Below are 57,279 nucleotides of genomic sequence, written 5' to 3' on the forward strand. Positions count from 1 at the left end.
CTGCCATGCCTGGAACCAGCTCGTCGATCAACCATGGCGCATCATGTCAATCGGACTGCGCAATTGGGCTCATAGGTTATAGCAATCAACGGTTGGTATTACTTGTTGTTTGTTGGGCGAAGATCAACACGGCACAGTCACGTGTCATGCTACGGCGTTGCCACCATCCGTATCACGGTTCGTTGTCTAGCAGGCATGCGTCAGGTGGGCAAAAGCTCATCCTGCGTTGCGGTCCTCCGATGTTACGCCGAGCTGCTTGAGCTTGCGGTGCAGCGCACTGCGCTCCATGCCCACAAAGCCTGCGGTACGGCTGATGTTCCCGCCAAAACGCAAAAGCTGCGCCTGAAGGTACTGGGTCTCGAACAGGTCACGCGCCTCCCGCAGCGGCAGGCTCATCACATCCTCGTCAGAATCGAACTTGAGCAGCGCGGGCGCCCCCTCCCCCACCGAGGAGGGCAGCATGTCGGCCCGGATGGGGTCGGTGCTGTTGCCCGGCATCATGATGAGCAGGCGCTCCATCAGGTTGCGCAGTTCGCGCACGTTGCCCGGCCACTCATAGCTCTGGAGTGCGGCAATGGCGTCGCCTGAAAGCTCGCGCAGCGGCAGGCCCGCGTTTTCTGCCGCGCGGTCAAGGAACATGCGGGCGAGCTCGGGTATGTCCTCGCGCCGCTCGCGCAGGCTGGGAATGCGCAGCGGCACCACGGCGAGGCGGTAGTACAGATCCTCACGGAAACGCCCGAGCCCGATCTCGGCCTGCAGGTCGCGGTTGGTGGTGGCGAGCACGCGCACATCCACCTTGACCCGCCGCGAGCCGCCAAGCCGCTCGAAGGTCTGGTCCTGCAGCGCGCGCACGATCTTGCCCTGCGTTTCAAGCGGCATGTCAGACACTTCATCAAGCAGCAGCGTGCCGCCATGCGCGCGCTCGAGCACGCCGGTGCGGCGGCCCGCGCCATCATCGCTGCCCTCGATGCCGAACAGTTCTTCTTCAAACCGGCCCGGGGCGAGGGTGGCGCAGTTCAGCGCGATGAACGGCCCCTCGGCACGGCGGGAGCTGGCATGGATCATCCTTGCCGCCACTTCCTTGCCCGTGCCCGCAGCCCCCGAGATCAGCACGCGCGAGCCGGTCGGCGCCACGCGGTCAATCTGGTTGCGCACGGCGGCAATGGCGGCGCTGCGCCCCTCGAGCACGGTGCCCGAGCCCGCGCGCAGGCGCAGCTCGGCATTCTCGCGCGCAAGGCGCGAGGCCTCGAGCGCGCGGCGCACCACCACAAGCAGCCGGTCGGCCTGGAAGGGTTTTTCAATAAAATCGTACGCGCCGTGCTGCAGGGCGGCGACGGCGGTCTCGATGGTGCCGTGGCCCGAGATCATGATGACCGGGACGGACGGCTCCTCCTTGTGCAGCACATTGAGGATGCCCAGCCCATCGAGCCGTGATCCCTGCAGCCAGACATCAAGCACCACCAGCGCGGGCCGGCGCTCGCGGAAGGCGGCGATGGCGGAATCGGAATCGCCCGCCAGCCGCGTCTCATATCCTTCATCGGCCAGAATGCCTTCGATAAGGAGCCGTATATCCGGCTCATCATCGACGATCAGGATTTCATGCCCCATGGTCGTCCTTTATCGGCAAAATCAACGTCGACACAGCTCCCCTGCCCCCGGCATTGTCCTCAAGCCCGATGCTGCCGCCATGATCTTCAAGAATCTTCTTGACGATCGCAAGGCCCAGGCCGGTTCCCTTGGGCTTGTGCGTCACATATGGCTCGGTCAGCCGGGCGCGATCCTCGACCGGCAGCCCGATCCCGTCATCCTCGACGCGCAGGCGAACATGCGCGCCGTCATTTTCCAATGTAATACGGATGTGGCCGATGACGCCATCCCCGCCCGGCGCCACGCCGGGAGCACGCATGGCAATGGCGTCGGCCGCGTTCTGCAGCAGGTTGGTCAGCGCCTGGCCCACCAGCCTGCGGTCGCAGCGCACGATCGGCCCCCGGTCGGGCAGGTCAACATCATAGACAAGCTCGGGGTGGGCGTTGCGTTGCAGGATCAGCGCCTCGCGCACGATGCGCGAGAGGTCCTCGTTGCGCATGACGGGCTGCGGCATGCGGGCGAAGGCGGAAAATTCATCCACCATGCGCCCGATATCGCCAACATGGCGGATGATGGTGTCCACACATTGCACGAACGTATCGGGGTCGGATGAAATCTCGCGCAGGAAGCGGCGCTTGAGCCGCTCGGCGGCAAGCTGGATGGGGGTGAGCGGGTTCTTGATCTCATGGGCGATGCGGCGCGCCACGTCCGCCCAGGCCGCCTTGCGCTGCGCCACCTGCAGGGCTGTTATGTCATCAAAGGTAACCACATAGCCCTCGGCCGAGACACCGGCCACGCTGCCCTGCATTTCCGCGCCGATTCGCACCAGCAGCGTGCTGGCGCGGCCACCCGCGAGCACCTGCACCTCGCCCGTCAGCTCGCGCGCGCCATCATGGGCGATGCGGGCGAGCATGTCGGCAAGTTCGGGCACCACCTCGATGAGCGGGCGGCCCACGCAGTCGGCCATGTCGCGGTGCAGCAGCACGCTGGCCGCCCGGTTGGGCAGCTCGATCATGCGCTGCGAATCCAGCCCGATCACCCCTGCCGAAACACCGGACAGCACGGCCTCGGTAAACCGGCGGCGTTCATTGATCTGGTTGTTGGCCTGGATCAGCTCGGCGCGCTGGGTGGCAAGCTGGGTGGTCATGCGGTTGAAGGCGCGTGACAGGCTGGCCACCTCGTCATCCCGGTCGCCCTCGGGCACGTTGCTGTCGAGATCACCCTTGCTCACCCGCTCCGATGCCAAGATGAGCAGGCCGAGCGGGCGCACGATCTGGTTGGCCAGCATCAGCCCGATCAGGATGGCCGCGCCCAGCACCAGCACCGCCACGAGGGCGAAGATGAGCACGAAGGTGAACTGGATCTTGCCGCGATTGCCATTGAGCCGCTGGTAGTCGGCCACCACCTGCTCGGTGCGGTGCATATGCTCGAGGATGTCGGGATCAACGGGGCGGGCGATCATGAGCATGAGCGGCGGCGTATCGCCCAGCGTCACCACCGCGCGGACGGTCTTTTCATCTGCCGAATCCAGGATCGCGATCTCGTTGGTGCGGGCCATGAGGGTGGCGGCTGGCGGCGGCAGGTCCTTCATGTTGGCCGCGCGCCCCATCAGCCCGCCCGAGGCCACGACCGTGTTGGTGAACGGGTCGTACACCACCGCCACGTCCAGCCCGCGCAGGGTGGCCTGCGAATCCAGCACCTGCGAGAGCGCGTCAGCATTGTGCAGCAGGTCATCGCCCGACCCGGCCAGCGCGGTCTGGGCGCTGACAAGGTAGTTGGCCAGCGAGAAGGCCTCCGTGCGGATATTGGCGTTATGCTCCTGCAGGTAGCCGCGCGAGGTTTCGAGCGCCTCGTTCAGCGCGGTGTTCACCCGGTCGCTGAACCAGATCTGGATGCCGTAATGAAAGAACACGGCGGCAAACGTGCCCACCACGATGGTAGGCGCCACCGCCACGATGCCAAACAGCGTGACCAGCCGCACATGCAGCCGTGCGCCCGCCAGCCCGCTGCGCCGCTCGGCCAGTACGCGGCCCACCTTTTCGGTCAGCGAGGTGGCCAGCAGCAGCAGCACCAGAAAGTTGAGGATGAACACCAGCGCCTGGATCTGCGGGTGATGGGCCAGCGAATTGCCGCCCGACAGCACCACGAAGGTCGCCACCCCCAGCACAAGGGCGAGCAGCACCAGCACCAGAGCCACGTTGCGACGCACGAGCATGTCGAGCATGCGGCGCGCCAGGCGATAGGCAACGCTCGGGCGCGGCGGGGCGGGCGTGGTCATGCCCCCCCGCGCACCACGGGAATATCGAGATCGCGGATCTTCTTGCGCAGCGTATTGCGGTTCAGCCCCAGCATGGCGGCGGCTCGGATCTGGTTGCCGCGCGTGGCCGAGAGCATCATGGAAATGAGCGGGCGCTCCACCTCGGCAATCACCTTGTCATAAATATCGCTCATGGGCATGTCGTCCTGCCCGGCCCCTGCGGCGAGGAAGCGGCGCAGGTGGCGCTCCACCGCTTCGGCCAGGGTTTCGGTGCTGCTGCCCCCCTCGCCCGGCACGCCCGTATTACTGACTTCGGCGAGTTCGGCATCGATGATGTCGGCCCCGATGCTTTCCTGCGGGTGGAGTGCCGTGATGCGGCGCATCAGGTTTTCAAGCTCGCGCACGTTGCCCGGCCACCGATAGGCCTGCAGGCGGGCCATCGCCTCCTCATCAAGCACGCGCACGTTGCCCGCGTCATCGGCGTTCTCGTTCAGGAAATGCCGCGCGAGCAGCGGAATGTCCTCCACCCGCTCACGCAGGGGCGGCAGGCGCATGGGCACCACGTTCAGGCGGTAGTACAGATCCTCGCGGAACGTGCCCTCGCGGATGGCCTGCCGCAGGTCGCGGTGGGTGGCGGCGATGATGCGCACGTTGGCGCGGATGGGCACGGTGCCGCCCACGGTCGTGAACGCGCCATCCTGCAGCACGCGCAGGAGCCTTGTCTGGGCCTCGGGCGGCATGTCGCCGATCTCGTCAAGGAACAGCGTGCCGCCCGCTGCCTGCTCAAAGCGCCCCGCAACCCGGCTCGTCGCCCCCGTAAAGGCTCCGCGCTCATGGCCGAACAGTTCGCTCTCGATCAGGTTGCGCGGAATGGCGGCCATGTTGATGGCCACGAACGGCCCCGCGCGGCGCGGCCCGTAATCATGCAGGGCGCGGGCCACGAGTTCCTTACCGGTGCCGCTTTCTCCCGTAATCATCACGGTCAGGTCCGATGTCGTGAGGCGGGCGATGATGCGGTAGATGTCCTGCATCACCACCGAGCGGCCGATGAGCGACATCTGTTCCTCGGGCCGGGGGGCCACTACCGCGGCCTGCACCGGCATGGCGGGAGTCGCCAGCGCGCGGGCGACGACGGCCAGCACCTCCTTGAGGTCGAAAGGCTTGGGCAGGTATTCAAACGCGCCGCGCTGGGTGGCCTTGACCGCCGTCATGAGCGTGGACTGCGCGCTCATCACCACCACCCGCAGGTCGGGGCGAATGCGGCGGATGCGCGGAATGAGGTCCAGCCCGTTTTCATCAGGCATGACCACGTCGGTAATCACGAGGTCGCCCTCGCCTTCCTCCACCCACTGCCACAAGGTGGAGGCCTGGGCCGTGGCGCGGACCTGATAGCCCGCGCGGCCAAGCGCCTGGCTCAGCACCGTGCGGATGGAACGGTCATCATCGGCAACAAGAATGGTCGGCAGCGACATACGCTATAAATCTCTCAACTCTGGCAGGGCTTCAGGGCGTGCCCCGGTCTTCGGTCACGACAGGCAGGTGCAGCAGGACCTCGGTGCGGCCAGGGCGGCTTTCCACCTCGATCACACCGCCATGGTCGCCCACGATCTTGCCCGCAAGCGCCAGTCCCAGCCCGCTGCCCGTGGTCTTGGTGGTCAGGAACGGCTCGAACAGATGCGGGCGGATGTTCTCGGGAATGCCCGGCCCGTTATCACGCACCGAAACCAGCAGCGGCAGCTGGACGCGCTGGCTGCCCGCCCCGGTGGAAACCCATATGCCGGGGCGGTAGCTGGTGGTGAGCGTAATGAGCGGCGGCGCGTCGCCTTCAGGGTGGTCGTGCAGGGCCTCGGCGGCGTTTTTCACCAGATTGAGCAGCACCTGCACCAGCTGGTCGCGGTTACCCCATACCGGCGGCAGCGAGGGGTCATAGACTTCCTCAAAACGGATATCGGCGGCAAAGCCCTGCTGGGCCAGCCTGCGCACATGCTCGAGCACGCGGTGGATGTTGACCGGCCTGCGTTCGATCGGGCGGTCGCTGAACATGTCCATCCGGTCCACGAGGTCGCGGATGCGGTTGACCTCGTCCTGGATCAGCACGGCAAGCTCACGGTCGGATTCGCCCACCGAGGTTTCAAGCAGCTGCGCCGCCCCCCTTATGCCCGAGAGCGGGTTCTTGACCTCGTGCGCCAAAATGGCCGCCATGCCCGCAACACTGCGCGCCGCCGAGCGGAAAGTAAGCTGGCGGTCAAGCACGCGCACGGCAGAAAAATCATGGAAGGTCAGCGCGACCGAGCCCGGCTCCTCCATTACGGGGGCGCCCTGCACGGTCACGCCCTCATGGCGCAGGCGGGGACTTTCCAGCGTGACCTCGTGCTCGACCACGGTGTGGTCCTGCGCGCGCACCTGCTCCATGAGCAGAAAGAGCGGGCTGTCACCGGGCAGGATGTCGGTCAGGCGCATCTGCACCAGATGCGCGCGCGACATGCCAAAAAACGGCTCGGCGGCGCTGTTGACGTAGCCGATTGCGTTATCGGCGCGCACCACCACCACCGGCAGCGCCAGCGAATCGAGTATGACCCGCCCGTTGCCCGTTACGTTATCGGGGGCGCAGGGCACATGGCCGGCGGGTTCGGGCGGGGTATGGTTCATGCCGCGCGCGCTGCGGCCCTTTCCGCCTCCACGGTGGAGGGGCGCGGCCCGCGCACATGGCCCGCCGCGATCTGCCCGTCATAGAATTCATGGATCATGCCGATCACGCCATCGACCGTGTCCATCCTGTTGACCGCCGCGCGGAACCCCGCCGAACCCGGCAGCCCCGCCGAGTACCATGACACATGCTTGCGCGCGAGCCGCAGGCCGGGATGGGCGCCAAAATGGTCGATCATCATGCCGTAATGCTTCAGCACGATGGCTTTTTCCGCCGGCAGGTCGGGTTCGGGAATATCCTCGCCATGCATGAGCGCGCGCGCCACCTGGGCCAGGAACCACGGGCGGCCATAGCAGCCGCGCCCGATCATGACACCCTGCGCGCCTGAACGCTCGAGCGCCACGCGGGCATCCTCCACACTCAGGATATCGCCATTGACGATAACCGGCAGGTCCACCGCATCGACCACATTGCGCACGAAATGCCAGTCCGCCGTGCCATTATAGAACTGCTGGCGGGTGCGGCCATGCACAGTTACCATGCGAATGCCCGATTCCTGTGCAATACGGGCCAGGGTGGGCGCGTTGAGGCTGTTATGGTCCCAGCCCATGCGCATTTTCAGCGTAACGGGCACATTGACCGCGCGCACCACGCCTTCAAGCAGGCGGCCCGCCTGGGCCTCATCACGCATAAGGGCGGAACCGGCAAGCTGGCCCACGGCCACTTTCTTGACCGGGCAGCCGAAATTGATGTCGATGATGTCCGCCCCGCGATCAACCGCGATCCGTGCCGCCTGGCCCATCGCCTCGGGGTCGCACCCGGCAAGCTGCACCGAATTGGGGCCATCATCGGCCACTTCGGCCATGCGCAGCGTGGTCTCGTTCTCGCGGATCATGGCCCATGACGCGATCATCTCCGACACGACGAGGCCTGCGCCGAGACTGCGCGCCAGCCTGCGGAACGGCAGGTCGGTCACCCCCGCCATCGGAGCCAGAATGACCGGCGCCCTGAGAATGACCCCGCCACCCAGATCAATGGGCGAGAGCAGTTGAGACGACATGAACCCTACTTCCCCGCCGGCTTTCCAGCCGCATGCGGCAACGTGGAAACAGGCCAGCTAGATTATCCATCAAGAATGCTTATGATTTAGGCAGAATACCTGCTCCCGCCGCCCCGTGCAATCAGCTTCGGGGCACGCAACGCACATTTTTGCCCAACCGTGACAACCCAAAAGGACGGGCCGGAACAGCCCCGATAGTGCCCCTGCCCGCGCACAATGCTTGACGCGCGGCCCACATGGCCGCATTGCTCCGCATCATGCGTGTTGCAGCCATTCTTCTCGCCGCGGGCCAGGGCAGCCGGTATAGCGCCCAGACCGCGACCCCCGTCGCCAAGCAGTATGTCACGCTCGGCGGCTGGCCCGTCATCCGCCACGCGGCGGATGCCCTTGCCCCTCATGTCGGCCTCATCCAGCCGGTGGGCGATCCAGCCCTGCTGGCCCGTGCGCTTGAAGGCTTTGCGCCCGAGGGCTGCACGGTCCTGCCCGTGGTGCCCGGCGGCGAGACGCGCCAGGCCAGCGTGCGCGCGGGCCTTGAGGCGCTTGACCGCCTGCCCGAGGCCGAGCGCCCCGAACTGGTGCTGATCCATGACGGCGCACGCCCCTACGTGCCCGCCAGCGTGACCGAGGGCGTGATTGCCGCTCTTGGCGCGCATGCGGGCGTGATCCCCGCCGTGCCGGTGGCTGACACCATCAAGCGCGCGAAGGATGGCATCATTACCGATACCGTGCCGCGCACCGACCTGTTCCGTGCCCAGACGCCGCAGGGCTTCCGCTTTGGCCTGCTGCGCGACCTGCACCGCGCGGCCGAAGCCGCCGATGCCACCGATGACGCCGCCCTGCTGGAAAACGCGGGCCACCCCGTGGCCATCGTGCCGGGTGCGGAAGACAACATCAAACTGACCTACAAGGAGGATCTGGTGCGACTGGAACGCCTGATCGGCCCGACCCTGCTGCCGCGCACCGGCACGGGCTACGACGTGCATGCCTTTGCCGAGAACCGTCCGCTCATCATGTGTGGCATCAACGTGCCCCACACGCGCGGCCTTGCGGGCCACTCCGATGCGGATGTGGGCATCCATGCGCTGTGCGATGCCATTTATGGCGCTCTGGCCGAGGGTGATATCGGCCGCCACTTCCCGCCCAGCAAGAATGAATGGAAGGATGCCGATAGCGCGCGCTTCCTCGTGCATGCGGGCGAACGCATTCGCGCGCGCGGCGGCATGCTGGTCAATGCCGATGTGACGCTGATCTGCGAGCGCCCCAAGATCGGTCCGCATTCCGAGGCGATGCGCGCCCGCCTTGCCGAACTGCTCAAGGTTGATATCGACCGCATCTCCGTCAAGGCCACCACCTCCGAGCGCCTCGGCTTTACCGGCCGCGAGGAAGGCATTGCCTGCCTGGCCAGCGCCACGGTGCTGGTGCCCTGATGTAGGAACAAAACAGACAGTAAATGTTTCCGGGGCCGCTTTTATTTTAATAAAAGCGGCCTTTTTTGAAGCTTTTTGAAAAAAGCTTCACCAAAAAACCTTTATCAATAAAGTATTTTACACGACCCGGCAAAGCTGGAGAAAGCGCGCTGCATCCTCCACTTCCACCGCCTGCAAGCGCAGGGCTTCGAGCAGTTTCGCATCCTCGCCCCAGATGTCCATCTGGCTGCGCTCATCCACGCTGGCAATCTCCGCAGCCCTTGCCGCAGGCAGCGCGCCGGTTGCTACAGCCAGCCCCAGCACGATGCTTTTCATCGCGGGCACCATCACCCCCAAGGCCGCCAGGGTGGCATTATCCATCTGCGTAAGCAGCGCCCGCCACGCGTCATGCACGCCAGGCGACTGCACGAGCGGCATGATGCCCGTCGTCACCGCCATGTCGATGTCATGCCGCGCGCGCAGCCACGCAAGCTGCGGGTTCCACAGCGCCTGCTGCTCGCGGCACAGGGGTGCGGGATAATCGGCGCGGTAACACAGCAGTTCGCCATCCACGTAGTGCAGCAGGGCCGTGACCTGTGCCGCCGGGTCGGGGGCCACGCGCTCGATCATGGTGCCCGCGATGCGCGTCATGGGCAGGTCATCGGGCGTGAAATGGCCGCCCTTTTCCCCGCCAGCCTTTGCCCATTCATCGGCAATGGCCTGTGCGAGCGCGCGCGACGCCACGCACAGCGCCGTGCCGCCGGGCAGGCGGATGCCCCGCCCGTCAAGCTCCACCGTAAAGCCACCATCCGCTACCGGGCTTATTGCGGCCGTAACCCAGAACCGCCTGCGCCTGCCTGCGGTCTGGGGCGTGGGGGGGCGCACGCCATCCTTCATCATTTCAGGATGCCCAGCCCCTTGAGCAGGCCGCCCACCTTCTTCACATCAGGCGCGGCCTTGGAGTTGCCAATCAGGCCAGCCGCGCCATTGGCGCCACCTTCCGCCTTGGGGGCTGCGGTGGTGGGCTCGGGGCCGGTTGCACCTTCACGCGCGGCCTTGAGGGTAGCCGGGCACGGATCGGCCACGGCATTGCTACCCGAAGACCCGCCAAGCAGCAGGCCAATGGCGTAGCGCCCGTCAGAACCCGCATCCATCTTGGGGCGCGGCGCGCTGAGCGTGCCACCCACGCGCAGCGGCACGGAGGCCCCGGTGCCGCTGATCATGAGCTGCGGCACCAGATGCAGGTCAAGCGCCTGCGAGACCATGCCCACCGTGCCCTTGCCGGTTACGGTCAGCGCATTGGTCTGCACGCCGATGGTATCGACATTGGCCGTGCCATCGGCCATGGCCATGTGCAGGCCGAAGCAGCGCAGCGCAATCGGGCCGGAACCCAGCGCGCCACGCGCGGCGTCACCAAGCAGTTGACCCAGCGCGCTGCCGCTGACCGTGCCATTGACCATCGACACGCCCAGATGCCCGTTCATGCCGTTACGCAGTTCGGTGCGGGTGTTGCCCTGCGTCTTGACCGAACCCACAACCTGCAACGCGCCCTGCACCATGTTGGACAGCCCGGCCTTGCTCTCCAGCCAGGCGGCAGGCAGCACCAGCGTGCCGATCGTGCCCGAAACCGTGGGGGTCTTGCCCGCCGTTGCATCCACCTCGAACTGCCCCGACAGGCGGCGGCCCGTGCCCTCGGCCTGCAGGGGGTCAACCTTCAGCACGCCGCTGCGCAGGTTGATGTGGGTCAGGGCGTTGCGGTACGTATCGCCCTCGAATTCCATCTGCGCCACCGTCAGGCGCAGGTCCATGTCCAGCTTGCGCAGCTCATCAAACGGCAGGGCGTCATCATTCGCTTTGGCCTGCGCGGGGGCGGCCGTTACCCCTTGTGCATCCGCCTTCGCAGGCGGGCCCATCAGGGCATCGGCGTTCAGCCAGCTGGCGTCGATCGTGCCACTGACCAGCGGCACCCCGCCCGCGCCACCATGCACGGACAGGTCAAGCCCGCCCTTGAGCGCAAGCTGCGTGCTCTTGACCACCAGATCGGAAAGCTGGAAATGCGCGCCGTTATCCTCGCTCACCAGATGGGTCGAGGCATCGAGATGGTCGAGCACCGCGCCATTGGGCAGCGGCAGTTGCCCCGCCGTGGCCGTAACATTGACCACCGCGCGCGAACCGCCCAGCGTGCCCGCCACCCGCAGCGAGCCCGGATCACCCGACAGGTCGAGCGACAGCGGCAGCGCCTCGGCGAGGTGCGACATCACCGCCGCGTCAAGCTGCTGGAGCGAACCGAGCGTGCCGGTCAGCTTCAGCCCCTTGCCCTGCCACTGGCCCTGGCTGTTGATGGTGACCGCATCCTTCAGCCCCGGCGCATCGATCGACAGGCCCTGCAGGGTCAGGCCCGACAGGTACTGCCCCGCATCGACCGCGCCCGTGTCGAGATGCAGCGAATTGAGCAGCGGCACGCTGCCTTCCTTGTCGGCGGCACTGCCGTCAACCACATTGGCCCTGAGCGTGAGGCGGCGCACGTCGGGCAGGCTCAGTCCGGGCACGAAGGCGTCGATCGCCCTGAGGCTGGCGATGTTGCCATCAACCGTGACGTTATAGCCCTTCATGTGGTCGGGATCGGCCACGGTGCCATCGAGCGCCAGCTGGCCCACCTGCTCGCCGCCGGCCTTGAAGGCCGCCTTGAGCGCCACCGGCCAGCCCGAGCGCGCGGTGGAGGTGAGGTTGATCGAACCCGTATGCCCCGCCAGCGTAAAGCTGCCGGTATCGTTATGGCCCGCCACGTCAATCTCGGGCTTGCTGCCGTCCACGTCGGTCAGGTTGATGTGGTCGAGCACCACCTTGCCCTTGCTGCCCGAAAGGCGGTCATCCCAGTCTACATCGGCATTGCTGATGCGTATGCTGCCGATCTGCACCTTCCAGTCCGACGCCGCCTGCTGGGTCGTGGCATCCGGCTTGGCCGTGGCCTGCGCGCCGGTGGGGGTGAGGCGCCAGTTGGCCATGCCCTGTTCGGTACGCTCAAGGTGGATCACCGGATGGTCAAGCTTCAGGCCATCAAGCTGGATCTCGTGGTGCAGCAGCGCCATCAGCCCCACGCTGGCCTGCAGGCTGTCTGCCGTGACCATGTCGGTATAGGCGCCACCCGCCATGTCCGACAGGCCCACATCCTTCACCGAAAGCGAAAGGGTGGGGAAGACGCTGAACTCAAGCGCCCCCATGCGCACCTTCCGGCCGGTCTGTTTTTCAATCGCGGCGATGGCCTTGGCACGCACGGCATCGGGGTCGAGCATGGATTTGAGCACCAGCCCCCCGCCGCCCGCTATCACCACAAGGGCGACCGCGCCCCCGATCAGGATCCGTTTTGCATTTCCGTTCTGTGCCATTTTTCTTCCTGTCCTGTGGTGCCGGATGGCGCTATTTGCGCCGGGCCGGTGCGGCGGCCGGGGCAACGAACCCGATCTGCCTGAATGTCTCGCGCATGTGAGGCGAAAGTTCGGCCTCGACCACCAGCGTGCCGCCAGTGGGGTGCGGCAGCTCCAGCCTGCGGGCATGCAGGTGCAGCTTATCGGTGAAGCCGGTGACATGCGCCTTGTCACCCCCGTATTTCGGGTCGCCCAGTATGGGGTTGCCCAGCGCCTCGCAATGCACGCGCAGCTGGTGGGTGCGGCCTGTCAGGGGCGAGAGAGCCAGCCACGACATCTTGCGGGCCGCCGCATCAAGCACCTCGTATTCCGACAGGGCATGCACCGCATCCGCATCGCCCCGCTCGGCCACCACGCTGATGGCGCCAGCACCCGCGCCCAGCTTGGTCAAAGGCTGGTCAATGATGCCGGTGGCGGGCGACGGACGCCCCACCACCACGGCCCAGTAAACCTTGCGCACGTCACGCCCGCGGAAGGCGGCAGCCAGCTTGGCGGCAACACCCGGCGTGCGGGCCACGAGCAGCAGGCCCGACGTATCGCGGTCAATGCGGTGGACAAGGCGGGGGCGCGGATCATCGGGGTTTTCACGCAGGCCATCGAGCAGCGCGTCGATATGATGGGTGATGCCGGGGCCGCCCTGCACAGCAATGCCAGCGGGCTTGTTGAGCACGATCAGATGGTCATCGCGGTAGAGCACCATCCGGTTGATCTCGCGCACCTGCCGCTCATCAAGCGGCTTGACCGCAAGCGGCGGCGGGCGGCTGGCGTTGGGGATGGGCGGCACGCGCACGGCCTGCCCCGGCGCAAGGCGGGTGGCGGCAGTGGCGCGCCTGCCATCCACGCGCACCTGCCCCGTGCGGCACAGCTTTTGCAGCGCCCCCTGCGTCAGGTGCGGGTAATGCCTGCGGAACCAGCGGTCGAGGCGGATATCGGCTTCGTCATCGCTGACGGTAAGGGTAACGACACTCATGACCCACGGCTTTCGCGCACTCTGTTCCAACTGTCCAGCCGTCGCGCGACTTCGCGTTCATATCCCCGGTCGGTCGGCTGGTACAGTTTTGGCCTGCGCATGCCATCGGGGAAGTAGTTCTGCCCCGATATGCCGCCCTCCGCATCATGGTCGTATTCATACCCCCTGCCGTAGCCGATATCCTTCATCAGCGCGGTCGGCGCGTTGAGGATATGCGCAGGCGGCATGAGGCTGCCGGTGGCGCGTGCGGCCCGGCGGGCCATGTTGTAGCCCTTGTACACCGCGTTTGACTTGGGCGCCGTGGCCAGGTGCACCACAAGCTGCGCCAGTGCGAGCTCACCCTCGGGCGAGCCGAGACGCTCGAAGGTCTCCCATGCCGCAACCGCCAGCGGCAGGGCGTGGGGGTCGGCCATGCCCACGTCCTCGGCAGCGAAGCGGGTTAACCTGCGGGCAATGTAGCGCGGGTCCTCGCCGCCCTCGAGCATGCGGGCGAACCAGTAGAGCGCCGCATCAGGGTCGGAGCCGCGCAGGGATTTATGCAGTGCCGAGATGAGGTTGTAATGTTCCTCGCGGTCCTTGTCATACAGCGCCGCGCGGCGGGCGAGCAGGCGTGACAGGGCAGCGGGGTCAAGCGGTTCGCGCTGCGGCGGCAGGGCAAGGAGCTGCTCGACCATGTTGAGCAGGTAGCGCCCGTCGCCATCGGCCATGGCGCGCAGCGTGGCGCGGGCCTCGGGCGTGAGTGGCAGGGGCGTGTGGGTGGTGGCCTCGGCGCGGTCGAGCAGCTGCTCCATCGCCGCATCATCCAGCCGGTGCAGCACCAGCACCTGACAGCGCGAGAGCAGGGCGCTGTTGAGCGCAAAGGACGGGTTCTCGGTCGTGGCGCCGACCAGCACCACGGTGCCATCCTCCACCACCGGCAGGAAGCCATCCTGCTGGGCGCGGTTGAAACGGTGGATTTCATCAACAAACAGAAGCGTGCCGCCGCCCGAGGCCGCCGTGCGCCGGGCCTCCTCAAACGCGCGCTTGAGGTCGGCCACGCCGGAGAATACGGCCGAAAGCTGCACGAAGCGCAGGCCCGCGGCGGCGGCAAGCAGGCGGGCGATGGTGGTCTTGCCCACCCCCGGCCCGCCCCACAAAATCAGGCTGGCGAGCGAGCCACGCGCGAGCATCTGCCGCAGGCTGCCATCGGGGCCGAGCAGATGGTCCTGCCCCACCACCTCATCAAGCGTGGTGGGGCGCAGGCGGTCGGCCAGGGGCTGGTTGCGGGCGGGCTGGGCGGAAGGGGCCTGCGGAAACGCGACAGGCCCACGCGCGGGGGGCTGGGGGGCCGTGTTGCCAAACAGGTCCGCCGGGCCATCATCCATGCTGTCTCGCCTGCCTGCCATGTGCTCCTGCCTGTAGGTGGTGCAATCGTGCCCCATTATGGGCTGTATCTGCATAGATTGGAAAGCATCATGACCAATACCAGTCCCGGTTGCATGAGACTGGCGATGGTATCTTGAAAAACGGGATCTTTTGAAGCTTTTTGAAAAAAGCTTAACCAAAAACTTTCATCCGGTTTTTGGCAGGTTTACAGGCTGGCTTTTAAAATTTCATGGATTGAGCAGCGGGCAGCGTGAATACTGAAATACATCCACAGAATAAAAGTTTTTGCATGCCATCTTTTTTTCAAAAAAGTGGCATTATGGAGTGCACAGGCTTTCAGAACTGGAAATAGATGAAGGCCTCCGGCGGCCTGCCACCCACCAGAAACACCAGCAGCACGAAGGCGATCCCCGCCGCCACCGCCAGCCAGGGCGTGGGCCGCACGCGCTCCAGCACCACCTGCTGCGACGCCGGGCCGATCACCGCAAACATGAGTGCAAGAGCCAGCACCACGGGGTGCGCCACCGCCATGCTCCCGCCGCCATGCGCCCCCACCATTCCCGCCAGCATGCGCCCTGCGGTGGGCAGGTCGGCGGCGCAGAACACCACCCATGTCAGCAGCACGAACAGCAGGCTCAGCGCGCAGCCCATGCCGCGCGGCAAAATACGCCCGGTGCGGTCCCACGCATGGGCTGTGGCGAGGGCTGCGCCATGCAGCAGGCCCCAGACCACGAAATTCAGCCCCGCCCCGTGCCACAGCCCGGCCAGCCCCATGGTGGCCATCACGTTCACGGCCTGCCGCGCGGGCGCACAGCGGTTGCCCCCCAGCGGGATGTAGACGTAATCACGCAGGAAGCGCGACAGCGTCATGTGCCACCGCCGCCAGAAGTCACGCACTGATACGGCGCGGTAGGGCGCATTGAAATTGAACGGCAGGCGGATGCCCATCATCAGCGCCATGCCGATCGCCATGTCCGAATAGCCGGAAAAATCGAAATAGATCTGGAGCATGAAGCTCACGGCCGTCAGCCATGCCGCCCCCAGCGCCGGGGCATGGCCCATATGGGCGGCATCGAACACCGGCGCGCACATGCTGCCCAGCGTATCGGCCAGCCCGACCTTCTTGCCCAGCCCCACCAGCAACAGCAGGCCGCCCCGGCCAAGGTTCTCCCACATGGCGGGGCCGCGCGGGCTGGCGTCAAACTGCGGGATCAGTTCATTATGCCGCACGATGGGACCGGCCACGAGTTGCGGAAAGAAGGTCACGAACTCCACAAAATCCGCCAGCCGGTACACCCGCGCCTGCCCGCGCCCGAGGTCAACAAGGTAGGATATTTTCTGGAACACGAAAAACGACAGCCCCAGCGGCAGGATCACTGGCCACGGCGTAGGCACCCGCCCCATGGCGGCCAGCACGCAGCCTGCCAGCCAGCCTGCATATTTGAAGCTAAACAGCACCCCAAGATTGCCCGCAATGCCCAGCCACAGCCAGCCCCGCCACTGCGTGCGCCCCCATAATACGGCAACGCCCTGGCTGAAGCCGGTCATGCCCAGCAGCAGGGGCACGAACCGCCAGTCCCACAACCCATAAAAGAGCAGGGAAGCGGCGATGAGCACGGCTTGGCGCGCGGCCCTGCTGGCGGCTACGGCATAATACAGCCCCAGCACCAGCGGCAGGAAGATGAGCAGGAAAGGCTGGGCTGCAAACAGCATTCAGCCGCGACGTTCGGCCACGGCCTGCCCCGCCGCATGCCCGCTGGCCCAGGCCCACTGGAAGTTGTAGCCCCCCAGCCAGCCGGTCACATCCACCGCCTCACCCACCATGAACAGCCCCGGCACGTCGCGCGCCTCCATATCGCGTGAGGAGAGGCAGGCCGTATCCACACCGCCGCGCGTGACCTCGGCCTTTACGTAGCCTTCCGTGCCATGCGGGTTGAGCCGCCAGGCCCCAAGCACGCCAGCCGTATCGGCCAGCACCGAATCGGGCAGGCCCGCAAGCTGGCCCTCGGGCAGGCAGGACCGCGCGAAAAGCTGCGCCAGGCGCTGCGGCAACAGCATGGACAGCATGGCCAGGCCGCCCGCGCGCGGGCGGTCGCGCTTGATCTCGAGCAGCCGCGCCGCCGCATTGACGCCGGGCAGCAGGTCGATCTCGAGCGCCTCGCCCGGCTGCCAGTATGATGACGCCTGCAAGATGGCAGGCCCTGACAGCCCGCGATGGGTGAACACCATGCCATCGCGGAAGGTGACATGCCGCGCCTGCCGCCCTGCCCCGTCATGGCAGGCAATGCCCACCGTAACCGAAAGCCCGGCCAGCGGTTCCATCCACTCCCGGTCGCGCGCGCCAAAGGTCAGCGGCACGAGGGCGGGCGCGGGGGCCACCACGCGCAGGCCGAAGCGCCGGGCAAGGTCATGCGCCAGCCCCGTGGCGCCGAGCTTGGGAATCGACAGCCCACCCGTCGCCACGATCAGGCTCGGCGCATGGAATACGCCATGGTCGGTCTCGACGCGGTACTGCCCCGCCCCGTCCCGCGCCACGTCGATGATGCGGTTTGACAGGCGCATTTCAACGTGGCCCGCAGCACATTCGCGCATGAGCATGTCCACGATGTCGCGCGCCGAGCGGTCACAGAAGAGCTGGCCTGCCGCCTTCTCGTGCCACGGAATGCGATGGCGCTGCACAAGGGCGAGAAAATCGGCGGGCGTGTACCGCGCCAGCGCCGATTTGGCAAAATGCGGGTTGGCGGACAGGAACTGCCCGGCACCCGCATCCATGTTGGTGAAGTTGCACCGCCCGCCGCCGGAGATGAGAATCTTGCGCCCCGCATGCTGTGCATGGTCAAGCACCACAACGCGCGCCCCGCCCTGCCCCGCCGTGGCGGCAGCCATGAGGCCCGCCGCCCCCGCGCCCAGCACGATGGCGTCATGGCCGCCTTCCTGCGCCGTCATGCGTTAGAAATCCAGGTCCGCGTAATGGGCGGGCGGCGTAAAGCCTGAAATACGGTCCTGCAGCACGGAGCGGAAGCAGGGCCTGCTCTTGACGCGGGCATACCAGTCCTTGGCGGCAGGCGCGCGCGACCAGTCCACGTCATCAAGGAAATCGAGGCACGACAGGTGGGCGGCTGCCGCAAAATCAGCCAGCGAGAGCTGGTTGCCCGCCAGCCACCGCCGCGTTTCCGCCAGCCAGTCGATATAGGCGAGGTGGGTGCGGATGTTGGCATAGCCCGCCCGCAGCGCAGCCCCATCGGGGTTGCCGGTGCCGGAGATGCGCTTGTACACCTTCTCGGTCAGCAGGTTGCGCGAGACGTCGCGGCCGAATTTCTCGTCAAACCACACCACCAGCCTGCGTACCTCCACCCGCTCGGCCAGCGTGCGGCCAAGCAGCGGGGTGTCGGGATAGGCTTCCTCAAGATATTCGCAGATCACCCACGAATCCGGGATGCACAGCCCGGTGTCTTCCTGCAGCATGGGCACGGTGCCAGCGGGGTTGCGGTCGAGGTAGTCGGGGCGCTGTTCCCACACCCGCTCGATCTTGAGTTCAAACGGCAGCCGTTTTTCGCCCATCACGAGGCGAACCTTGCGGCAATAGGGCGAAAGGGGAAGGTGGTACAGGATGCGCATGTTCCCGCTTTATTGCATTGCCACGCCCTTCGCCAAGCCCCGAGTGCGCGCATGGGCCCGCATCACAGAAAAACCCGCCGTGCATACCCTTAAAGAGGCAGGATTTTCTCGACAGTCGGAGCCCGGCGCGGTAGCTGGAAACAGACAGGCCCCATTGACCCAGAGCAGGACAGGAACACGTTGCCAGACGAACTGCGTCCCACACCCAAGATCCGTGCTCGTGGCCGATCCTTTCTGGCCCTGGTGCTCTCACCCGAACCCCTGCTGGCCGACTGGCTGGCAGGCCTTGATGCCCAGATCGCGCGATCGAGCGCCTTCTTCGCGGGCAAGCCGGTCATTCTCGACCTCTCCCTGCTCGAAGCAGGGACCGAAGGGCTGGCCGAGCTTTACCCGGCGCTGCGCGCGCGGGGCATCCGCATCATCGGAATCGAAGGCGGCGACACCAGCTGGCCCGCCTGCGCCGGGTGGGACTGGCCCGCGGGCTTCCAGGGCGGGCGGGCCTCGGGTGCGGTAGAGATCCCTGACGATACCACGCCCGCGCCCCCCGAGCCACCACGCGGGGGCTCACTGCTCATCGAGCAGCCGATCCGCTCGGGCCAGGTTATCATGAACCCGGATGGCGACATCATCATCCTCGGCTCGGTCGGCTCGGGGGCGGAGGTGACGGCAGGGGGGTCGATCCACGTCTATGGCCCGTTGCGCGGCCGTGCGATAGCAGGCATGAACGGCCAGCCCGATGCCCGCATCTTCGCCCATTCCATGCAGGCCGAACTGCTGGCGATCGACGGTTATTACATTACCGCCGATGAAATCGATCCGCGTTATGTTGAAAAACCGGCGCAGATCATTCTCAATAATGACACACTTGTGGTCCAGCCGCTTGTGCCGCCCACCCTCAGGGGCCGCAAACCCTGATACTTATACCCCGCCCCCGTTGCGCTTCATGCGTGCCCATCCATATTACAACCGTATTCATCAGGTCATGAACAAGAAAACACCCCCCAAAAGCGCACAAGGAACTACCCCCATGGCAAAAGTGCTGGTTGTCACATCCGGCAAGGGCGGCGTCGGCAAGACAACGTCCACGGCGGCACTCGGCGCGGCGCTGGCACAGACAGGCCAGAATGTGGTGGTGGTCGATTTCGATGTCGGGCTGCGTAACCTCGACCTGGTCATGGGGGCCGAGCGGCGCGTGGTGTTCGACCTGATCAATGTCATCCAGGGCGACGCCAAGCTCTCGCAGGCGCTCATCCGCGACAAGCGGATCGAGACACTGTCCATCCTCCCCGCCTCGCAGACACGCGACAAGGATGCGCTGACCGCCGAGGGCGTGGCCAGCGTGATGGCGCAGCTGCGTGAAAAGTTTGACTGGGTGATCTGCGACAGTCCCGCCGGGATCGAGCGCGGCGCGCAGCTGGCCATGCACCATGCCGACCACGCCATTGTGGTGACCAACCCCGAGGTCTCGTCGGTGCGCGACAGCGACCGCATCATCGGCATGCTCGACAGCACGACCGAGAAGGCCAGGAACGGTGGCAAGATCGAGAAACACCTGCTGCTGACCCGCTACGACCCCGCCCGCGCCGCCCGGGGCGAGATGCTGCGCATCGAGGACGTGCTCGAGATTCTGTCCATCCCGCTGCTTGGCATCATTCCTGAAAGCGAGGAAGTGCTCCGCGCCTCCAACCTCGGCGCGCCGGTCACCCTGAGCAGCCCCGACAGCCCCCCCGCCCGCGCCTATGCCGAAGCCGCGCGCAGGCTGGAAGGCGAGAAGCTGGAAGTGACCGTGCCGGTTGAACGCAAGGGGCTGCTGGCACGCCTGTTCAAGGGGAAAAGCTGATGAGCCTGTTTGGGTCCTTCTTTGGCCGCAATACCAAGACCTCGGCTCCTGTCGCGCGCGACCGCCTGCAGATCCTGCTGGCCCATGAACGCACCGGCAGGGGTAATGAATCCGACCTGCTGAACAAACTGCAGGCCGAAATTCTTGAAGTGATCAAGCGGCATATCGCCGTTGATCAGGACAAGGTTCAGGTCAAGCTGGACCGGGGCAATTCCGTCTCGATGCTCGAAATCGACATCGAAGTGCCGCAGATGCGTCCATCAGGCCAGCCTTAAGGCGGCCCCTGGCAGCCCCGCCGGTTACGACAGGCGGGGCTCGATCCAGCGCCGCGCATGCTCGAAATCACGCGTGACCGCAGCCTGGGCCGCCGTGACATCACGCTGGCGCAGCGCCGTAATCAGGTCTTCATGCGGGTGGGTGCGGCCTTCGTGCTCGGCCTGGATCATCGGGCGCGACAGGGCGTAGATCGGCCCGATACGCATCCACAGGTTGCGCAGGATGTTTGCCGTAAGCGGCAGTTCGGCCAGGGCTGCGACCGTGGTGTGAAAATCCGCGTTGAAAGCCGCCATGCCGCCGTCATCACGCGCGCGGGAGGCATCCATGAACTGGTGCTGCAGGATGACCAGCGCCTCGATGCCATGGGTTGAGGCGCGCTGGGCGGCAGCGGCGGCAAGGCGCATTTCAAGATCCATGCGCAGGTCATGGATCTCGGCAAAACTGCGCTGGGTCATGGCGGGCACGATGGCGGTGTTACGGTCGTTGAGTTCCAGCGCATGTTCGGACACAAGCCGCAGCAGCGCCTCGCGCACCGGCGTAGGGCTCAGCCCCAGTTCAGCGGCAAGCGGGCGCAGGACCAGCCGTTCGCCAGAGCGATACCGGCTACGGATCAGCCCACGGCGCACATGGTCATAGGCTTCCTCGCTCAAGGCGCGGCGGGGAAGCTTTTCGGGCTGGCCTGCGGTGAATGCTACCATGCGCTTGAGTCATCCTTAATGCAAATAGGTCTTATTAATTCAGATCAATAATGATCTGCACGTGAATGGCAACGCCTGTGCATGCGAAAAACCTGCCTTAACCCCCATTTTCTCAGGTTTATGGGCGTTTTGTCATGAAAGGCGGCCCATTTGGGGGGAACCGCGCGCTCTTTCGGCCCGTTACGTCAGCAACCCCTTTCAACTGGCCTGCAACATGTGCAGGCCGCCACATACAGGGAAACCCATCATGGCCGATGTTGCTGAAAACACGTTCCTGACCGACGTGAAAACCCTGCGCGAACGCGCGAAGAAAGCAATCGAAAAAGGCGCGCTCACCCCCGCCTATCAGGGCAATGTGCAGACCGCCATCGACCTGCTGCAGACCGTGGTGGCGACCGAGCTTGTATGCGTGCTGCGCTATACGATGCATTCCATCTCCGTCGAGGGCATTACCAGCGAAAGCGTGGCCGCCGAGTTCGCCACCCACGCCAAGGAAGAACGTGCCCATATGATGTGGGCTGCCGCGCGCATTGACCAGCTTGGCGGCGTGCCCAACCTCTCGCCCGAGGGGCTGGCCACCCGCTCCGCCAGCGAATACGGCAATGGCGGCAATCTTGTTGAGATGGTGCGCCAGAACCTGGTGGCCGAACGGCTGGTGATCGAGCATTACCGTGAACTGATCCGCTATTTTGCCGATCACGACCCCACAACGCGCATCATGCTTGAAAAGATCCTGGCGGAAGAAGAAGAACACGCAACCGACATGCACGACCTGCTCGTGGCCCATGAAGGGCGTCCGTTCCTGGAATCCTGACCGCATTTCCTGCCTGTCGCCCTGTGCGCATCCATCCACCCTGCCCCGCACCCGCGGGGCGGGCAGCCTTGCCGCGCGTATCATACCCCCCGACCCGAACATGGAGGAACCAGACCATGAACCAGATCATGTCCAAACCGAAAACCTACGACCTGTTCATCGGTGGTGAATGGAGCGCGCCCGGCACGCCCGAGCGTGACACCATCCACAACCCCGCCACTGGCGATGTACTGGCCAAGGTGGCCGTAGCCAGCGAGGAAGATGTCAACCGTGCGCTACAGACCGCGCAGAAGGCTTTCCCCGCATGGAGCCGGCTGGTTGCGACCGAGCGGGCTGATTACCTGTACCGCCTGATCGACCTCATCAAACGCGACAGTGAAAAGCTGGCCCGCATCATCACCTCCGAAAACGGCAAGCCGCTCAAGGAAGCCCGCATCGAGGTCAATTTCGCCATCCAGCTCATCCGCTTTGCCGCCGAGAACGTGCGCAGGCTTGAAGGCAACATCATTCCCGGCAGCCGCCCCGGCGAGAAGATCCTGATCGAGAAGATCCCCCACGGCGTGGTGGCGGGCATCTCGGCATGGAATTTTCCGCTGGCACTCACCGCACGCAAGCTTGGCCCGGCGCTTGCCGCAGGCAACACGTTTGTCATCAAGCCGCATGAACTCACCCCGCTGGCCACCTTCGCGCTGGCCGAACTCTCGGTCGAGGCGGGCTTCCCCAAAGGGGTGTTCAATGTCGTGACCGGCGGCGGGGCCACGGTGGGCAATGCGCTCGTGACCAACCCCATCACCAAGCTCATCACCATGACCGGCAGCACGCCCGCGGGCCGCAAGATCATGGCCGCCGCCTCGGAAGGGCTGAAGGAAGTGCGGCTTGAACTCGGCGGCAAGGCCCCGTTCATCGTGATGGAGGATGCCGATATTGAAAAGGCGGTGGACGCCGCCGTGGCCGCTCGCTTCATGAATTGCGGGCAGGTCTGCACGGCCAACGAGCGCACCTATGTACATACGGCCGTGTATGATGAATTCCTCAGGCGCCTGCGTGAGAAGGTAGCCGCGCTGAAAACCGGCAACCCGCTTGATGAAGCCACCGACATGGGCCCCAAGATCAGCGCCGCCGAACTCGAAAAGGTCGATGCGATCGTGCAGAAGGCCATCAAGCAGGGTGCGAAGGTCGAACTCGGCGGCAAGCGCCTGACGGGTGGCGCGTATGACGCGGGCAACTTCTACGCCCCCACCCTGCTAACGGGTGTGACGGCGGATATGGATATTGCGCAGAACGAAGTCTTCGGCCCTGTGCTGTCGCTGATCCGGGTAAAAGACTTCGATGATGCCATCGCCCAGGCCAACAACTCGCGCTATGGCCTGTCGGCCTACATGTTCACGCAGAACCTCAGGAACATCATGCGCATGACCAGTGAGCTCAACTTTGGCGAGATCTACGTCAACCGCGAAGGCGGGGAAGCGGCGCAGGGCTTCCACCACGGTTATGGCGATAGCGGCATTGGCGGCGAGGACGGCCAGTACGGGCTTGAAGCCTATGTCGATACCAAGACCGTCTATCTCAACGCATAAACAGCACCGGCGGACCCTACGCGCCATGGCGGCCCGGAGCAGTCCGGGCCGCCTTTGTTCATGCTTGTAACCAACCTACAATGACCCGGACGGGTCTGTTATGGAGTGCGGCGAGGTGGTCAACCGGCAAGGCCGTTGCCTACACCGATGACCGCCTTGCGGCACCGGACCCGCTCTATGGTTTTGCGTTCACGACGGATGGCGACCAAGCATGATGATGGAGACAATATGTCCCCCGTAACCATCATGACATGGCGGTACCTGGAGCATTTCATGATGCGCCATCGCGGCCATGAACTCCGCGTGCTACCCGACGTGATTGAAAAGTATGAAAATGACCTTTTCCCGGTCCATGCGCCCGGCGATCCGTTCGGAACCGATGAGTACCTGCCGGATGAAAGCTACTACCGTTCCCCCACTGGCCGCCCCAATCAGGATTGCGATGCGGCACGGGTGCCCGACAGCGTCGTGAAACGGTCAAAGGCGTTGCAGGCTGGCCAGAACGTATCCATGCCGATATGGGACACCAAGAACCAAACCTGAAGCACCGCAAAATTACAACAGTTTCTGGTGAAGCTTTTTTCAAAAAATCTTTGAAATAACACCGTCTTTTTAAAAAAGGCGGCACCCAAAAACTTTCCTCTTTTAAAAACAGATCCTTAAATCTGGCGCATCCACACCGTATCGATCGCATGGGTCGGGCTTTTGTGCATGACCACGCGGGCGCGCTCGCGCGTGGGCAGGATGTTCTGCTGCAGGTTGGGCAGGTTGATGCGCCGCCAGATGTCGCGCGCAAGCTGTTCGGCCTCGCGTTCCGGCAGGTCGGCGTAGTGGTGGAAATAGGATGTGGACTTGCGGAAGGCGGTTTTCTGCAACAGCAGGAAGCGTTTGACGTACCAGTCCTCGATCACCCGCGTATCCGCATCGAGATAGATCGAGAAATCAAAGAAGTCAGACGCCATGAACGGCTGCTCGGACACGGTCTGGAGCACGTTCAGCCCCTCGAAGATCAGGATATCGGGCTGGTCGATCACCTGGTGGCGGCCGGGCATGATGTCATAGGCCTCATGCGAGTACACCGGCACCTTCAGGTTGCGCCCGCCTGCCTTCAGCGCCGAAAGGAAGCCGATCATCTGCCGCAGGTCATAACTTTCGGGGAAGCCCTTGCGGTGCATGAGGTTGCGCTTTTCCAGCTCACGCGTGGGCAGCAAAAAGCCATCGGTCGTAACCAGCGCCACGTTCGGGTGATCGGGCCAGCGCGACAGCACGGCCTGCAGCAGGCGGGCAAACGTGCTCTTGCCCACCCCCACGCTGCCCGCGATGCCGATCACGAACGGCATGGTCACACCCGGCCTGCCCATGAACGCGCTCTTGACCATGCTGTTCAGGCTGCGGGTGGCCATGACATGCAGGTTGAGCAGGCGCGACAGCGGCAGGTAGATCTCGGTTATGTCTTCCAGCGAGACCGGCTCGTTGTGCCCGCGCAGGGTAGCAATATCCGCCTCGCCCAGCGATTGCGGCACATTGGCGCGAAGGGCCGCCCATTCGGGGCGGGGAAAGATCAGGTAAGGCTGCACCGGGCCGGGAGCCGGATGCGTGGAGATGACGGGACGCGCGTCCAGCATGCAGTCCTCCATGCCCTTGTCCTTTCTGCTGTGGCAGTCCGCCCCTGAGGGCAGGCCATCTGCCGCGTATCACCATCGCCTGCGCCAATCCAGAGATGGACCGCCCAATTTAGCGTGTACGCCCGCCACAACCCGCCGCATTCCGCCCATCCTGACACAGACGTGACAATTGTGACACACCGCGCCATGCTGCATGGATGGTATGGACCCCACGGCGCATCAGCCGGGCATCCCGCCCGCAGGCAGGCCGTTGCCCCATGGCGGCCCGTATGCCGCACCACGCCAATGACAGGGACAGTGCCATGAACGACCCGACCATCCACCCGTTTGCCGCCGCCCCCCGGCGGGACACGCCTGCGGACTGGACGGACGGGCACGCCCGCGCCACCCTGCGCCGCATCCTTGATGCCGCCATCCATAGCGCCCTGCCCGATCAGGTTCTGGAACGCTACCTGCCCCCCAGACCGAAGGGCCGGTGCGTGGTGGTGGGCGCGGGCAAGGCCGCGGCGACCATGGCCGCCGCCCTTGAACGCGCCTGGCCGGATGTGGAAATGAGCGGCTGCGTGGTCACGCGCGACGGGCACGCCGCACCCACACGGCGCATCCGCGTGCTGGAGGCCGCCCACCCCGTGCCCGATGACCGCAGCGTGGCCGCAGGCCGCGCCATGATGGCGGAAGTAGCCGGTCTGGGGCCTGATGATCTGGTCATCGCCCTGATTTCAGGCGGCGGATCAGCGCTGCTGGAACTGCCCAAGCCGGGCGTGACGCTTGATGACCTGCGCGCCATCAACCGCGCCCTGCTGCATAGCGGCGCCAGCATACGCGACATGAACGTGGTGCGCCGCCACCTGTCGGCCATCAAGGGCGGTGGGCTGGCCGTGGCGGCCTGTCCCGCCCCGGTCGTGACGCTGGCCATAAGCGACGTGCCGGGCGATGACCCGCTGACCATCGCCAGTGGCCCCACGGTGGCGGACCCCACCACCCCTGCCGATGCCCGCGCCATCATTGCCCATTACGGCATTGACCTGCCCGAGGCCGCCCGCACGGTGCTGGAACACGATGCCGGGCCGATGGTGCCTTCACCCGCCAATCGGGTCGCACTCATCGCAACACCGCTGATGGCGCTGCAGGCAGCAGCCCGCATGGCACGCGCATGTGGCCTGACCCCGCTCATTCTGGGCGATGCGCTGGAGGGCGAAAGCCGCGACGCTGGCACGCTCATGGCCGGGATGGCCCTGTCGGCCCGCCTGCACGACCTGCCCGTGGCGGGGCCAGCCGTGCTGCTTTCAGGTGGCGAGACGACTGTGAGCATCAACCCGGATGGTCCCCCGCCGGGACGGGGCGGGCGCAATACCGAGTTCCTGCTCTCCATGGCCTGCGCCCTGCAGGGGCAGCAGGGCATCTGGGCCATTGCGGCGGATAGCGATGGCATTGATGGCACCGAGGACGCGGCGGGCGCCATCATCACCCCCGATACGCTGGCCCGCGCCGCAGCCGCGGGCTGCAATCCGCGTGCCGCCCTGCGCGCGCATGACAGTTACACGCTGTTCAGACAGACGAACGATCTGGTCATGACCGGCCCCACGCTGACCAATGTGAACGATATCCGTGCGATACTGGTGCTGTAGGGCGTATATAAAACCAAACAAGCGTTTCCGGACGGTGCTCTCCGAGACTTTCTGAAAAAAGCTTTACCGGAAACGTCTTCACATGCGGCTATTTGCCCGGCTTGCCGAAGCTGACCTGCGTGTCAGGCACGACAAAATGCTTGCCGTCATCACTGTCAGACTGATCGTCATCACCAGCCTGATTGGCATCGTAGCCCGATGAGATCATCCGCATCGCCTCCGCATCAGGAGGCGGATGATAATCTTCGGTCGCCCCATCCTCATTGGGGCTGGGCGGCCTGGGCAGGTGGTGCGAGAGCGGGCGCAGGGCATTGTCTGCGTGCGTGGCGTGGTGCCCCTCCCACGCGCTGCGCCCGAGCGGGCGGGGGGCTTCATCCACATCGGCCGGATCATTATCGTCGTCATGCCCGCCGCTACAGGCGGCAAGGCAGGTCAGCAAGCCGATCATTGCAAGACGTGGTCTCATTCCGGCTGCCCTTACCCCCGCTTTTCAGGCCCTGACCCCGACATGGCACGGGCCACGTCAGGGCGCAGGGACGATAGCCTGTTACAATGGAACAGGCCAAGGGCAATCAGTCCGCCCCCTCCTCATCGGGGCCGACCAGCATGGCTTCGGCCACAACACCGGCCTGCTCGCGCACGCGGCGCTCGATATCGGCGGCCATTTCCGGGTGGTCGCGCAGGAACTGCTTGGCGTTCTCGCGCCCCTGGCCAATGCGCTGGCTGTCGCACGAGAACCATGCGCCGGACTTTTCAACAATGCCCGCCTTCACGCCAAGGTCGATCAGTTCACCAACCTTGCTGATGCCCTCGCCATACATGATGTCGAACTCGACCTGGCGGAAGGGCGGCGCCATCTTGTTCTTGACCACCTTGACGCGGGTCTGGTTGCCCGTCACCTCGTCCTTGTCCTTGATCGAGCCGATGCGGCGGATGTCCATGCGCACGGAGGCATAGAACTTCAGCGCGTTGCCGCCCGTCGTCGTCTCGGGGCTGCCGAACATCACGCCAATCTTGAGCCGGATCTGGTTGAGGAAGATCAGCATGGTGTTGGAGCGCGAGACGGAACCGGTCAGCTTGCGCAGCGCCTGGCTCATGAGGCGGGCATGCAGGCCGACATGGCTGTCGCCCATGTCACCCTCAAGCTCGGCGCGCGGCACCAGGGCCGCCACGCTATCGACCACCAGCACGTCAATCGCGCCCGAGCGCACCAGCGTATCGGCAATTTCGAGCGCCTGCTCGCCCGCATCGGGCTGGCTGATCAGCAGGTTGTCCACATCCACGCCCAGCTTGCGGGCATAGCCGGGGTCAAGCGCGTGCTCGGCATCGATGAAGGCGCAGGTGCCGCCCTTGCGCTGCGCCTCGGCAATGGCGTGCAGCGCCATGGTGGTCTTGCCCGAGCTTTCGGGGCCATAAATCTCGACAATACGGCCACGCGGCAGGCCGCCAATGCCCAGCGCGATATCGAGGCCGAGCGAGCCGGTGGAAATCACGTCCACCTGCTCGGACGGGCGCTCGCCCATGCGCATGATCGAGCCCTTGCCGAACGCGCGCTCGATCTGGCTCAATGCCCCTTCCAGGGCCTTGCTTTTATCTATACCCGGAGCCTGTGCCATTGCCTGCCTACCTGGTTCTTGTGGAATGAAGCCTTAATAACGGGCACCCTGCCCTGCCACGCCAGCCCGGAACAGGGCGCGCGTCCTGTCCTGCAATATGGAACAAAACAAGACCATTTACAATGGCCCTGTTCCTTTCCCGCCCCGATAATGATTGCCTGCCCGGCGATAGACGCCGTTTAGCGCGGCCCCATGGCCAGCCCCGCGCCACGCGGGTCGGTCACGGCGGTGCAGGTTGCGCCATCACCCGGCAGGCCATGCGGGCAGGATATGGCGTTGACGCGGCCCTGTGCCGTAACAGGATGGGAATCAGGCGTCTGGCCTGCAAGGATCTGCCGCATGGCGATGCCGGTTGCCGCCGCCGCGTCGTTCTGCCCCGACCCTGCCACCACCGCACGGAAGGCGCGGCCCTGGCTGGCAATGGCGGCGGCATAAAGCGGCTGCGGCAGGCGCGCGGGCGAGGCGCCAAGCACGATGCCGGTATTGCCCGCCATGCGCCCGGTGCCGAACAGGTTGTCCATGCTCAGGCTGCACGCAACCGCCATGCCCGCATGGTCAACCACGGTAAACGAGGTGGAAGCCGGCAGCGAAGGCAGCCCGCCACCGCTTGCCCCGCCTGCATTGACAAAAGCCTGCGCGCGGGCGGTCAGGTCATCGCCCGTGCCGCTGGCGTGGCTGCCGTTCTGTGCCCGCCAGCCTGCCACGCTGGCCTGCGCGCGTGTTGCCGCATCGGATGAAGACGCCGCGCGGAACGCCACCGCCGCACCCAGCCCGCCATCGGCCGGCGGCGGCAGGAAGCTGACCTGCGTCTCGCCACTGCTTACGGATAGCGGCAGGCGCTCGGCGGGAATGGCCCCGCGCAGGTCGGCCATGGTCAGGCCGCCGCCTGCCTTCTGGCTACCCGCAACAAAGGACTGCCCAAGCGCGCCATTATAAAGATCACCCACGCCCATGCTGCGGATCTGGTCCAGCGCGCCCGAAAGATGGGTCTGCACCAGGGCATCACCCTCAGCCAGCGCCTTGCCATCAGAGCGGGCGAACACCGCGCGCACGCCCGCATCAGCCAGCAGCGGCACCTGGACTGCCGCAAGATCGGTAGCAAGCTGGCGGCTGACATTGATGCCGGTGGACGCCAGCGCGATCGCACCCGGCACCATCTCGGAAAACGCGGCCGAGCCATATTGCAGGTGCATGAGGTAAAGCCCGCGCGCCAGCATGGGCACCGCTGCCGGGCGGTCGGCATGCGGCATGCCCACTCCGTCAGTTGCTCCTGCCACAGGCAGGAACATGAAGGCGCGCCCCCCGTTCTGGTCACCGGGACGGTAGGCGAGGCACGCGCCGCCAGCGCCGAGCGAGGCCCGCGAAGGCAGTGTCACGGCAAGTGCGAGCCCCATGGCCGTGGCCGCATCGGCCGCATTGCCACCACGCTGGAGAATGTCACGCCCGACCAGCGTGGCCTGCGGCTCATCGGAGGAGACGGTGCCGATCAACTGCCCCGGCGAGGGGCCAAACATGCTGGAGACGATCCTGACGGGCGAATAGTTCTTGAAGGCGCAGCCCGTAACCGAAAGGGCCAGAACGGCACAGAGCGCCGTACGCATGGACCGACGGGCGACAGGGGTGATCGACGAATGCTCAGGCACGCAACGCTTCTCCAATAGGCAGGTCGGCTTCATTCCGTTGAACGGCTCGTAACGACCGCGCGATCGTAGCAGACCCTTCACGACTTAGCGGCGTTCCGGGCCATCGGCAACAGGCATGGCGCCAGCACGGCCTTATGGCCCATTTCTTTCCGCTGCCCGATCCTTTACACACCACCCTATCGCGACATGACAACGGAGCAAACCCGTGACCTTTCTTTCGCCCCGCCACAACCGAACACGCCTGCTGCCCACCCTGCTCGCCACGGGGGCGATGCTGGCTGCCACGGCGGGCGCGGGCAGGGCCGCGGATGCACAGGCCAGCTTTACCCCCGCCCAGCGGCAGGAAATTGTCGAGATCATGCGCAATGCGCTCAAAACCGACCCCACCATCCTGTCAGACGCCATCGCCGCCCTGCGCAGCAATGCCAACGCCGCCCAGCAGAACGCGGCCCGCTCCGCGCTGGAAAGCCACCGCGGCGAACTGACCGCGCCAACAGCGACCGATGGCGTGCTGGGCAATGCAAAAGGGCAGACCACCGTTGTCGAATTCTATGATCCGCGCTGCCCCTACTGCCGCAAGGTGCTGCCCGACCTCGACCGCCTGACGCGCGAGAACAGGGACCTGCGCATTATTGAAAAGGTCATTCCCGTGCTCGGCCAGCCCAGCCTGATCGCATCACAGGCGCTCGTGGCGGCCTTCGTGCAGGGCGGGCAGGAAGGTTACTTCCGCATGCAGGGCGTGGTGATGAATGATTCCGTGCAGCCCACGGTCGAGCGCATGCGCACGCTGGCCACCCAGGCGGGGCTGAATGCCACCCAACTGGTCAGTGACATGAATGGCGCGAAGGTCACGTCCATCCTGCAGGCCAACATGGAACTCGCGCGCGCGATCGGGCTTGATGGCACGCCCACCTTCGTGTTCAACGCCCGCCAGATCATTCCCGGCGCCGTCAGCTACGATGACCTGAAAAAGGCCATCGCACAGAACCATTAAAAGATTGTTTGAAAACAAATCACTGATAAAAAACAAGAAAAGTTTTTGGGTGCCGCCTTTTCTCAACCAGGGCGGCGTTCTTCTGTAGCTTTCCGGAAAAAGCTATCCCAAAAACTTTTCTTTATTTTCAGTATATTGAAGCAGATCCCTTTCCCGCCTCCCGTGATGACAGGAGGGCGGGAAAGGCCATGGCCTCAGGCCATGGCCACGGCGGAGGCATCAGCCAGGTCATTGACCCGCAGCAGGTGGCTCAGGGCTGCCACCATCTCGTCCATCATCGCATCCGTATGGCGCGGCCCCGGCGTAAGCCGCAGCCGCTCCATGCCACGCGGCACGGTCGGGTAGTTGATGGGGGTGGTGTACATGCCATAATCATTGAGCAGCCGGTCGCTCAGTTCGCGGCAGCGCCGGGCATCGCCCACGGGAATGGGCACGATATGGCTCGGCGTCATGTTGAAGGGAACGCCTGCCGCCCGGAGCTTGGCGCGGAAGGTATCGACACGCTCGAAAATGCGCTCGCGCCGCCAGTTGTCCTTGCGCACCTGCTTTACGCTGGCCAGCGCCGCCGCCACGACCGCAGGCGGCAGGGCGGTGGTGAAGATGAAGCCCGATGCCGTCAGACGCAGATATTCCACGATATTGCTCGAGGCGGTGATGTAGCCGCCATGCACGCCAAAGCCCTTGGCCAGCGTGCCCTCGATGATGTCCACCTGATCGGCCACGCCATCGCGCTGCGATACGCCACCGCCCTGCGCGCCATACAGGCCCACGGCATGCACTTCATCAAGATAGGTCATGGCGCCGTATTTACGGGCCAGCGCGCAGGTGCCGGCGATGTCGGAAATATCGCCATCCATCGAATACACGCTCTCGAAGGCGATCAGCTTGGGGGCGTCCTTCGGGGCGGCGGCCAGCCTGGCTTCAAGGTCGGCCAGGTCATTATGCTCGAAAATGACCGTGCTCGACCCGCGCGCGCCTTTGATGCCCGCAATCATGGAGGCATGGTTCAGCCGGTCGGAAAAGCAGATCCAGCCGGGCATGCTCGTCAGGATGGTCTGGAGCGATGCCTGGTTCGACACGTAGCCCGAGCCGAACAGCAGCCCCGCTTCCTTGCCGTGCAGGTCGGCAAGCTCCGCCTCGAGCGCGGTATGCACCGGGCTTGTGCCCGCAATGTTGCGCGTGCCGCCCGCGCCTGCTCCATGCTCATGGATGGCGCGGATGGCGGCCTCGACCACGACGGGCTCGACCCCCATGCCAAGATAGTCATTGGAGGACCAGACCACGACTTCACGGTCTTCCGGGCAGGCGGGGGTGGATGGCGTGGGCGCGGTCTCGGGCTGTTCGTATAACGGGTAGCGGTCGGCCAGCCGTGCCAGGGGCGTAAACTGCCGGTATCGCCCCTGGGCGCGGATATCGGCCAGCGCCGTCTGACAGAACCGGAAAAACGGATGCCCATCCACATGATTACTGGACACTGCTGGTTTTCTCCATGGCATACCCCGATCGTGTTTACGGGGCCTTCATTCATTACGCCCACCGTACGGGGTGGCCCAAGCCGGAGGGGGATCAAACCGCCCCTCATCGGCACCAGGGCTGGCGGTTAACCACCGGCAACGGGGCCTTTATGGCATGATGGGGGCGGAAATTGCAAAACCGCATTGAACTACTCGACGTAAATGCAGACCTGCGTTGCGCTGCCTGCGGGCACGCCCCGGGCATCCATTTCGGTCTGGGCGATGCCCGCGCCCGCATCCATCACCGCCTGCAGCACCGGCTGGCCATCCGTGTCCACCGCCGCCTTCATGTCCGGCAGGCCGCTTGCGGCCCCCACCGGCACATTGACCACGATGGTGAACAGCGCGTTGGGCTTGCGCGCCAGCGCATCGGCCACGGCGGCCCTGACCGCAGGCTGCCACTGCGCGGGCGGCGTGCCCGCCACGATGGTGACGAGCGGCGGCGTGGCGATGTCCACCACCTTGGGTGGCGCAACGACGGGCAGCTGGGGTGGATCGCCCGCGTGGCGGTTAAAGGTTTTCTGGCTGACCAGCCGGCACCCGCCCATGGCTGGCAGGCACAGGGCCGCCACCAGAACGGCACGGCGGGCGAAGCGGGGGGACGGACGGTGCATGACCTGCTACCGATACAGTATCCGCCCCGCCGGGCATAGGGGCGCTTGCAGCAATGTTGCCGCAGCGCACCGGGCGCAGTAACAGTACTTACCGGCTCCGACCGATCATACCCTGCTCCATGGACGACGCCGCATGCCCGAAGACCAAGCCCGCGTGATCTCCAGCGCTCTTCCGCCTACGCCCCCTTCCATGCCCGAGCGGCTGGCGACGGCGATCCGCCATGCCATCGGCGTGCATGAAACCGACCGGCGGCATGCCCCGCACGCCCGGGTCATGGCTGGCCTGTGCGCGGTGCTGTGGAGTCGCTTCCTGCGCTTCGACCCCGCCAGCCCCGACTGGCCGGATCGTGACCGCCTGGTCATCTCCTCACCGCGCTACCGGGTGCTGCCGCGCATCATGGCCGAACTGTCGGGCCAGGCGCCCCGCCCCGGCCTGCCTGCCGCAACCGACCGGCAGGCCTGCGGCCCCAACGGGCAGGGACTGGGGGCGGCGATAGGCATGGCGCTGGCCGAGCAGAAGCTGGCGGCCCGCTTTGGCCGCTCCGTGGTCAACCACCGTGTGTGGGCGCTGGGGTGCTGGAGCGAGCTTTCCACCGGCGTGGCGCTGGAAAGTGCCGCCCTGGCAGGCCAGCTTGGCCTTGACCGCGTGACCCTGGTGGTCGGCCTGTGGAGCAGCGAGCGCGAGGAGGTGGACACCATCCTGCCGCGCTACAGCGCATCGGGCTGGTCGGTGCGCAAGGTCGATGCGGGCAATACCGAACAGATCGCAAGCGTCATCGCCTCCGCCCAGCGCACGCACAAGCCCTGCCTGATCGCGTGCATCGCCCCGTCCGAAATCGATCCGCCAGCGCCCTTTATCGATGATCCGGGCCTGTGGGCGGGGGCCGCGCGCCGGGGGGCAAGCGCGCGGCGCTCGTGGCTGCGCCGCCTGTTCAAGGACCGGCAGAAAGCCGAATTCGAGCGCATGGCGCGCAACCAGCGCCCCGCCTTCTGGCAGCCTGACTGGCAGCGTTCATGGCGCGAGCACGGCACGCTGCTGGCCCGCGCCTCGCCCGCGTTCTCGGCCCGGCGCGGACTCGAAACCCTGCATGAACTCCTGCCCGAACTGACCTGCCTGCGCTCGCGCCAGGGCATGATGCCCGATTTTTCCGCCCTGCGGCGCGGCAGTGGCGAGCCGGATCTTTCATGCGGCACACAGGTGCATGGCATGGCCGCCCTGCTCAACGGCATTGCGCTGCATGGCGGGCTGCTGGCCTTTGGCGCCACCACCATCATCGCGGTGGACCGCATGCGCCCCGCCCTGCGCTACGCCGCCATGACCGGCCAGCAGGTGATCTACCTGCTCAGTGACGACGAACTGCCGCGCGGCGAGAATGCGGGCGGCTGGCAGCCCGTCGAGCAGCTCGCCAGCCTGCGCGCCATGCCCAACATGGCGCTGTTCCGCCCCGCCGATCACCGCGAGACCATGGAATGCATGGAACTCGCCCTGCGTCGCACGACCGGGCCGAGCCTGCTGGTGCTGGAATCCGCGCCCTCGACCGCCGCCGCCGTGCCCGAGCGCGAACAGCATGGCCTGACCAACCTGTGCGCGCGCGGCGGCTATGTGCTGGCCGAGGCCGAAGGCCCGCGGCAGGTTACGCTGGTGGCCACGGGGCACGAGGCCATCGTGGCGCTGGGGGCGCGCGCGCTGCTGCGCGCGGCGGGCATCGGGGCGGCGGTTGTATCACTTCCGTGCTGGGAACTGTTCGCCGCCCAAAAAATGACGTATCGTGCTGCCGTGCTGGGAACAGCGCCCCGGATCGGAATCGAGGCCGCATCGGGTTTTGGATGGGATCGCTGGCTTGGGCCGGACGGCCTGTTCGTGGGTATTGACGGGTTCGGGGCCTCCCCCACGCCCGACAGCCCCCACGACCCGGCCGACATCACGCCGGAACGGATCTGCCGCGACGCCATGCGGCTGCTCCACCCCCACGCCGGAACCGCGATGGAAACCGCGGGAGGAAACGGCGCGCCTCCACCATCAGGGATGGCATCGCTCGATGCCAGTGTGTGAACATGTCTGACCCTTACGGAGATAATAAGAACATGGCTGTTAAAGTCGCAATAAACGGTTTTGGTCGCATTGGTCGCCTCGTGCTGCGTGGCATCATTGAAAGCGGGCGCACCGATGTGGTGCCCGTCGCGATCAATGATCTTGGCAGCGTGGCCGACAACGCACATCTGCTGTCCTATGACAGCGTGCACGGGCGCTTTCCCGCCGAGGTGAAGGTGGAAGGCAACCAGATCATCATCACGGCCAATGGCCGCACCTACGCCCCCATTACCGTCTCGGCCGAGGCCGACCCCACGAAGGTGCCGTTCCAGGGCGTGGATGTGGCGCTGGAATGCACCGGCCGCTTTACCGACAAGGAAAAGGCCGCGCAGCTGATCACGGCGGGGGCCCGCAAGGTGATCGTGTCCGCCCCGGCATCGGGCGTGGACGCCACCATCGTCTATGGCGTGAACCAGGACGTGCTGACCCCGGACATGACCGTGATCTCCAATGCGTCATGCACCACCAACTGCCTCGCCCCCGTGGCCAAGGTGCTTGATGATACGTTCGGCATCGAATGTGGCTACATGGTCACCATCCACTCCTATACCGGTGACCAGCGCACGGTGGACACGCTGCACAAGGACCTGCGCCGCGCACGTGGCGCTGCCCTGAACATGATCCCGACCTCGACCGGCGCCGCGCGCGCCGTGGGGCTGGTTCTGCCGCACCTCAAGGGCCGGCTCGATGGCACCGCCATCCGCGTGCCGACCCCCAATGTGTCGCTCGTCTCGCTCGACTTCGTGCCCAAGAAGGCTCCGGCCTCCGTCGAGGAAGTGAATGCAGCCCTGCTCAAGGCCTCCGAATCCGGGCCGCTCAAGGGCATCCTCGCCTACAACACGGCGCCGCTGGTCAGCACCGACTTCAACCACTCGCCCGCCTCCTCCACCTTTGATGCCACCCAGACGGCGGTGATCGATGGCGGCAAGCTGGTGCGCATCTGCAGCTGGTACGACAATGAGTGGGGCTTCTCCAACCGCATGGCCGACACGGCCGCTGTATTCGGGGCATTGTAATGGCTGCCGCAAGCTTCAAGACGCTGGATGACCTGGATGCCACGGGCAAGAAGGTTCTCCTGCGCGCTGATCTGAACGTTCCGGTCCGCAACGCCCAGATTACCGATGCCACGCGCATCCTGCGCCTGCTGCCCACCATTCAGGAACTGGCCCAGAAGGGGGCGAAGGTGATTGTTGTCAGTCACTTCGACCGACCCAAGGGCAAGCCGGTGCCTGAAATGTCGCTCGGCCCGATTGCCGATGCGCTGGGTGATGCGCTCGGCCGCCCGGTCACCTTTGTCGATGACTGCACCGGCCCGAAGGCGCAGCAGGCCGTGGACGCCATGCGCAATGGCGACGTGGTGGTGCTGGAAAACACCCGCTTCTACCCCGGCGAGGAACAGAACGACCCGGCGCTGGCCAAGGAGTTCGCCTCCCTGGCCGATTACTATGTCAATGATGCGTTCTCCGCCGCCCACCGCGCCCATGCCTCGACCGAGGGCGTGGCCCGCCTGCTGCCTTCCTTTGCGGGCAGGCTGATGGAGACGGAACTCAACGCGCTTAACATCGCGCTTGAAAACCCCGCCCGGCCGGTGGGTGCGATCGTGGGCGGGGCCAAGATTTCGACCAAGCTCGACCTGATCGGCAACCTGCTTGAAAAAGTGGACATGCTGATTATTGGCGGCGCGATGGCCAACACCTTCCTCGCCGCACAGGGCGTGGACGTGGGCCGCTCGCTGCAGGAGGCCGAGATGCACGACACCGCGCGTGCCATCATGGCCAAGGCGAAGGAAAAGAACTGCGAGATCATCCTGCCGGTTGATGTCGTGACCGCGACCGACTTCAAGGCGGACGTGCCCACGCGCACGGTGCCGGTGAACGCCATTCCGGCTGATGCCATGGCGCTCGACGTGGGGCCGAAGACGGTGGCGCTAATTAACGAAAAGCTGACCACGCTGAAGACGCTGGTCTGGAACGGCCCGCTTGGCGCGTTCGAGATCACGCCGTTCGATGCCGCCACCAACGCGGTGGCGCGCGAGGTCGGTCGCCTGACCGATGCAGGCGTGCTCAAGAGCATTGCGGGCGGCGGCGATACGGTCTCCGCCCTGCGCCATGCGGGGGTGGAGAAGCATATCTCCTACATCTCGAGCGCGGGCGGTGCCTTCCTTGAATGGCTGGAAGGCAAGACGCTGCCCGGCATCATGGCGCTTGAAGCCGTGTTTGAACGGGCCATGCCCATCTGACGGGCCATGCCGTCATGACGTAAAGGAAGGGACCATCATCAGATGGTCCCTTTTTTATGAATAATACTTTGAAATGATAAAGTTTTTGGCGAAGCTTTTTCAAAACGCTCTGAAAGGCGTCACCTTTTTAAAGCAAGGTGACACTCAAAAGCACTTCTCCTGCCGTTTTCGCGCCTAGCGGTTGTAGGGGTTGGTATCCACGCGCACGGCCTTGCCGGTGCGGTCGTAATACAGCACGGCGGTGCCGCGTTTCTCGGCATAGCCATCAGGCTCGCCGGTGGGGGTCCAGAACAGCAGGCGGTTCACGTCGGGCTGTTCCTTGACCCGGTCTCCCTTGGGGATGAAGCGGTACTGGCTGTAATCCATATGCAGGGTGGGCAGAGGCGGCTTTTTGGAAAGCTGATGCATGGTGGCATGGCGTTGTGAGGCCTCGCCGGGGTCTTCGTTGCCCGCATCGGCATGGCCGCCCTCCGCAAGGGCCACACCCGGCGCGACAGCAGCGCCCAGCCACGTAGCAAGGACCAAGTGCCGTAACCTGATAGACATGAGCGCAGGCCTTTCCATTCTTCCCAATCGCGCGCCACCATCCCCCTTTTCCCGGCCTGACGCAATATCCGACGTGGCGCACGCCTGCCTTACTGGAAAGGCAGGTAACGGAAATCGAAGAAGATCTCGCTCAGGCTGGTCGTGGGCGCGCCACCCATGCCGCCCCATGTGTGCACGCGCGAATAGGCCAGTTGCGTGCCCGCCTGCACCGTGCCGTACTGGCCATGAATGAAGCGGTACCATGCCCCGATGGTGAACTCCTCCACCGAGCGAATATTGGCGGTGCACCCTCCACCCCCGGTGATGTCGGAGCCTTCGGTCATGCAGCCCGTATTGTCGGCATTGGGGTTGCCATAGCCATAGCTGCCGCCATCTTCATCAAAGTAGCTGCGGCCCGAGCGCTGCATGCCAAAATAGCCATACACATCGATCAGCTTGTTGGGGTGTGCGATCACGCCTGCCGTGGTCTGGACGCTCGACAGCAGGGCGGGCGCGCCATTGGCCCGCAGCGTGGCATCAGGCAGCAGCACCGAGCCGTAACGGCCGATGCCCTTGCCCGCCAGGCCTGCCAGCCGCACTTCCAGCCGGTGCGGAATGACCGGCAGGATCATCGAGCCACCCGCCCCCCAGGCGATGGCGGTATGGTTCTCGCCGACCCCGTTTATGACCGAACGGTCATGCGGGAAGTGGACCACGCCCTCGACCTCGTAATGACCCCATGAGGGGTCCCATGCCACCTTGCCGATGATGTCGGGCGCGATCTCGTTGGAATAGTTGGTGGAGGCACTGCTCAGCCCCACGCCGTTCGAGCCGAGCTTGGCGTAGCCGCCATTGGCCAGACTGTATTCGCCATTGTCACCCGCGGCGGAAAAGCCGGTGGTGTCATAAATGGTGGCGGGGTTCTCGATCGACAGGCCGGTCCACAGGCGGTGCTTGAGGAAATCCTTGACGATGCGCACCTGCCACTGCCGCGACCAGGTCTGGCCCGCGAGGATGGAGGATTCAATCGTTTCGGGAAGGCTTTCCTGACGGGGCACGATGCCCACGCGGTCAGGCGTGAGCATGGTCCAGGCCTGGCCGATGAGGAAATGCAGGTCCGCGCGCGAATCATCCAGCGTCAGGTAAGCCTGCCGCAGCCGGGGCACGTAGGAATTGCTCTCATAGGGGTTGGTGGTCTCGGCACTTGCGCCAAAATCGGTTTCCACAAAGCCTGCCACGGTCAGGTGCGGGTTGAGCTGCCCCCGCGCCATGAGCGAGAAGCGCGAATACCGCGCATCGCCATTGAAGTTGGTGGTGTGGAAATTCGAGCTGTTGCGGAAGGGAATCGCGTTCCAGTAGTTGAAGATGCCCGATGAGACCTGACGGTTCTCGACCAGCGCCGCCGCATCGAAGAAGCCACCCAGAATGATCGCCACCGGGCCAAGATGGAACACCTTGCTGCCCAAGGCGCCCGCCGACTGCGCGCCCACCGTCTCGCGGTTATGCGGGCCGACATTGTTGTTGGCCATGTGCGAGATCAGGTCTTCCTCGCGGTGCGCCACCACGGATTCAACCGTGGGCTGGTCACCAAGCTCGGATGTAGGGTCGGAATAGCCACCGATATGAGGGCGGCCCACGCGCTCGCCGCCCGTTACCGCCGCCTGCTGCGTTGCATGGCCTTCCACCGGCACCCAGCCGCCGCGCACATGCCCGCCCGAGCCCGTAACCTCCAGCGGGTGGCCCGCACCACCCGCCCCGCCCGCGGCCGCCGTGCCGCCAAGGCGGGCGCGGTGCTGCGCAATCTGCTGGTGCATGGCGGCAAGTTCATTCTGCAGGGCCTGCTGCTGCTCCTGCAGGTGGGCCATCTGGCGTTCCATGATATCCAGCGATTCGGGGTCCTCATCACCCCATGCGGCAGCCACCGGCGCCAGAACGGAACACAGCATGAGCAGGCTGGCCAGACGGCTGGCGGACTTGCCGGAGAGGAACGGAATCTGCATGTATCGCCAGAAGGCTCCAGAACAGGTTTAAGACAGGATGTGACAAAACATGTCCGGCAGGCCGGGTAAATGATAATTTGTTTTAATAAGACGTGATCTGCCGCGCCGTGCCGTTTGTGTCACGCGCATCATGGCGGAATACGGTGGCCCGGACAGCCAATGTTACAAAATGTCAGGACGGCGGGCCGTCAGCGCCATGACCGCATCCTTCCAGAACATGTCCTCCGGCGCGGGGGTGACGCTGCCGGTATCCACCGGGCCAAAGCCCGCGCGCTGCAACAGCACGCCGAGCATGCGCCCCCGGTCATCGGGCTCGAGCGCCTGCCACAGCGCCGTGGCCTTCTGCGGTATGAAGCGCGCGCCATATGTAATGATGATCAGGCCACCGGGTTGCAGTACGCGGGCCACTTCACGCAGCACCTGCACCGGCTGGCGCAGATAGGGCACGACATCGCACAGAAGGGCTGCGTCCATGCTTTCATCGGCAAGGGGCAGGTCGGGTGTTTCGTTGATGTCCTCCACCACGCGGTCGGTCAGGCGGGTATTGCTGTCGAGCGCCTGCGCGTTCACGCCGATGCCGATCACGCTGTCGAATTCCATGTCAGGCGGCAGGTGGCTGTCGGGGCCTGCCATCAGGTCGAGGATGTTGCCATCCTCGGGCAGGAGCGTGCGATAAAGCGCCATGATGGCTGTCTGCGCGCCCTGGTCAAGCAGGGGGCCGGCGGGGCGGCGCGAATAGAACAGCGTATCGGACTCAGCCGAGGCGACGGTGAAGGAATGCGGGTGGAACCCGTGCAGGTCGTTCATGAATATGCCAGACAGTGCAGGTGCAACAATGCGATACGGGGTGGGCGTATCACGCCCCATGCCGTGGAGAACAGGAGAAAAGCCGAATGGCCCGTATGATCCATTCCATGATCCGCGTGCTTGATGAAGCCGCGAGCCTCGCCTTCTATGAAACCGCCTTTGGCCTGAAAGTGGCCGACCGGCTTGTTTTTGATACCTTCAGCCTTATCTACCTGTCGAATGATGAACAGACATTCGAGCTGGAACTGACCGTAAACCACGGCCGCACAAAGCCTTATGACCTTGGCGATGGTTATGGGCACCTCGCCGTATCGGTAGCGGATGTCGATGCCGAGCATGCCCGGCTGACCAAAGCCGGCCTTGCGCCGCTGGCGGTGAAGGACATGGCGTGTGGCGAGCGGTTTGTAGGAAGGTTCTTCTTCATAACCGACCCCGATGGCTACAAGATTGAAGTGTTGCAGCGCGGAAAGCCGGGGCGTTTTATCTGATCGGGCTTGCAAGCAGGCGCGGGCGGTGCCATCCCGCTCGCATAAAGGGGTGGCGAACCGCTATACAGGACGGATGATGACCGGTTTTTTGAAAATGCACGGGCTGGGCAATGATTTTGTGGTGGTGGATGAGCGCGTGCAGCGCCATGACCTCACGCCTGCCCGCATTGCCGCCCTGTCCGACCGGCATACCGGCATTGGCTGCGACCAGTTCGTGATCCTGCGCCCGGCCTGTGCTGAAGGCGCGGATGTGTTCGTACGCTTTTTCAATGCCGATGGCTCGGAATCCGGCGCCTGCGGTAATGCCTCGCGCTGTGTGGCCGACCTTGTGGCGCGTGAGGCCGGGCACACGCATGTGGGGCTACAGACCCGCGCGGGCGTGCTGGCCGCCACCATCGTACGCCCCGGCACGGTCACGGTGGATATGGGCGTGCCCGCACAGGACTGGCAGGACGTGCCGCTGGCCGAGGCCATGGATACGCTGCACCTGCCCATTGCGGGCGATCCGGCGGCAGTGTCGATGGGCAACCCGCATGCGACCTTCTTCCTGCCCGTGCCCGATGCGATGGACCCGTGCGTGGCGGGGCCGGAACTTGAGCATCATCCGCTCTTTCCCCAGCGTGCCAATATCGGCTTTGCCCATGTTACATCCCCTGACGCCATGCGCCTGCGCGTGTGGGAGCGCGGCAGCGGGCTGACGCGGGCCTGTGGCTCGGGCGCGTGCGCCGCCGTGGTCAACGCCATACGGCGCGGGCTGGTCGGGCGCAGCTGCACGGTGGCGATGGATGGTGGCGAACTCGGCATTACGTGGCGCGAGGCGGATGGCCACGTACTCATGACCGGCCCGGCCGTGACCAGCTTTACGGGCCACTTCAACCCTGAAGACTATCCACGATGACAAAGCCCGAGATCCTTACCTTCGGCTGCCGCCTCAATACCTATGAGAGCGAGGTGATGCGCAACCACGCAGCCGGGCTGGACAATGTGGTGATCGTGAACACCTGCGCCGTCACCGGCGAGGCCGAGCGCCAGGCGCGGCAGGCCGTGCGCCGCGCCCACCGCGAGCGGCCCGATGCCCGCATTGTCGTGACCGGCTGCGCCGCCCAGATCGACCCCGAACGCTGGGCCGCGCTGCCCGGCGTGACCCGCGTGCTGGGCAACCGCGAAAAGCTCGAGGCCACAAGCTGGAGCGAGATGGCGCTGGGCGAAGGTCATGCCGTGTCCGACATCATGGCCGCGCGTGAAACGGCCCCGCATCTGGTGACCGAATTCGCCGGGCGCACCCGCGCGTTTGTCGAGGTGCAGCAGGGGTGCGACCACCGCTGCACCTTCTGCATCATTCCCTTTGGCCGTGGGCCATCGCGCTCGGTGCCGGTGGGGGCCGTGGTGGAGCAGGTGCGCGCACTGGTGCATTCCGGTTACCGCGAGGTGGTGCTGACCGGGGTGGACATTACCTCATGGGGGCACGACCTGCCGGGCAGGCCGCTGCTGGGGCAGTTGTGCCGCAGGCTGCTCGCCCTCGTGCCCGAGCTCGAGCGGCTGCGCCTCTCCTCGGTCGATCCCGTCGAGATTGACGAGGATATCTGGAAGTTGCTCGCAACCGAGCCGCGCTTCATGCCTTACCTGCACCTGTCATTGCAGGCGGGGAGCGACATCATCCTCAAGCGCATGAAGCGCCGCCACCTCACGGCCGATGCCGCAGCCGTCGTGGCGCGGGCGCGGGCGCTGCGCTCCGATATCGGCATCGGAGCGGACATCATCGCCGGGTTCCCGACCGAGGATGACGCGCTGTTTGAACAGACACTCGAATTCGTGCGGGCCAACGCCCTGCCCTACCTGCATGTATTCCCTTATAGTGAGCGACCCGGCACGCCTGCGGCGCGCATGCCCGCCATTGCGGTGCCCGAGCGCAAGGCGCGCGCGGCACGCCTGCGCGCGGCGGGAGCGCAGGCGGCGCGCGACTTTCATGAACGCCTGCGCGGGCGCACCCTGCGCGTGCTGATGGAAACCGACATGGCGGGACATTCGGAAGAGTTCGCGCCCGTGCGGCTGGTGGATGGTGCTGTGTCGGGTGCGGGGCGGATCGAGACGGTGCGCCCCGTGGCGGTGGACGATAACGGACTGGTGGCGGAAATTCTCTGATATGGCTCTTGGCTTCTTCTCACGTCTCAAGGCGGGGCTTTCGCGCTCCACGCAGAAACTCAGCGGCGGGCTGACCGCCGTCTTTACCCGGCGCAAGCTTGATGACCAGGCGCTCGAGGACCTGGAAGACCTGCTGATCTCCGCTGATCTTGGCCCCAGCGTTGCGGGCAAGGTGATTGAATCCTTCCGTCGCTCCAAATTCGGCAAGGAAGTGACCGATGAGGAGGTGCGTCAGGCCCTGGCAGAGGAAATCGCCAACATCCTCCAGCCCGTCGCCATTCCGTTCGAGCCTGACCCGAAGCACAGGCCGCATGTGGTGCTGGTGGTGGGCGTAAACGGCACCGGCAAGACCACCACCATTGGCAAGATGGCCCGCTATTATGGCGAGCAGGGCAAGAAGGTGATGATGGTGGCGGGTGATACCTTCCGCGCCGCCGCCGTCGAGCAGCTTCAGGTCTGGGGCGAGCGCACCGGCGTGCCGGTCATTGCGGGCAAGCCCAATGCCGATGCGGCAGGCCTTGCGTTCGAGGCGCTGAAGCGCGCCACGGCGGAAGGGGCCGACCTGCTTCTGGTCGACACCGCAGGCCGCCTGCACAACAAGAGCGCACTGATGGAGGAGCTGGCCAAGATCATCCGCGTCATGCGCAAGTTTGATGAAACCGCTCCCCATTCGGTGCTGCTGGTGCTCGATGCCACCACCGGACAGAACGCGGTGGAGCAGGTGCGGGTGTTCAAGGAACTGGTCAACGTGACCGGCCTTGTGGTGACCAAGCTCGATGGCTCGGCGCGTGGCGGCATTGTGGTGGCGCTGGCCGATGCGTTCGGCCTGCCGGTGCATCTGGTGGGTGTGGGCGAGCAGGCCGAGGATCTGCGCCCCTTCTCCGCCGAGGCCTTTGCCAGGGGGCTGGTGGGTGATTCCATCAAGGTGGTTGAACGTGACGATGCCCCCGCCACTGAAACGGATGAGACACCCGAAGCAGGCCCGCCTCCGGCGCAGTAAGAAATTTTTTGAAAACAAATCTTTGGTAAAAAAATAAGAAAAGTTTTGAGGTGTCGCCTTTTTTAAAGGCGACACCTTCCGAAGCATTTTGAAAAAATCTTCACCAAAAACATCTTCATGGTTGAAGTTTATTTTCAATAATGCGCACTACACTTCAATAAAAACCATTATCTATTTTCAATACCATGCGCTGACATGAGTGATATATTTTTGGTTTATGCCATTTCCCCAAAAATACTTCTGTTGGCTCATGGCCTGTTTTGCAGAACAGGCTTCTCCTGATGGCGGGTTCAGGCGTGTTTGATGGGCAGAAATTTATTAAAAATTGGGTTACATGAACTTTTATTAATAATTTTATTTTAAATAGCAGTAATTTTACATCAATTCACACTTGATTTATTAAATATGTGCGAAATATTACAAATTAATTAGATTTTATAGTTTGAAGTCAATTGTGAAAATAATGCAATTGTCGGGAAATTCTGGAACGGATTCCTCGTGAAGCAAATACTGACATCTATTGCTTTGATTTTCATGGTCGTGATCTGCATCGATGACGCATTTGCCCAGAGTGAAACCTCCAAATCCCTGCCCGTCGAGCTTGAACCCTATGCCGCCCATGCCTTTCCGCTTGAAGGGTGGGGCAACGCCGTGGTCGACCCGCAGGTGCCCACCCTGCACGGCGCGCCGCATCTGCTTGGCCAGTGGTTTGGCGCCCGCCGGTGGCTGAACAGGCATGGCCTGTACCTCAACTTCGCAATCAATGAGGAATTCATGGGCAACGTACGCGGCGGGCGCACGCGATCCGACGTACTGGCAGGCCAGGTGGCGGGCGAACTCGATATTGACTGGCAGCGGCTTGCGCATGTCAGCGGGTTATGGACGCACATGCTCGTCATCAACGGCCATGGACGCAACTTTGGCTACAACCTTGGTGATTCGGTCACCAACCCCGAGCAGATCTATGGCGGGCGCGGTAATGTCGTGGCGCACCTGGTGGCGATGTATGCCGAAAAGACATTCCTGCACAAACGCATCGTTGTTTCCGCCGGTGATATTCCGACCGGCAGCTTCTTTGCCTATGATTACGTAGCCTGTTCTTTCATGAACGTATCCGTGTGCAGCAACTTTGCACCGGGCAAATACGTGCCGGGCGGGCGTGACTGGCCCTCGGGCAATCTGGGCGGGGTGCTGCGCATCTTTCCGGCCAAGAAGGTCTATATCATGGGAGGTATCTTCATGGTGTCGCCCCATGCCTTTAACGGCGGCATTTCAGGCTGGGCGCTGGCCCAGAGCGGGATGGGCAAGGTGACCTCGCAGGTGGAAGTGGGCTGGATGCCATGGTTTGGCAAGCATTCCCTGCGCGGCAACTACAAGCTTGGCGCGTGGTACGATAACTCGCGCTATCCTAACCTTTATTCCGATATTCATGGCAACTCTTTCCAGCTCACGGGCCAGCCGCGCCGGTATGAAGCGGGCATGAGCACGGCGTGGTTCATGTTCGACCAGATGCTGGTGCGCAATGGCCCCGGCGTTGCGGAGGGGCTGGTGGCGGTGGGTGGCGCGGGCTACTCGCAGGGCAATATCGTGGCCATGCGTGACCATGAATGGATTGGCCTTGTTGAATCAGGCTCGCCCTGGCACCGCAGGCAGGACCAGATCGGGGCCATGTTCCAGCATATGGACATGAGCAGCACGCTGTCGCTGCAGCAGGAATCCTCGCGCGCGCTCGGCCTGCCCTACCTGAGCAACCAGTGGGGGCCGGTATGGGGCGTGCAGCACTGGGAAAACGTATACGAAGCATTTTACAGCACGCACGTGCTGCGCAATTCCACCACGATGCAGTTTGACTTCCAGTATCTGCAACACCCTGGTGCGACGACCACTTTCCACGATGCTGCGGTGCTGGGCATTCAGTTGACGGCCAACCTGTAAAGCCGTGTGGGACAGACGGTGCAACGGGCACAGCCTGATGATCCATTAACCATCCGCAACATTTTTTTATTTTTGTTTCGTGTCAAACAATAGAAACCTTGAAATGAATTCCTTATAGCGGACAGACAGGATACGCCTCATGTCAGACACCCAAGCGGCTGTGGCCATTGCCCGAAAGCCGACATTATCAAGCGAACCGCGATAGACAAATTTTGGGACAAAGCGGCCGATCGGGCTGGGCAGCTCGAACGTCCGGTCGTTCCAGAACCTGACGTTCGCCAGCGTAGCCCTCTCGTATTCCTGAAGGAGCAGGTTTGGCCGTTTGAAGTCTGGCAGGTTTCGGGATGGCGACAGAGAATAGCGGTCGTTCATCGGCGGGCCGAGTAGCATCTTGCGACAGCCATAATGATGAGCGCCGCCAACAGTATGACCCAGGAGCGGACGCTCAGACTGTCCTGCCTGTTCCTTAGAATTAGCCGCTTGTTCACGTCCTCTCTTACTTCCGCGCAAGAGCTTGAGCTGAGACCTTTCGTCGGACAACACGATGCTCGCTCCGCCGACCCGCCTTTACTGTTCAACGCAACTGAGGTAGCCTGTCCGCATGCTATTGGAAATGGCACCCTATGACAGGCAGACGGTCACCAAGCTTGTTGCGTCGGCTTCCGACATAGGATTTGCTCGGGACGCAGCGGAGCATCTCCTCAAAAAGAAGTGGTACAATCGAATGCCTTGGAGCCGGGGCAAGGTCTACTTTCATCAATCGGCTTATGTGACCACACTCGTGGTTTCATATGGCCGCGTGTTCGAAGTCGGGAAGCGCGGCTATAATTTCCCCAATAAGCTCCTGCGATATGAGGCCGACGAAAAGGTCCTTCATACCAAGCTATTGAGCCTTCGCAACAAGGTTCATGCCCACTCGGATCTGGATCGATGGTCCGTTAGGCCTTGGCACGCCGATGGGTTCAGCACCGAGATCGTGGGCCAACCTTTCCACGTGATTGAGGAAGCCGACATCCGCCTTTTCCTTGCCATGACATCAAAGCTCCTGACGCGAATCAGTGTCAGGCATGAGGAGATCGTTGCTCCCTACCGAGCCGCTACGCCGCCACCCCGCACCACATTGACTTCGCTTAGCTGGAAGCCGCGCTGGCGCAGCTCGAGGTCGGGGAACCGCTCTTCATCCGCTAGGGAGGGTTTTTGATCCTCGACGATCTGCCATCCCAGCGATGTTCCCAGATAGACAAATCGGTTTCCCTAAGTGCCGCCTTGCTTGCCTAGCACCGGGCGTTCGGGAGTGGACTGGCGCGATGCCGATGGCCTGATTGGGGTGGCCTGATCGTCCGCTTCCGTCTCGAGCAGACGTAGATCGGTTCGCGTTGTACGACCGGGTCTGGTCGGTAGCAGCCATGAACATGAGCGCAAAAAATGGCTGCTTTCGTTTATCGCTTCCCGATAGCCGACCTTCCGCACTCCCATGTCTACCTGACACAAAACGAGTTCGACGCCCTCGTCTCGTTCGTCTCGTTCGTCTACAATCCAGGAAAAGGTTGGCCAGGTGTCCGTGCCGCTATCAACAGCGGCGACAAACGCAAGGCCGTCAGGATCATCGAGGAGCAGGTGCGCTCGAAAGGCAAGATCATGAACGGTCTGGTCAAGAGACGGCACAACGAGGCCATGCTTCTGCAGGAAGGACGATATTGATGATCCGCGCTATTATCCTAAGCCTGATTTGCGCCGTCTGTATCGGCGGCACCGCACACGCGGGCACCAAGCCGGAGTCTTTGGAGGAACAGTCTTACAACGGCAATACGATGTTCAACGAGGAGCTCGATGGAAAAGCGTTTCTCAATGGGCGGTTAATCGTGCGCGTCGAGCGTGTTTCGACCTGTGTGTCGGCAGTCTGGACCCGCAGCGGCGATGTCGGATCGCCGCTGCGGCGCGACTTGCTGGAATGGAACAAAATGTTCGATGGCGATCCTCGGATCGAGGCTCAGTCTTACTATTTGACGTTCGTCTATGCCGACCATCGGAGCAACGATGTTGTGTCCATGCCTCTTACGGCGCATCCGGACCGTTTTGAAGATACGGCTGCTGTCACCCTCCTATCGTGCCAACCGAAACAGCATCATCGCAAGTGACGATCTCTGCGCCGGGCGATCCCGCCGGAAACATAACGCTCGGCGGGTCTGCCAGAGCAGAACCCATTCAGATGGGATCATCTGAATGGGTGAAGATGCTTGCAAAAACCAATGAAACAGAGCCTCTCTGCTGAACCGGAGTTCAGTGGAAATTCTCCAGACGCCGTTTATCTCCCAAAGCCGACCTTCCGCATCACCCCCAAAACCCGCCCATCACCCCCCATGCGGATAAAACACCACCTTGATGCAGTTATCCTTCTTGTCACGAAATTTCTCATAAAGGGCAGGCCCATCCTCAAGATCAGCCGAGCGATGGCTTATGACGAAGGAAGGGTCGATCTCCCCTTTCTCAATACGCTCAAGCAGGGGCTGGAGGTATTTCTGGGCGTTGGTTTGCCCCGTGCGCAGGGTCAGGCCCTTGTTCATCAGCACCCCGATCATGACCGGCCCGAGCGCGCCTGCGTAAACGCCGGGCATCGACACGATGCCACCGGGCCTGCAACCCAGAATGGCCTGGTTGAGCGCAAAGGGCCGCTCGAGCGTGGTGGCTGACAGCAGGGCCGAGCCGACCTTCTGCATCATGGTATCCGCACCATGCGCTTCCATGCCCACCGCCTCGATCACCGCATCCGGTCCCAGCCCGTGTGTCATTTCAACAAGGGTATGCTGGATGTTCTCGGTGCCAAAATCAATTGTCTCGGCACCCGCCGCCTGCGCCATGGCCAGCCGCTCGGGCACCTGATCTATGGCGATGACCCGCCTGGCTCCGAGCAGGAAGCATGAGCGGATCGCCATCTGCCCCACCGGACCGCAGCCCCATATGGCAATGGTCTTTTCGGCTTCTGGCGTAATGTCGCAGTATTCAGCGGCCTGATAGCCGGTGGGAAAGATATCGGACAGGAAAAGAACCTGGTCGTCACTCAGCCCCTCCGGCACGATGATCGGCCCGATATCAGCATGCGGCACCCGCAGATATTCCGCCTGCCCGCCGGAAAAACCACCCGTGATGTGCGAATAGCCAAACAGCCCCGCCAGCGGGTAGCCGAATGTCTCGGCCTGCTGGCGGCCATTGGGGTTGGTGCGCTCGCAGCAGCTCCAGTTGCCCCATTTGCATTGCCGGCACGCCCCGCATGAGATGGTAAAGGGCACCACGACCCGGTCCCCCACCGTAAGGCGGGTGTTTTCCCGGCCCACCTCCACCACTTCGCCCATGGTTTCATGGCCGAGGATGTCGCCACACTGCATGGTTGGCATCATGCCATCCATCAGGTGCAGGTCGGAACCACAGATGGCGCAGGCGGTTACCCTGATGATGGCGTCATGCCCATCCATAATGACAGGATCAGGCACGCTTTCGCATGTGATCTTGCCTTTCTTCTGCCAGGTCAGTGCTTTCATGGGAAAACGTCCTGCTTGAGGGGGATAGCAGGCAGACGCATGGTGGGCGGTATGGTTTTCTGGCCCAGCATATTCTTGCTGAAAAACAGCAGTTTTTGGATAGCGCCTTTTTTAAAGGCGGCATTGCTTAAAGCTTTTTGTAAAAAAACTTCACCAAAAACTTTTATTCTTTGAGCAACCCCTCAGCGTGGCGCGTAAAGCCGCTCCAGCATGGGGGGGTCAAGCACCGCGGCGGCAGGACCATCGGCCATGATCCGCCCCTGCCGCAGCGCAATGGCGCGGTCAAACACGCGGGCGGCGGCAAGCGGGTCGTGCGTGGTGGCCACAATGGCATGGCCCTGCGTGGCAAGTTTTTGCAGCAGGGCGTAAAGCCGCTGCTTCTGCCCGTAATCCAGCCCGGTTTCCGGCTCATCAAGAATGAGCGTGCGCGCCCCCTGCGCCAGGGCACGGGCCAGCAGGGCCGCCTGCCGCTCGCCGCCTGAAAGTTCGGTATAGGGCCGGTCCGCCAGATGGGTAATGCCCAACGCGTGCAGGGCATGCGTCACCTCATCGCGGTCATGGCGGGGCAGGCCCAGCGCAAAGGGCGTTTCCACAAGGCGACCCATGCCCACGATGTCACGCACGCTGTAGGGAAAAAGCGGCACATGCCCCTGCGGCACATAGGCAATGCGCCGCGCCACTTCGCGCCGCGACCAGCCCTGCATGGGCCTGCCCTCCAGCAGCACCTGCCCTGCCTCCGGCCGCGTCAGCCCCAGCAGCAGGCGCAAAAGCGTGGTCTTGCCTGCGCCATTGGGGCCAAGCAGCGCGGTCATCTCCCCTGCCCTGACGCCAAATGAAAGGTCATGCAGCACGGTGCGCCCGGCATGGCTGAAACTGACCCCGGCCATGTGCAGTACAGTCATCATGCCCGCCACCCCCGCCGCAGCAGCGGCAGCACGGCCACGAACAGCGCCACCCCGAGCAGGTCGGCAATCAGGCCTACGGGAATTTCCTCCACCGAGAGCGTGCGCGCCAGATCATCGCACACCAGCAGGAACATGCCGCCAAGGCAGGCGCTGGCAGGCAGCACCCGCATGTTGCATGGCCCCACCAGCAGCCGTGCCACATGCGGCACCACCAGCCCCACCCAGCCAATCATGCCCGCAACCGAAACCGTAAGTGCTGCCAGCACCGTGGCCGCGCCAATCACGCCGTAGCGCAGCGCCATGACGGGAATGCCCAGCGTGCGGGCCTCCTCATCGCCCATGGCCAGGCCATCGAGCATGCGCCCGCAGGCGCTGAGCAGCACGATGCCAACCACCACCGGCCCAGCCATCACGCCCAGCGCGTGCGGCGTAACCTGCGTCAGGCTGCCCAGCAGCCAGAACACGATGTCAGGCAACTGGTTCTGCGGGTCGGCAATGTATTTGAGCAGCGACAGCAGCGCCGTAAACAGCGCCGAACTGATCAGCCCGCCAAAGACCAGCATCAGCATGGAAGTCGCATCAAACAGATGCGCCACCCCCACGCCACAGGCAACCGCCAGCAGCCCGCCCGCAAAGGACAGCCCCGCAACACCCACAGGCCCCAGCCCCCACACAATGCCCAGCGCCGCCCCCGTGCCAGCGCCTGCCAGCACGCCCAGAAGCCCGGGCGAGACCAGAGGATTGCGAAACACTGCCTGATACGCCGCCCCTGCCACTGAAAGTGCCGCCCCAACACAGATCGCCCCCCCAATGCGCGGCAGGCGCGCGCCAAACACGACGCTATGCACCATATGCGTTTGTGGCGTATTGGCCCCAGCCATCAGGCCCATGCTGGCGGCAAGTGCGTGCAGAACCTGCCCGGGCTGCACAGCAAAGCGCCCGATGCAGGCCGAGAAAACCGCAAGCCCCACCAGCCCCATGGCTGCAAGTGCCGCAACAGCCAGCCCGCGCAGCCTCAAGGAGCGTGATCCGGCACGGGCTGCGGCGGCTGGCCTGCAAGGATGCGCTGCGCGTCGTCCTCGCTCAGACTGTAGTGGAAATAGGTGCTGTAGAAATCGCGCGTCAGCGCCACGGGGTCGATATCGTCAAACAGGTCGGGGTGGAGCGTCTTCGCCGCCCAACTGATCTGGAGCGGCAGTTCGCTGCCATACCGATCCCACGGGAACACGCCCGATGGGTTGGCATGCACGCGCCCGTTGCGCACGGCGTCGAGCCGCTGCCACAGGCCGCCATCGGCACCAGCATCAATGGTGCCGCAATCGGGGCCGAGAATGATGACATCGGGGTTCCACGCCGCCACCTGCTCGGGGGTGACCGGCTTCATGTTGCCACTGACCCCGATTGCGGCATTACGGCCCCCGGCCAGGGTGATCCATTCATCCACGATGCTGTCCGCCCCATCCACCCGCAGCGGATGCAGTGACTGGATGTGCAGCACGCGCGGACGCGCGCTTTCGGGCACGCTGGCAAGGCGCTCGCGCACGTCATGGACCGTCTGCTTCATCATGGTGCGGTAATGGGCTGCGGTAGCGTGCGCATGTTCGGTGCCAAGGGCCGCGGCGGTCATGTCCACCACGCGTAGCAGGCCATCGACATCCTGAAACGACGAGACCAGCACAGGAATGCCCACCGCGCCAAAGGCCGTGATGGCCGCCGAGGCCTGCGGCACGAACACAAGGTCCACCTGGTCACGCAGCAGGGATTCCGCATTGACCTGTGGCCCATTGACCACCTGCGCCTGCGCGAGTGCAGGAAACACCCGGTACATCCACGGCCGGGCCTGCGGGCTGTCCACTGTCATGACGATCTGCTGCACGCCGCCGAGCATCAGCAGCAGTTCGTTATGGGCGAACCACAGATCGGCAATGCGGGCGGGATGATCGGGCACGGTCTGCGCATGGCCCGCCATGTCTGTTATCTCGCCCGCCGTGGCGGGATGGGCGACCAGGCTCGCTGCCATGGCGCATGCCAGCGCCCCCGTGGCTACAGTGCATCTGCCCCAGTTCACAATCCTGTCCCCTGAGCGGTTATTATATCCTTTCAGATATATAGACTAACCGGCCCGGTGCAATCAGCCCCGCAGAGATTGCCTGAAAAGGCAGGCCAGAAAACATTCTTGAAAACATAAAGAAGTTTTTGGTGAAGCTTTTTTCAAAAAGCTAAAAAAATGCCGCCTTTTAAAAAAAGGCGGCACCCAAAACCTTTGACTGTTTTTCAAATCTGCCCATCAGGCCTCGTAAGTGCTCATATCGGGGCAGGAGCAGATGAGGTTGCGATCGCCATAGGCGTTATCCAGCCGGTTGACGGGCGACCAGTATTTGCTCGCCGGGTGCACAGCACCGGGCAGGCAGGCGGTGGCGCGGTCATAGGCGCGGGTCCAGTCAGGGTCGGTCAGGTCTCGCACGGTGTGCGGTGCATGCCGCAGGGGGCTTTCCTCAATGGTCATCTCGCCTGCCGCAACCGCGCTGATCTCCTTGCGAATGGCGATCATCGCATCGCAGAAACGGTCAAGCTCGGCCCGGCTTTCGGACTCGGTCGGCTCGATCATGAACGTGCCCGCCACCGGAAAGCTGACCGTGGGCGCATGGAAGCCATGGTCAACCAGCCGCTTGGCAATGTCATCGACCGTAACCCCCGTCTCGTCCTTAAGCGGGCGCAGGTCGATGATGCATTCATGCGCAACACGGCCATTGGCGCCCTGATACAGCACCGGATAATGGCCAGACAGGCGGGTGGCGATGTAGTTGGAGTTCAGGATCGCAACCTCGGTGGCGCGCCTGAGCCCGGCATCGCCCATCATGACCATGTACATCCACGAAATGGGCAGCACATCCGCCGAACCGAAAGGCGCTGCCGAAATGGCATTGGCCTCGCCATTCTGCGGCGCGCCCGGCAGGTAGGGGGCCAGATGCGCGCCCACCCCGATCGGCCCCATGCCGGGACCACCGCCCCCGTGGGGAATGCAGAAGGTCTTGTGCAGGTTGAAATGGCTGACATCGCCGCCATACACGCCCGGCTGCGCAAGGCCCACCTGCGCGTTGAGGTTCGCGCCATCCACGTAAACCTGCCCGCCTGCCGCGTGCACCAGTTCACAGATCTCGCGCACGTTCTCCTCAAACACACCGTGAGTAGAGGGATAGGTGATCATGATCGCGGCCAGCGCATCGGCATGTTTGGCAATCTTGGCCTTCAGGTCATCAAGATCGACATTGCCGTTGCTGTCACACGCAACCACCACCACCTTCATGCCCGCCATCTGGGCCGAGGCCGGGTTGGTGCCATGCGCCGAGGCCGGGATGAGGCACACGTCACGCGCCATGTCACCACGCGCGCGGTGGTAGCCACGAATGGCCATCAGCCCCGCGAACTCGCCCTGCGCACCGGAATTGGGCTGGAGCGACACCGCCGCATAGCCGCTGATCTGGCACAGCATGCGCTCAAGATCGGTGAACAGCCGGGCATAACCGCGCATCTGGTTGGCTGGCGCGAAGGGGTGGATGTTGCAGAATTCCGGCCACGTGATCGGCAGCATTTCCGCCGTGGCGTTGAGCTTCATGGTGCATGAACCCAGCGGAATCATGGAACGGTCAAGCGCAAGGTCACGATCGGCCAGGCGGCGCATGTAGCGCAGCATGTCGGTTTCCGACTGGCAGGCCGAGAAGATCGGCTGGGCCAGCAGTTCATCCGTGCGCACGAGGCTTTCGGGGATGGTGGGGGTGGAAGCATCCAGCCCGGCCTCGACCTGCCCCGCGCGGGCGGCATCGCCACTGACAGCCGCCCAGAGCGCGCGTACCGTGTCAGGCGTGGAGGTCTCATCAAGGCTGATGCCCACATGGGCTGCATCGACCCGGCGCAGGTTCATCCCCGCATCGAGCGCACGTGCCATGACCGCGTCGGTCTGCGTGCCGGTGTTGACGGTCACGGTATCAAAGAACGCCTGCGTCACGACCTCGGCCCCCAGGGCACGCAGGCCAGCGGCAAGGATGGTGGCAAGACGGTGGATGCGCGTGGCAATGGCCTTCAGCCCCACCGGCCCATGATACAGCGCGTACATGGACGACACGATGGCCGGCAGCGCCTGGGCCGTGCAGATGTTCGAGGTCGCCTTCTCGCGGCGGATATGCTGCTCGCGCGTCTGTAATGCCAGACGGTAGGCAGGCTTGCCGCGTGCATCAATCGACACGCCCACGATGCGGCCGGGAATGTTGCGGCGGAAGGCATCGCGCACCGCCATATAGGCCGCATGCGGGCCACCGGCCCCCATGGGCATGCCATAACGCTGCATGGAGCCGACCGCGATATCGGCCCCCAGTGCGCCGGGGCTTTGCAGCAGCATCAGCGCCAGCGGGTCGGCGCACAGCGTGGCGATGGCGCCCGCCGCATGCAGCTTTTCAATCCACGCGCGCGGGTCGCGGAGTTCACCCGTCGAGCCGGGATACTGAAACACCGCGCCAAACACGGCCTGCGCATCGAGGTCGGTGGCGGGGTCACCCACCACAACCTGCCAGCCCATGGGTTCGGCACGGGTGCGGATGACGGCGATGGTCTGCGGGTGGCAGTCGGCATCGACAAAGAAAGCGCTGGCCTTGCTTTTGGCCACGCGGCGGGCCATGGCCATGGCCTCGGCTGCGGCTGTGCCTTCATCGAGCAGCGAGGCATTGGCCACGTCCAGCCCGGTCAGTTCGATCACCAGCGTCTGGAAGTTGAGCAGCGCTTCGAGCCGCCCCTGGCTGATCTCGGGCTGGTAAGGCGTATAGGCGGTGTACCAGGCCGGGTTTTCCAGCACGTTGCGCTGGATCACGCCGGGCAGGATGGTGTCGTAATAGCCCTGGCCGATCAGCGAGGTCAGCACCCGGTTCTCCGCCGCAATGCCGCGCAGCCGGGCCAGCGCCACATGCTCGGGCACGCCAGCGCCAAGCCCCATGCCGCCCTCAAGGCGGATGGAACCGGGCACGGTCTGGGCCATCAGGGTATCGAGCGTATCCGCGCCCACCACGCGCAGCATGGCCGCCACGTCATTTGCATCGGGGCCAACATGCCGGGCGCAGAACGCCCCGGCATCATCGCCCGTATCTTGCCACAGGGAAGAAGAACCGCAGGAAGAAGACGTCACGGCCAGCATACTCCGTCAAAGGTGGGAACGAGGGGGAAAAATCAGCCAACCAGCGCGGTGTAGGTGGCGTGGTCCATCAGCCCTTCAAGCTGGGAGGCGTCGGCAATGGTCATGCGCACGATCCAGCCTTCGCCCTCGGGGTCGCGGTTGATGAGGGCCGCGTCATCGGTGAGCGCGTCATTGAAGGCCAGCACATCCCCCGTAACCGGCGCATAGATGTCGGATGCCGCCTTGACGGATTCGACCACCGCCACGCTGTCGCCCTGCTCCACGGTGGTGCCGGGGTCACGCGCTTCGGAAAACACGATCTCGCCGAGTTCGTTCGCCGCGTGCGCCGTAATGCCGACCACGGCCACATTGCCTTCAACGCGCAGCCACTCATGTTCCTTGGTGTAATAGACGGTCATGTGCGTGCATCCTTGATCTGAATACGGGTTTGAAAAAAAACGAAAAACTAGCGTCTGAACGTAGCCGCCACGAAGGGCAGCCCGACAACGGCCACAGGCAGCAGCCGCCCGCGCACGCTGGCGAACAGCCGCGTGCCCACGGCTGCATGGTCAGCCGCCACATAGCCCATGGCCACGGGGCCACCCACGCTGGGGCCAAACGCGCCTGACGTGACATGGCCCGCAGGCACCTGGCCTGCCTCATCGGCAAACAGTTCCGCGCCGCCACGCACCGGGGCGCGACCTTCGGCACGCAGGCCCACGCGGCGGCGCGTCGTGCCATCGGCGAGCTGGTCAGCCACGACCTGCGCGCCGGGGTAGCCACCCGCGCGCGCGCCACCGGGCCTGCGGCTTTTCTGGATGGACCATTCAAGCGCGCCTTCCACCGGGGTGGTGGTCAGGTCGATATCCGCGCCATACAGGCAAAGGCCTGCTTCAAGCCGCAGGCTGTCACGCGCGCCAAGGCCCGCGGGCGCTACATCGGGCTGGGCCAGCAGGGCGCGGGCCACGGTTTCAGCGCCTTCATTGGCCATGCCGATCTCGTAGCCATCCTCACCGGTATAGCCCGAGCGCGAGACAATGCAGGGCACGCCCGCAAGGTCCATCTCCGCCACATCCATGAAGCGCATGGCGGCGGCGGCAGGGTTCAGCGCGGCGAGTGCCGCCTCGGCGGCGGGGCCCTGAAGTGCGATCAGGGCGCGGCCATCGAGCCTCTCGACCGTGCAGGTCTCGTTCAGGGCTTTGTGCACATGGGCGAAATCGGCCTCCTTGCACGCGGCATTGACCACGAGCAGCAGCCAGTCGCTCATGTTGGTGA

At 64.3% G+C, this 57,279-nt stretch carries 51 protein-coding genes (1 of these 51 only partly in view); 21 read left to right on the forward strand and 30 right to left on the reverse strand.

Annotated features, from left to right (window positions below; translation table 11 throughout):
- Positions 1-216 precede the first annotated feature (216 nt).
- The 5 genes from ntrX to dusB are packed head-to-tail and all read right to left on the reverse strand — an operon-like array spanning position 217 to position 7,551.
- Positions 217-1,608: a nitrogen assimilation response regulator NtrX gene (gene ntrX, locus CDI09_RS05500; RefSeq protein ID WP_078526478.1), complete on the reverse strand. Its 1,392-nt coding sequence runs from the start codon at positions 1,606-1,608 to the stop codon at positions 217-219.
- Positions 1,598-3,865 (reverse strand): sensor histidine kinase NtrY-like, encoded by a 2,268-nt coding sequence (locus CDI09_RS05505; RefSeq protein ID WP_078526476.1) that lies wholly within the window; start codon positions 3,863-3,865, stop codon positions 1,598-1,600. The genes ntrX and CDI09_RS05505 overlap by 11 nt, the downstream gene beginning before the upstream one ends.
- A complete protein-coding gene (gene ntrC / locus CDI09_RS05510) occupies positions 3,862-5,316 on the reverse strand; it encodes a nitrogen regulation protein NR(I) (protein WP_078526474.1) in 1,455 nt (484 codons plus the stop codon). Before ntrC ends, CDI09_RS05505 begins: the two co-directional genes overlap by 4 nt.
- A 31-nt stretch (positions 5,317-5,347) precedes the next feature.
- A complete protein-coding gene (locus CDI09_RS05515; RefSeq protein ID WP_078526472.1) occupies positions 5,348-6,493 on the reverse strand; it encodes a two-component system sensor histidine kinase NtrB in 1,146 nt (381 codons plus the stop codon).
- The gene (gene dusB / locus CDI09_RS05520) at positions 6,490-7,551 is read right to left on the reverse strand and encodes a tRNA dihydrouridine synthase DusB (RefSeq protein WP_110571211.1); all 1,062 of its coding nucleotides are present in this window, start codon (positions 7,549-7,551) and stop codon (positions 6,490-6,492) included. Before dusB ends, CDI09_RS05515 begins: the two co-directional genes overlap by 4 nt.
- Positions 7,552-7,808: 257 nt before the next feature.
- Here dusB and ispF point away from each other — a divergent pair, with 257 nt between their 5' ends.
- Positions 7,809-8,978, forward strand: a complete 1,170-nt coding sequence (ispF, locus tag CDI09_RS05525) for a 2-C-methyl-D-erythritol 2,4-cyclodiphosphate synthase (RefSeq protein WP_078528040.1) — start codon at positions 7,809-7,811, stop codon at positions 8,976-8,978.
- Positions 8,979-9,095: 117 nt separating this feature from the next.
- On the opposite strand, the gene CDI09_RS05530 is transcribed toward ispF, so the two are convergent.
- The 7 genes from CDI09_RS05530 to fzlA all read right to left on the reverse strand — a co-directional run bounded on the left by CDI09_RS05530 (position 9,096) and on the right by fzlA (position 18,335).
- On the reverse strand, positions 9,096-9,857 hold the full coding sequence (locus CDI09_RS05530) for an ATP12 family chaperone protein (protein WP_078526470.1): 762 nt from the start codon (positions 9,855-9,857) through the stop codon (positions 9,096-9,098).
- Positions 9,854-12,343, reverse strand: coding sequence for an AsmA family protein (locus CDI09_RS05535; protein WP_078526468.1), 2,490 nt, complete (start codon positions 12,341-12,343; stop codon positions 9,854-9,856). Before CDI09_RS05535 ends, CDI09_RS05530 begins: the two co-directional genes overlap by 4 nt.
- Before the next feature lie 31 nt (positions 12,344-12,374).
- Positions 12,375-13,352, reverse strand: coding sequence for an RluA family pseudouridine synthase (locus CDI09_RS05540; protein ID WP_078526466.1), 978 nt, complete (start codon positions 13,350-13,352; stop codon positions 12,375-12,377).
- Positions 13,349-14,737: a replication-associated recombination protein A gene (locus CDI09_RS05545; RefSeq protein ID WP_078526464.1), complete on the reverse strand. Its 1,389-nt coding sequence runs from the start codon at positions 14,735-14,737 to the stop codon at positions 13,349-13,351. The genes CDI09_RS05540 and CDI09_RS05545 overlap by 4 nt, the downstream gene beginning before the upstream one ends.
- A 316-nt stretch (positions 14,738-15,053) precedes the next feature.
- The gene (locus CDI09_RS05550) at positions 15,054-16,430 is read right to left on the reverse strand and encodes an MBOAT family O-acyltransferase (protein ID WP_078526462.1); all 1,377 of its coding nucleotides are present in this window, start codon (positions 16,428-16,430) and stop codon (positions 15,054-15,056) included.
- A complete protein-coding gene (locus CDI09_RS05555; RefSeq protein WP_078526461.1) occupies positions 16,431-17,663 on the reverse strand; it encodes a BaiN/RdsA family NAD(P)/FAD-dependent oxidoreductase in 1,233 nt (410 codons plus the stop codon).
- Positions 17,664-17,666: 3 nt separating this feature from the next.
- On the reverse strand, positions 17,667-18,335 hold the full coding sequence (fzlA, locus tag CDI09_RS05560) for an FtsZ-binding protein FzlA (RefSeq protein WP_078526459.1): 669 nt from the start codon (positions 18,333-18,335) through the stop codon (positions 17,667-17,669).
- 180 nt (positions 18,336-18,515) lie between these two features.
- Here fzlA and minC point away from each other — a divergent pair, with 180 nt between their 5' ends.
- The 3 genes from minC (at position 18,516) to minE (ending at position 20,450) form a co-directional block, all read left to right on the forward strand.
- Entirely contained in the window at positions 18,516-19,250 is a 735-nt protein-coding gene (gene minC, locus CDI09_RS05565; protein ID WP_110571212.1) for a septum site-determining protein MinC, read from the forward strand.
- Positions 19,251-19,362: 112 nt separating this feature from the next.
- Positions 19,363-20,175, forward strand: coding sequence for a septum site-determining protein MinD (gene minD / locus CDI09_RS05570; RefSeq protein WP_078526456.1), 813 nt, complete (start codon positions 19,363-19,365; stop codon positions 20,173-20,175).
- Positions 20,175-20,450 carry a cell division topological specificity factor MinE gene (gene minE / locus CDI09_RS05575; RefSeq protein WP_078526454.1) on the forward strand — a complete coding sequence of 92 codons (276 nt, stop codon included), beginning with the start codon at positions 20,175-20,177 and terminating at the stop codon, positions 20,448-20,450. The genes minD and minE overlap by 1 nt, the downstream gene beginning before the upstream one ends.
- 24 nt (positions 20,451-20,474) lie before the next feature.
- Here the strand turns inward: minE and CDI09_RS05580 are convergent, their stop codons facing one another.
- Positions 20,475-21,149 (reverse strand): GntR family transcriptional regulator, encoded by a 675-nt coding sequence (locus CDI09_RS05580; protein WP_078526452.1) that lies wholly within the window; start codon positions 21,147-21,149, stop codon positions 20,475-20,477.
- Between the two features lie 247 nt (positions 21,150-21,396).
- On the opposite strand from CDI09_RS05580, the gene CDI09_RS05585 reads away from it, so the two are divergent.
- The 4 genes from CDI09_RS05585 (at position 21,397) to CDI09_RS05595 (ending at position 24,083) form a co-directional block, all read left to right on the forward strand.
- Entirely contained in the window at positions 21,397-21,963 is a 567-nt protein-coding gene (locus tag CDI09_RS05585; protein WP_078526450.1) for a ferritin-like domain-containing protein, read from the forward strand.
- 128 nt (positions 21,964-22,091) lie between these two features.
- Positions 22,092-23,540 (forward strand): aldehyde dehydrogenase, encoded by a 1,449-nt coding sequence (gene aldA / locus CDI09_RS05590; RefSeq protein ID WP_078528038.1) that lies wholly within the window; start codon positions 22,092-22,094, stop codon positions 23,538-23,540.
- An 80-nt stretch (positions 23,541-23,620) separates the two neighbouring features.
- Entirely contained in the window at positions 23,621-23,755 is a 135-nt protein-coding gene (locus CDI09_RS18785) for a hypothetical protein (protein WP_257788364.1), read from the forward strand.
- 58 nt (positions 23,756-23,813) lie between these two features.
- A complete protein-coding gene (locus CDI09_RS05595; RefSeq protein WP_146220807.1) occupies positions 23,814-24,083 on the forward strand; it encodes a hypothetical protein in 270 nt (89 codons plus the stop codon).
- Between the two features lie 116 nt (positions 24,084-24,199).
- Here CDI09_RS05595 and coaA read toward each other — a convergent pair whose 3' ends face one another.
- On the reverse strand, positions 24,200-25,177 hold the full coding sequence (coaA, locus tag CDI09_RS05600; RefSeq protein WP_078526447.1) for a type I pantothenate kinase: 978 nt from the start codon (positions 25,175-25,177) through the stop codon (positions 24,200-24,202).
- 290 nt (positions 25,178-25,467) lie between these two features.
- On the opposite strand from coaA, the gene CDI09_RS05605 reads away from it, so the two are divergent.
- A complete protein-coding gene (locus CDI09_RS05605; protein WP_078528036.1) occupies positions 25,468-26,793 on the forward strand; it encodes a glycerate kinase type-2 family protein in 1,326 nt (441 codons plus the stop codon).
- Positions 26,794-26,881: 88 nt separating this feature from the next.
- On the opposite strand, the gene CDI09_RS05610 is transcribed toward CDI09_RS05605, so the two are convergent.
- The 3 genes from CDI09_RS05610 to CDI09_RS05620 form a co-directional block, all read right to left on the reverse strand.
- Positions 26,882-27,259 (reverse strand): hypothetical protein, encoded by a 378-nt coding sequence (locus CDI09_RS05610; protein WP_236944483.1) that lies wholly within the window; start codon positions 27,257-27,259, stop codon positions 26,882-26,884.
- A gap of 106 nt (positions 27,260-27,365) precedes the next feature.
- Positions 27,366-28,409 (reverse strand): recombinase RecA, encoded by a 1,044-nt coding sequence (gene recA, locus CDI09_RS05615; protein WP_078526443.1) that lies wholly within the window; start codon positions 28,407-28,409, stop codon positions 27,366-27,368.
- A gap of 179 nt (positions 28,410-28,588) precedes the next feature.
- Complete coding sequence (locus CDI09_RS05620; protein WP_078526441.1) at positions 28,589-30,010, reverse strand: gamma-glutamyltransferase; 1,422 nt, start codon at positions 30,008-30,010, stop codon at positions 28,589-28,591.
- A 247-nt stretch (positions 30,011-30,257) separates the two neighbouring features.
- On the opposite strand from CDI09_RS05620, the gene CDI09_RS05625 reads away from it, so the two are divergent.
- Positions 30,258-31,046, forward strand: coding sequence for a DsbA family protein (locus CDI09_RS05625; RefSeq protein ID WP_078526439.1), 789 nt, complete (start codon positions 30,258-30,260; stop codon positions 31,044-31,046).
- 194 nt (positions 31,047-31,240) lie between these two features.
- Here CDI09_RS05625 and hemA read toward each other — a convergent pair whose 3' ends face one another.
- On the reverse strand, positions 31,241-32,542 hold the full coding sequence (gene hemA, locus CDI09_RS05630) for a 5-aminolevulinate synthase (RefSeq protein WP_078526437.1): 1,302 nt from the start codon (positions 32,540-32,542) through the stop codon (positions 31,241-31,243).
- Between the two features lie 167 nt (positions 32,543-32,709).
- Positions 32,710-33,174, reverse strand: a complete 465-nt coding sequence (locus CDI09_RS05635) for a hypothetical protein (protein ID WP_078526435.1) — start codon at positions 33,172-33,174, stop codon at positions 32,710-32,712.
- Positions 33,175-33,307: 133 nt separating this feature from the next.
- Here CDI09_RS05635 and CDI09_RS05640 point away from each other — a divergent pair, with 133 nt between their 5' ends.
- The 3 genes from CDI09_RS05640 to CDI09_RS05650 are packed head-to-tail and all read left to right on the forward strand — an operon-like array spanning position 33,308 to position 37,505.
- On the forward strand, positions 33,308-35,227 hold the full coding sequence (locus tag CDI09_RS05640) for a transketolase-like TK C-terminal-containing protein (protein WP_078526434.1): 1,920 nt from the start codon (positions 33,308-33,310) through the stop codon (positions 35,225-35,227).
- A 32-nt stretch (positions 35,228-35,259) separates the two neighbouring features.
- Positions 35,260-36,282, forward strand: a complete 1,023-nt coding sequence (gap, locus tag CDI09_RS05645; protein WP_078526432.1) for a type I glyceraldehyde-3-phosphate dehydrogenase — start codon at positions 35,260-35,262, stop codon at positions 36,280-36,282.
- Entirely contained in the window at positions 36,282-37,505 is a 1,224-nt protein-coding gene (locus CDI09_RS05650; RefSeq protein WP_078526430.1) for a phosphoglycerate kinase, read from the forward strand. Before gap ends, CDI09_RS05650 begins: the two co-directional genes overlap by 1 nt.
- A gap of 174 nt (positions 37,506-37,679) precedes the next feature.
- On the opposite strand, the gene CDI09_RS05655 is transcribed toward CDI09_RS05650, so the two are convergent.
- The 3 genes from CDI09_RS05655 to CDI09_RS05665 form a co-directional block, all read right to left on the reverse strand.
- The gene (locus CDI09_RS05655) at positions 37,680-38,051 is read right to left on the reverse strand and encodes a hypothetical protein (protein WP_205836598.1); all 372 of its coding nucleotides are present in this window, start codon (positions 38,049-38,051) and stop codon (positions 37,680-37,682) included.
- Between the two features lie 89 nt (positions 38,052-38,140).
- Entirely contained in the window at positions 38,141-40,030 is a 1,890-nt protein-coding gene (locus CDI09_RS05660) for a hypothetical protein (RefSeq protein WP_078526428.1), read from the reverse strand.
- Positions 40,031-40,192: 162 nt separating this feature from the next.
- Complete coding sequence (locus CDI09_RS05665) at positions 40,193-40,837, reverse strand: class I SAM-dependent methyltransferase (protein ID WP_078528032.1); 645 nt, start codon at positions 40,835-40,837, stop codon at positions 40,193-40,195.
- Positions 40,838-40,923: 86 nt separating this feature from the next.
- On the opposite strand from CDI09_RS05665, the gene CDI09_RS05670 reads away from it, so the two are divergent.
- The 5 genes from CDI09_RS05670 (at position 40,924) to CDI09_RS05690 (ending at position 46,402) form a co-directional block, all read left to right on the forward strand.
- Positions 40,924-41,325, forward strand: a complete 402-nt coding sequence (locus CDI09_RS05670) for a VOC family protein (RefSeq protein ID WP_078526427.1) — start codon at positions 40,924-40,926, stop codon at positions 41,323-41,325.
- A gap of 73 nt (positions 41,326-41,398) precedes the next feature.
- The gene (gene dapF, locus CDI09_RS05675) at positions 41,399-42,223 is read left to right on the forward strand and encodes a diaminopimelate epimerase (RefSeq protein WP_078526425.1); all 825 of its coding nucleotides are present in this window, start codon (positions 41,399-41,401) and stop codon (positions 42,221-42,223) included.
- Entirely contained in the window at positions 42,220-43,467 is a 1,248-nt protein-coding gene (mtaB, locus tag CDI09_RS05680; protein ID WP_078526423.1) for a tRNA (N(6)-L-threonylcarbamoyladenosine(37)-C(2))-methylthiotransferase MtaB, read from the forward strand. Before dapF ends, mtaB begins: the two co-directional genes overlap by 4 nt.
- 1 nt (position 43,468) lies before the next feature.
- Positions 43,469-44,467 carry a signal recognition particle-docking protein FtsY gene (gene ftsY, locus CDI09_RS05685; protein ID WP_078526421.1) on the forward strand — a complete coding sequence of 333 codons (999 nt, stop codon included), beginning with the start codon at positions 43,469-43,471 and terminating at the stop codon, positions 44,465-44,467.
- Between the two features lie 534 nt (positions 44,468-45,001).
- The gene (locus CDI09_RS05690; protein WP_167370213.1) at positions 45,002-46,402 is read left to right on the forward strand and encodes a carbohydrate porin; all 1,401 of its coding nucleotides are present in this window, start codon (positions 45,002-45,004) and stop codon (positions 46,400-46,402) included.
- 66 nt (positions 46,403-46,468) lie between these two features.
- Here the strand turns inward: CDI09_RS05690 and CDI09_RS17545 are convergent, their stop codons facing one another.
- Positions 46,469-46,945 carry a hypothetical protein gene (locus tag CDI09_RS17545; RefSeq protein ID WP_146220808.1) on the reverse strand — a complete coding sequence of 159 codons (477 nt, stop codon included), beginning with the start codon at positions 46,943-46,945 and terminating at the stop codon, positions 46,469-46,471.
- Positions 46,946-47,015: 70 nt separating this feature from the next.
- Here CDI09_RS17545 and CDI09_RS05700 point away from each other — a divergent pair, with 70 nt between their 5' ends.
- The 3 genes from CDI09_RS05700 to CDI09_RS05710 all read left to right on the forward strand — a co-directional run bounded on the left by CDI09_RS05700 (position 47,016) and on the right by CDI09_RS05710 (position 48,540).
- Complete coding sequence (locus CDI09_RS05700; RefSeq protein WP_146220809.1) at positions 47,016-47,603, forward strand: hypothetical protein; 588 nt, start codon at positions 47,016-47,018, stop codon at positions 47,601-47,603.
- 224 nt (positions 47,604-47,827) lie between these two features.
- Positions 47,828-48,103, forward strand: coding sequence for a glycoside hydrolase family protein (locus CDI09_RS05705; RefSeq protein ID WP_078526413.1), 276 nt, complete (start codon positions 47,828-47,830; stop codon positions 48,101-48,103).
- Entirely contained in the window at positions 48,103-48,540 is a 438-nt protein-coding gene (locus tag CDI09_RS05710; RefSeq protein ID WP_078526411.1) for a hypothetical protein, read from the forward strand. The genes CDI09_RS05705 and CDI09_RS05710 overlap by 1 nt, the downstream gene beginning before the upstream one ends.
- 213 nt (positions 48,541-48,753) lie before the next feature.
- On the opposite strand, the gene CDI09_RS05715 is transcribed toward CDI09_RS05710, so the two are convergent.
- The 7 genes from CDI09_RS05715 to gcvT all read right to left on the reverse strand — a co-directional run.
- Positions 48,754-49,938 (reverse strand): zinc-dependent alcohol dehydrogenase, encoded by a 1,185-nt coding sequence (locus CDI09_RS05715; protein ID WP_078526409.1) that lies wholly within the window; start codon positions 49,936-49,938, stop codon positions 48,754-48,756.
- Positions 49,939-50,120: 182 nt separating this feature from the next.
- Positions 50,121-50,840 carry an ABC transporter ATP-binding protein gene (locus tag CDI09_RS05720; protein WP_078528030.1) on the reverse strand — a complete coding sequence of 240 codons (720 nt, stop codon included), beginning with the start codon at positions 50,838-50,840 and terminating at the stop codon, positions 50,121-50,123.
- Positions 50,840-51,823 (reverse strand): FecCD family ABC transporter permease, encoded by a 984-nt coding sequence (locus tag CDI09_RS05725; protein WP_078528028.1) that lies wholly within the window; start codon positions 51,821-51,823, stop codon positions 50,840-50,842. Before CDI09_RS05725 ends, CDI09_RS05720 begins: the two co-directional genes overlap by 1 nt.
- Positions 51,824-51,858: 35 nt before the next feature.
- Complete coding sequence (locus CDI09_RS05730) at positions 51,859-52,863, reverse strand: ABC transporter substrate-binding protein (RefSeq protein WP_078526407.1); 1,005 nt, start codon at positions 52,861-52,863, stop codon at positions 51,859-51,861.
- Positions 52,864-53,130: 267 nt separating this feature from the next.
- Positions 53,131-56,025 carry an aminomethyl-transferring glycine dehydrogenase gene (gene gcvP, locus CDI09_RS05735; RefSeq protein ID WP_078526405.1) on the reverse strand — a complete coding sequence of 965 codons (2,895 nt, stop codon included), beginning with the start codon at positions 56,023-56,025 and terminating at the stop codon, positions 53,131-53,133.
- A gap of 32 nt (positions 56,026-56,057) precedes the next feature.
- A complete protein-coding gene (gene gcvH, locus CDI09_RS05740) occupies positions 56,058-56,423 on the reverse strand; it encodes a glycine cleavage system protein GcvH (protein ID WP_078526403.1) in 366 nt (121 codons plus the stop codon).
- 47 nt (positions 56,424-56,470) lie between these two features.
- On the reverse strand, positions 56,471-57,279 hold the 3' portion of the coding sequence (gcvT, locus tag CDI09_RS05745; protein ID WP_078526401.1) for a glycine cleavage system aminomethyltransferase GcvT. Its footprint extends 325 nt past the window's final position; the window shows 809 of its 1,134 coding nt (coding positions 326-1,134); its start codon lies off the right edge, out of view; it ends in the stop codon at positions 56,471-56,473.

This window comes from Komagataeibacter nataicola (assembly GCF_003207795.1).
GTDB lineage: Bacteria > Pseudomonadota > Alphaproteobacteria > Acetobacterales > Acetobacteraceae > Komagataeibacter > Komagataeibacter nataicola.

Coding starts and splice junctions, on each gene's coding strand:
- coaA (WP_078526447.1), bottom strand. CDS start 25,177: ATGGAGGACTGCATGCTGGACGCGCGTCCCGTCATCTCCACGCATCCG.
- CDI09_RS05660 (WP_078526428.1), bottom strand. CDS start 40,030: ATGCAGATTCCGTTCCTCTCCGGCAAGTCCGCCAGCCGTCTGGCCAGC.
- CDI09_RS05605 (WP_078528036.1), top strand. CDS start 25,468: ATGAACGACCCGACCATCCACCCGTTTGCCGCCGCCCCCCGGCGGGAC.
- CDI09_RS05730 (WP_078526407.1), bottom strand. CDS start 52,863: ATGGCAGCGAGCCTGGTCGCCCATCCCGCCACGGCGGGCGAGATAACA.
- CDI09_RS05705 (WP_078526413.1), top strand. CDS start 47,828: ATGGCTGCTTTCGTTTATCGCTTCCCGATAGCCGACCTTCCGCACTCC.
- minD (WP_078526456.1), top strand. CDS start 19,363: ATGGCAAAAGTGCTGGTTGTCACATCCGGCAAGGGCGGCGTCGGCAAG.
- CDI09_RS05655 (WP_205836598.1), bottom strand. CDS start 38,051: ATGTCTATCAGGTTACGGCACTTGGTCCTTGCTACGTGGCTGGGCGCT.
- CDI09_RS05635 (WP_078526435.1), bottom strand. CDS start 33,174: ATGCACCGTCCGTCCCCCCGCTTCGCCCGCCGTGCCGTTCTGGTGGCG.
- hemA (WP_078526437.1), bottom strand. CDS start 32,542: ATGCCATGGAGAAAACCAGCAGTGTCCAGTAATCATGTGGATGGGCAT.
- CDI09_RS05550 (WP_078526462.1), bottom strand. CDS start 16,430: ATGCTGTTTGCAGCCCAGCCTTTCCTGCTCATCTTCCTGCCGCTGGTG.
- CDI09_RS05725 (WP_078528028.1), bottom strand. CDS start 51,823: ATGGGGCTGGTGGGGCTTGCGGTTTTCTCGGCCTGCATCGGGCGCTTT.
- CDI09_RS05555 (WP_078526461.1), bottom strand. CDS start 17,663: ATGACGGCGCAGGAAGGCGGCCATGACGCCATCGTGCTGGGCGCGGGG.
- fzlA (WP_078526459.1), bottom strand. CDS start 18,335: ATGCGCATCCTGTACCACCTTCCCCTTTCGCCCTATTGCCGCAAGGTT.
- recA (WP_078526443.1), bottom strand. CDS start 28,409: ATGGCACAGGCTCCGGGTATAGATAAAAGCAAGGCCCTGGAAGGGGCA.
- CDI09_RS05670 (WP_078526427.1), top strand. CDS start 40,924: ATGGCCCGTATGATCCATTCCATGATCCGCGTGCTTGATGAAGCCGCG.
- CDI09_RS05530 (WP_078526470.1), bottom strand. CDS start 9,857: ATGATGAAGGATGGCGTGCGCCCCCCCACGCCCCAGACCGCAGGCAGG.
- ntrX (WP_078526478.1), bottom strand. CDS start 1,608: ATGGGGCATGAAATCCTGATCGTCGATGATGAGCCGGATATACGGCTC.
- CDI09_RS05595 (WP_146220807.1), top strand. CDS start 23,814: ATGATGCGCCATCGCGGCCATGAACTCCGCGTGCTACCCGACGTGATT.
- mtaB (WP_078526423.1), top strand. CDS start 42,220: ATGACAAAGCCCGAGATCCTTACCTTCGGCTGCCGCCTCAATACCTAT.
- CDI09_RS05610 (WP_236944483.1), bottom strand. CDS start 27,259: ATGAGACCACGTCTTGCAATGATCGGCTTGCTGACCTGCCTTGCCGCC.
- CDI09_RS05505 (WP_078526476.1), bottom strand. CDS start 3,865: ATGACCACGCCCGCCCCGCCGCGCCCGAGCGTTGCCTATCGCCTGGCG.
- CDI09_RS18785 (WP_257788364.1), top strand. CDS start 23,621: ATGACCCGGACGGGTCTGTTATGGAGTGCGGCGAGGTGGTCAACCGGC.
- CDI09_RS05690 (WP_167370213.1), top strand. CDS start 45,002: ATGGTCGTGATCTGCATCGATGACGCATTTGCCCAGAGTGAAACCTCC.
- gap (WP_078526432.1), top strand. CDS start 35,260: ATGGCTGTTAAAGTCGCAATAAACGGTTTTGGTCGCATTGGTCGCCTC.
- gcvP (WP_078526405.1), bottom strand. CDS start 56,025: ATGCTGGCCGTGACGTCTTCTTCCTGCGGTTCTTCTTCCCTGTGGCAA.
- dusB (WP_110571211.1), bottom strand. CDS start 7,551: ATGTCGTCTCAACTGCTCTCGCCCATTGATCTGGGTGGCGGGGTCATT.
- CDI09_RS05640 (WP_078526434.1), top strand. CDS start 33,308: ATGCCCGAAGACCAAGCCCGCGTGATCTCCAGCGCTCTTCCGCCTACG.
- CDI09_RS05710 (WP_078526411.1), top strand. CDS start 48,103: ATGATCCGCGCTATTATCCTAAGCCTGATTTGCGCCGTCTGTATCGGC.
- CDI09_RS05580 (WP_078526452.1), bottom strand. CDS start 21,149: ATGGTAGCATTCACCGCAGGCCAGCCCGAAAAGCTTCCCCGCCGCGCC.
- CDI09_RS05650 (WP_078526430.1), top strand. CDS start 36,282: ATGGCTGCCGCAAGCTTCAAGACGCTGGATGACCTGGATGCCACGGGC.
- CDI09_RS05715 (WP_078526409.1), bottom strand. CDS start 49,938: ATGAAAGCACTGACCTGGCAGAAGAAAGGCAAGATCACATGCGAAAGC.
- CDI09_RS05545 (WP_078526464.1), bottom strand. CDS start 14,737: ATGGCAGGCAGGCGAGACAGCATGGATGATGGCCCGGCGGACCTGTTT.
- CDI09_RS05620 (WP_078526441.1), bottom strand. CDS start 30,010: ATGCGTACGGCGCTCTGTGCCGTTCTGGCCCTTTCGGTTACGGGCTGC.
- minE (WP_078526454.1), top strand. CDS start 20,175: ATGAGCCTGTTTGGGTCCTTCTTTGGCCGCAATACCAAGACCTCGGCT.
- ntrC (WP_078526474.1), bottom strand. CDS start 5,316: ATGTCGCTGCCGACCATTCTTGTTGCCGATGATGACCGTTCCATCCGC.
- gcvH (WP_078526403.1), bottom strand. CDS start 56,423: ATGACCGTCTATTACACCAAGGAACATGAGTGGCTGCGCGTTGAAGGC.
- dapF (WP_078526425.1), top strand. CDS start 41,399: ATGATGACCGGTTTTTTGAAAATGCACGGGCTGGGCAATGATTTTGTG.
- CDI09_RS05585 (WP_078526450.1), top strand. CDS start 21,397: ATGGCCGATGTTGCTGAAAACACGTTCCTGACCGACGTGAAAACCCTG.
- aldA (WP_078528038.1), top strand. CDS start 22,092: ATGTCCAAACCGAAAACCTACGACCTGTTCATCGGTGGTGAATGGAGC.
- CDI09_RS05665 (WP_078528032.1), bottom strand. CDS start 40,837: ATGAACGACCTGCACGGGTTCCACCCGCATTCCTTCACCGTCGCCTCG.
- ispF (WP_078528040.1), top strand. CDS start 7,809: ATGCGTGTTGCAGCCATTCTTCTCGCCGCGGGCCAGGGCAGCCGGTAT.
- ftsY (WP_078526421.1), top strand. CDS start 43,469: ATGGCTCTTGGCTTCTTCTCACGTCTCAAGGCGGGGCTTTCGCGCTCC.
- CDI09_RS05720 (WP_078528030.1), bottom strand. CDS start 50,840: ATGACTGTACTGCACATGGCCGGGGTCAGTTTCAGCCATGCCGGGCGC.
- CDI09_RS05535 (WP_078526468.1), bottom strand. CDS start 12,343: ATGGCACAGAACGGAAATGCAAAACGGATCCTGATCGGGGGCGCGGTC.
- CDI09_RS05515 (WP_078526472.1), bottom strand. CDS start 6,493: ATGAACCATACCCCGCCCGAACCCGCCGGCCATGTGCCCTGCGCCCCC.
- CDI09_RS05540 (WP_078526466.1), bottom strand. CDS start 13,352: ATGAGTGTCGTTACCCTTACCGTCAGCGATGACGAAGCCGATATCCGC.
- CDI09_RS05700 (WP_146220809.1), top strand. CDS start 47,016: ATGGCACCCTATGACAGGCAGACGGTCACCAAGCTTGTTGCGTCGGCT.